Origin of the sequence: Actinomadura sp. NPDC000600 (genome assembly GCF_040492135.1) — a bacterium.
GTDB lineage: Bacteria > Actinomycetota > Actinomycetes > Streptosporangiales > Streptosporangiaceae > Spirillospora.
Genome location: NZ_JBEUPD010000015.1, coordinates 56761 through 113467 on the forward strand (window position 1 = coordinate 56761; position 56707 = coordinate 113467).

General features: G+C 72.9%; 53 protein-coding genes (2 of these 53 running past the window's edge). 20 read left to right on the top strand and 33 right to left on the bottom strand.

The genetic code is table 11. The annotated features are described in order from the left end of the window. Window positions 1–154 carry the 5' portion of a helix-turn-helix transcriptional regulator gene (locus ABWI07_RS22170; protein ID WP_149258269.1) on the bottom strand. 875 nt of this gene lie to the left of the window's left edge, so 154 of the gene's 1029 nt are visible here — the first part of the coding sequence; it begins with the start codon at window positions 152–154; its stop codon lies off the left edge, out of view. A gap of 95 nt (window positions 155–249) precedes the next feature. Here ABWI07_RS22170 and ABWI07_RS22175 point away from each other — a divergent pair, with 95 nt between their 5' ends. Further along, window positions 250–1332, top strand: a complete 1083-nt coding sequence (locus tag ABWI07_RS22175; protein WP_353819692.1) for a DUF3866 family protein — start codon at window positions 250–252, stop codon at window positions 1330–1332. A 3-nt stretch (window positions 1333–1335) separates the two neighbouring features. Here ABWI07_RS22175 and ABWI07_RS22180 read toward each other — a convergent pair whose 3' ends face one another. The 11 genes from ABWI07_RS22180 to ABWI07_RS22230 all read right to left on the bottom strand — a co-directional run bounded on the left by ABWI07_RS22180 (window position 1336) and on the right by ABWI07_RS22230 (window position 13590). After that, a complete protein-coding gene (locus tag ABWI07_RS22180) occupies window positions 1336–1893 on the bottom strand; it encodes a DUF3291 domain-containing protein (RefSeq protein WP_353819693.1) in 558 nt (185 codons plus the stop codon). A 32-nt stretch (window positions 1894–1925) separates the two neighbouring features. Next, window positions 1926–2576: a helix-turn-helix transcriptional regulator gene (locus tag ABWI07_RS22185; RefSeq protein ID WP_149258266.1), complete on the bottom strand. Its 651-nt coding sequence runs from the start codon at window positions 2574–2576 to the stop codon at window positions 1926–1928. Between the two features lie 57 nt (window positions 2577–2633). After that, window positions 2634–3566, bottom strand: a complete 933-nt coding sequence (locus ABWI07_RS22190; RefSeq protein WP_149258265.1) for an FKBP-type peptidyl-prolyl cis-trans isomerase — start codon at window positions 3564–3566, stop codon at window positions 2634–2636. 156 nt (window positions 3567–3722) lie between these two features. Then, on the bottom strand, window positions 3723–5081 hold the full coding sequence (pafA, locus tag ABWI07_RS22195) for a Pup--protein ligase (RefSeq protein ID WP_089313247.1): 1359 nt from the start codon (window positions 5079–5081) through the stop codon (window positions 3723–3725). A gap of 193 nt (window positions 5082–5274) precedes the next feature. Next, window positions 5275–6030 carry a proteasome subunit alpha gene (prcA, locus tag ABWI07_RS22200; RefSeq protein WP_149258815.1) on the bottom strand — a complete coding sequence of 252 codons (756 nt, stop codon included), beginning with the start codon at window positions 6028–6030 and terminating at the stop codon, window positions 5275–5277. A 21-nt stretch (window positions 6031–6051) separates the two neighbouring features. Beyond that, window positions 6052–6897 (bottom strand): proteasome subunit beta, encoded by an 846-nt coding sequence (gene prcB / locus ABWI07_RS22205; protein WP_149258264.1) that lies wholly within the window; start codon window positions 6895–6897, stop codon window positions 6052–6054. 286 nt (window positions 6898–7183) lie between these two features. After that, window positions 7184–7393, bottom strand: a complete 210-nt coding sequence (locus tag ABWI07_RS22210; protein ID WP_021593619.1) for a ubiquitin-like protein Pup — start codon at window positions 7391–7393, stop codon at window positions 7184–7186. Between the two features lie 276 nt (window positions 7394–7669). Continuing rightward, complete coding sequence (gene dop, locus ABWI07_RS22215) at window positions 7670–9187, bottom strand: depupylase/deamidase Dop (protein ID WP_149258263.1); 1518 nt, start codon at window positions 9185–9187, stop codon at window positions 7670–7672. Between the two features lie 127 nt (window positions 9188–9314). Next, a complete protein-coding gene (arc, locus tag ABWI07_RS22220; RefSeq protein WP_149258262.1) occupies window positions 9315–11078 on the bottom strand; it encodes a proteasome ATPase in 1764 nt (587 codons plus the stop codon). Between the two features lie 245 nt (window positions 11079–11323). Next, entirely contained in the window at window positions 11324–12325 is a 1002-nt protein-coding gene (locus ABWI07_RS22225; protein WP_149258261.1) for a tRNA (adenine-N1)-methyltransferase, read from the bottom strand. Between the two features lie 83 nt (window positions 12326–12408). Beyond that, the gene (locus ABWI07_RS22230; RefSeq protein ID WP_149258260.1) at window positions 12409–13590 is read right to left on the bottom strand and encodes a site-2 protease family protein; all 1182 of its coding nucleotides are present in this window, start codon (window positions 13588–13590) and stop codon (window positions 12409–12411) included. Between the two features lie 127 nt (window positions 13591–13717). On the opposite strand from ABWI07_RS22230, the gene ABWI07_RS22235 reads away from it, so the two are divergent. From ABWI07_RS22235 to ABWI07_RS22255, 5 genes are all read left to right on the top strand, one after another. Then, on the top strand, window positions 13718–14713 hold the full coding sequence (locus ABWI07_RS22235) for a RecB family exonuclease (protein ID WP_149258259.1): 996 nt from the start codon (window positions 13718–13720) through the stop codon (window positions 14711–14713). A gap of 96 nt (window positions 14714–14809) precedes the next feature. Then, window positions 14810–16033: a sensor histidine kinase gene (locus tag ABWI07_RS22240; RefSeq protein WP_149258258.1), complete on the top strand. Its 1224-nt coding sequence runs from the start codon at window positions 14810–14812 to the stop codon at window positions 16031–16033. 115 nt (window positions 16034–16148) lie between these two features. Further along, entirely contained in the window at window positions 16149–16829 is a 681-nt protein-coding gene (locus tag ABWI07_RS22245) for a response regulator (protein ID WP_149258257.1), read from the top strand. A gap of 240 nt (window positions 16830–17069) precedes the next feature. Then, a complete protein-coding gene (locus ABWI07_RS22250; protein WP_149258256.1) occupies window positions 17070–17900 on the top strand; it encodes an ABC transporter ATP-binding protein in 831 nt (276 codons plus the stop codon). Beyond that, the gene (locus ABWI07_RS22255) at window positions 17897–20398 is read left to right on the top strand and encodes an ABC transporter permease (RefSeq protein ID WP_235036652.1); all 2502 of its coding nucleotides are present in this window, start codon (window positions 17897–17899) and stop codon (window positions 20396–20398) included. The genes ABWI07_RS22250 and ABWI07_RS22255 overlap by 4 nt, the downstream gene beginning before the upstream one ends. A gap of 92 nt (window positions 20399–20490) precedes the next feature. Here the strand turns inward: ABWI07_RS22255 and ABWI07_RS22260 are convergent, their stop codons facing one another. The 7 genes from ABWI07_RS22260 to ABWI07_RS22290 form a co-directional block, all read right to left on the bottom strand. Beyond that, window positions 20491–21612, bottom strand: coding sequence for an ABC transporter ATP-binding protein (locus tag ABWI07_RS22260; protein ID WP_375708325.1), 1122 nt, complete (start codon window positions 21610–21612; stop codon window positions 20491–20493). A 23-nt stretch (window positions 21613–21635) separates the two neighbouring features. Next, a complete protein-coding gene (locus tag ABWI07_RS22265) occupies window positions 21636–22703 on the bottom strand; it encodes an ABC transporter ATP-binding protein (RefSeq protein WP_149258255.1) in 1068 nt (355 codons plus the stop codon). Next, window positions 22703–23716, bottom strand: coding sequence for an ABC transporter permease (locus ABWI07_RS22270; RefSeq protein ID WP_149258254.1), 1014 nt, complete (start codon window positions 23714–23716; stop codon window positions 22703–22705). The genes ABWI07_RS22265 and ABWI07_RS22270 overlap by 1 nt, the downstream gene beginning before the upstream one ends. A 105-nt stretch (window positions 23717–23821) precedes the next feature. Then, window positions 23822–25585, bottom strand: a complete 1764-nt coding sequence (locus ABWI07_RS22275) for an ABC transporter substrate-binding protein (RefSeq protein WP_353819694.1) — start codon at window positions 25583–25585, stop codon at window positions 23822–23824. A 44-nt stretch (window positions 25586–25629) separates the two neighbouring features. After that, window positions 25630–26622 carry an ABC transporter permease gene (locus ABWI07_RS22280; protein WP_149258252.1) on the bottom strand — a complete coding sequence of 331 codons (993 nt, stop codon included), beginning with the start codon at window positions 26620–26622 and terminating at the stop codon, window positions 25630–25632. A 429-nt stretch (window positions 26623–27051) separates the two neighbouring features. Continuing rightward, on the bottom strand, window positions 27052–27477 hold the full coding sequence (locus ABWI07_RS22285; protein ID WP_149258251.1) for a hypothetical protein: 426 nt from the start codon (window positions 27475–27477) through the stop codon (window positions 27052–27054). A 239-nt stretch (window positions 27478–27716) separates the two neighbouring features. Continuing rightward, on the bottom strand, window positions 27717–28373 hold the full coding sequence (locus ABWI07_RS22290) for an HAD family hydrolase (RefSeq protein WP_235036651.1): 657 nt from the start codon (window positions 28371–28373) through the stop codon (window positions 27717–27719). Window positions 28374–28556: 183 nt separating this feature from the next. On the opposite strand from ABWI07_RS22290, the gene ABWI07_RS22295 reads away from it, so the two are divergent. The 3 genes from ABWI07_RS22295 to ABWI07_RS22305 all read left to right on the top strand — a co-directional run bounded on the left by ABWI07_RS22295 (window position 28557) and on the right by ABWI07_RS22305 (window position 30687). Continuing rightward, complete coding sequence (locus tag ABWI07_RS22295) at window positions 28557–29018, top strand: universal stress protein (RefSeq protein WP_149258250.1); 462 nt, start codon at window positions 28557–28559, stop codon at window positions 29016–29018. Window positions 29019–29199: 181 nt separating this feature from the next. Beyond that, the gene (locus tag ABWI07_RS22300) at window positions 29200–30042 is read left to right on the top strand and encodes a PAC2 family protein (RefSeq protein WP_149258249.1); all 843 of its coding nucleotides are present in this window, start codon (window positions 29200–29202) and stop codon (window positions 30040–30042) included. Window positions 30043–30159: 117 nt separating this feature from the next. After that, window positions 30160–30687 carry a TrmH family RNA methyltransferase gene (locus ABWI07_RS22305; RefSeq protein ID WP_149258248.1) on the top strand — a complete coding sequence of 176 codons (528 nt, stop codon included), beginning with the start codon at window positions 30160–30162 and terminating at the stop codon, window positions 30685–30687. Window positions 30688–30764: 77 nt separating this feature from the next. Here ABWI07_RS22305 and mshC read toward each other — a convergent pair whose 3' ends face one another. The 8 genes from mshC to ABWI07_RS22345 all read right to left on the bottom strand — a co-directional run bounded on the left by mshC (window position 30765) and on the right by ABWI07_RS22345 (window position 37150). Beyond that, on the bottom strand, window positions 30765–31994 hold the full coding sequence (gene mshC / locus ABWI07_RS22310; RefSeq protein ID WP_353819695.1) for a cysteine--1-D-myo-inosityl 2-amino-2-deoxy-alpha-D-glucopyranoside ligase: 1230 nt from the start codon (window positions 31992–31994) through the stop codon (window positions 30765–30767). A 79-nt stretch (window positions 31995–32073) separates the two neighbouring features. Next, entirely contained in the window at window positions 32074–33018 is a 945-nt protein-coding gene (locus ABWI07_RS22315; protein WP_353819696.1) for an ABC transporter permease, read from the bottom strand. Between the two features lie 5 nt (window positions 33019–33023). Beyond that, window positions 33024–33992, bottom strand: a complete 969-nt coding sequence (locus ABWI07_RS22320; RefSeq protein WP_353819697.1) for an ABC transporter permease — start codon at window positions 33990–33992, stop codon at window positions 33024–33026. Further along, the gene (locus ABWI07_RS22325; RefSeq protein ID WP_160160868.1) at window positions 33989–34138 is read right to left on the bottom strand and encodes a hypothetical protein; all 150 of its coding nucleotides are present in this window, start codon (window positions 34136–34138) and stop codon (window positions 33989–33991) included. The genes ABWI07_RS22320 and ABWI07_RS22325 overlap by 4 nt, the downstream gene beginning before the upstream one ends. Window positions 34139–34222: 84 nt before the next feature. Continuing rightward, entirely contained in the window at window positions 34223–34987 is a 765-nt protein-coding gene (locus tag ABWI07_RS22330) for an NRDE family protein (RefSeq protein ID WP_353819698.1), read from the bottom strand. 48 nt (window positions 34988–35035) lie between these two features. Beyond that, window positions 35036–35824 carry an SCO1664 family protein gene (locus tag ABWI07_RS22335; protein WP_149258243.1) on the bottom strand — a complete coding sequence of 263 codons (789 nt, stop codon included), beginning with the start codon at window positions 35822–35824 and terminating at the stop codon, window positions 35036–35038. A gap of 53 nt (window positions 35825–35877) precedes the next feature. Beyond that, entirely contained in the window at window positions 35878–36426 is a 549-nt protein-coding gene (locus ABWI07_RS22340; protein ID WP_149258242.1) for a DUF3090 domain-containing protein, read from the bottom strand. 10 nt (window positions 36427–36436) lie between these two features. Beyond that, a complete protein-coding gene (locus ABWI07_RS22345; protein WP_149258241.1) occupies window positions 36437–37150 on the bottom strand; it encodes an MSMEG_4193 family putative phosphomutase in 714 nt (237 codons plus the stop codon). Between the two features lie 62 nt (window positions 37151–37212). On the opposite strand from ABWI07_RS22345, the gene corA reads away from it, so the two are divergent. Further along, entirely contained in the window at window positions 37213–38184 is a 972-nt protein-coding gene (gene corA / locus ABWI07_RS22350; RefSeq protein WP_149258240.1) for a magnesium/cobalt transporter CorA, read from the top strand. Here the strand turns inward: corA and ABWI07_RS22355 are convergent. Next, window positions 38181–38801 (bottom strand): hypothetical protein, encoded by a 621-nt coding sequence (locus ABWI07_RS22355; RefSeq protein WP_353819699.1) that lies wholly within the window; start codon window positions 38799–38801, stop codon window positions 38181–38183. The two genes, corA and ABWI07_RS22355, sit on opposite strands and share 4 nt — an antisense overlap. Before the next feature lie 131 nt (window positions 38802–38932). Here ABWI07_RS22355 and ABWI07_RS22360 point away from each other — a divergent pair, with 131 nt between their 5' ends. From ABWI07_RS22360 to ABWI07_RS22370, 3 genes are all read left to right on the top strand, one after another. Beyond that, window positions 38933–39892, top strand: coding sequence for an aldo/keto reductase (locus tag ABWI07_RS22360; RefSeq protein WP_149258239.1), 960 nt, complete (start codon window positions 38933–38935; stop codon window positions 39890–39892). 96 nt (window positions 39893–39988) lie between these two features. Beyond that, entirely contained in the window at window positions 39989–41893 is a 1905-nt protein-coding gene (locus ABWI07_RS22365) for a helix-hairpin-helix domain-containing protein (protein ID WP_353819700.1), read from the top strand. A gap of 100 nt (window positions 41894–41993) precedes the next feature. Continuing rightward, window positions 41994–42638, top strand: a complete 645-nt coding sequence (locus ABWI07_RS22370; RefSeq protein ID WP_353819701.1) for a hypothetical protein — start codon at window positions 41994–41996, stop codon at window positions 42636–42638. Window positions 42639–42677: 39 nt separating this feature from the next. Here the strand turns inward: ABWI07_RS22370 and fabI are convergent, their stop codons facing one another. Then, on the bottom strand, window positions 42678–43466 hold the full coding sequence (gene fabI / locus ABWI07_RS22375) for an enoyl-ACP reductase FabI (RefSeq protein WP_149258237.1): 789 nt from the start codon (window positions 43464–43466) through the stop codon (window positions 42678–42680). Between the two features lie 5 nt (window positions 43467–43471). Further along, window positions 43472–44176, bottom strand: coding sequence for a beta-ketoacyl-ACP reductase (locus ABWI07_RS22380; protein ID WP_353819702.1), 705 nt, complete (start codon window positions 44174–44176; stop codon window positions 43472–43474). Between the two features lie 158 nt (window positions 44177–44334). On the opposite strand from ABWI07_RS22380, the gene ABWI07_RS22385 reads away from it, so the two are divergent. Continuing rightward, entirely contained in the window at window positions 44335–45834 is a 1500-nt protein-coding gene (locus tag ABWI07_RS22385; RefSeq protein WP_353819703.1) for a TldD/PmbA family protein, read from the top strand. Window positions 45835–45839: 5 nt separating this feature from the next. After that, window positions 45840–47222: a metallopeptidase TldD-related protein gene (locus tag ABWI07_RS22390; protein ID WP_149258809.1), complete on the top strand. Its 1383-nt coding sequence runs from the start codon at window positions 45840–45842 to the stop codon at window positions 47220–47222. Window positions 47223–47351: 129 nt separating this feature from the next. Here ABWI07_RS22390 and ABWI07_RS22395 read toward each other — a convergent pair whose 3' ends face one another. Continuing rightward, window positions 47352–47564 (bottom strand): dodecin, encoded by a 213-nt coding sequence (locus ABWI07_RS22395; protein ID WP_149258808.1) that lies wholly within the window; start codon window positions 47562–47564, stop codon window positions 47352–47354. 65 nt (window positions 47565–47629) lie between these two features. Between ABWI07_RS22395 and ABWI07_RS22400 the strand changes: the two genes are divergently transcribed. The 5 genes from ABWI07_RS22400 (at window position 47630) to ABWI07_RS22420 (ending at window position 53216) form a co-directional block, all read left to right on the top strand. Next, entirely contained in the window at window positions 47630–47968 is a 339-nt protein-coding gene (locus ABWI07_RS22400; protein WP_149258234.1) for a DUF3099 domain-containing protein, read from the top strand. A gap of 619 nt (window positions 47969–48587) precedes the next feature. Then, on the top strand, window positions 48588–50600 hold the full coding sequence (locus ABWI07_RS22405; RefSeq protein ID WP_353819704.1) for a substrate-binding domain-containing protein: 2013 nt from the start codon (window positions 48588–48590) through the stop codon (window positions 50598–50600). A gap of 118 nt (window positions 50601–50718) precedes the next feature. Then, complete coding sequence (locus tag ABWI07_RS22410) at window positions 50719–51870, top strand: acyl-CoA dehydrogenase family protein (RefSeq protein WP_149258231.1); 1152 nt, start codon at window positions 50719–50721, stop codon at window positions 51868–51870. Window positions 51871–51886: 16 nt separating this feature from the next. Further along, the gene (fabG, locus tag ABWI07_RS22415) at window positions 51887–52642 is read left to right on the top strand and encodes a 3-oxoacyl-ACP reductase FabG (RefSeq protein WP_149258230.1); all 756 of its coding nucleotides are present in this window, start codon (window positions 51887–51889) and stop codon (window positions 52640–52642) included. After that, the gene (locus ABWI07_RS22420; RefSeq protein ID WP_149258229.1) at window positions 52626–53216 is read left to right on the top strand and encodes a TetR/AcrR family transcriptional regulator; all 591 of its coding nucleotides are present in this window, start codon (window positions 52626–52628) and stop codon (window positions 53214–53216) included. The genes fabG and ABWI07_RS22420 overlap by 17 nt, the downstream gene beginning before the upstream one ends. Window positions 53217–53235: 19 nt before the next feature. On the opposite strand, the gene ABWI07_RS22425 is transcribed toward ABWI07_RS22420, so the two are convergent. Beyond that, window positions 53236–54006, bottom strand: coding sequence for a helical backbone metal receptor (locus tag ABWI07_RS22425; protein WP_353819705.1), 771 nt, complete (start codon window positions 54004–54006; stop codon window positions 53236–53238). Between the two features lie 13 nt (window positions 54007–54019). Further along, window positions 54020–56707: the 3' portion of a fused isobutyryl-CoA mutase/GTPase IcmF gene (gene icmF, locus ABWI07_RS22430; RefSeq protein WP_502912845.1), read on the bottom strand. Its footprint extends 540 nt past the window's final position; the window shows 2688 of its 3228 coding nt (coding positions 541–3228); the start codon falls outside the window, past its right edge; it ends in the stop codon at window positions 54020–54022.

The window sequence follows — 56707 nt, forward strand, 5'->3', positions numbered from 1 at the left end:
CCTCCTTGTCCCGCTCGAACATGCGCTTGAACGCCTCGTCGGAGTCGGGATAGCCGGGCACCGCCCGGCGGATCTGCTCGGCCGTCAGATAGCGCCGGGTGGCGAGCAGGCAGACCACCAGGTTCAGCAGCCGCTCGGTCTTGCGCCGCGACACTTCGCCACCACCTCGTTCCTCCGTGAGCCCCGTACCCCGGCCGGCGTGCCGATCGGCCCCACGTGCCGTCGCCCAGGACGCTACCGTTTCCCGGTGTGATCCGATGGCGCAAAGGCACAGTTGAGGACATCCGCCGCGAATGGCCCGGGGCGGTCGAGCTGGACGTCTCGATCGGGGGCGACGGGACGCACCGGGCCCTGGCCTACCCCGCCCTCGTGGGGAGGCCCGAACCGGGCGACACCGTCCTGCTCAACACTACGGCCTTGGCGATGGGTCTCGGCACCGGCGGCTACGCCATGGTCGTCGCCGTACCCGACAGGCTCCCGCCCGACCCGGAGGGGCCCGGCCACCTGGTCAAGGCCCGCTACACCCCGCTCCAGGCCACCGTCCTCGGCGCCGACGAGCAGGACTCGCCCCACCACGCGGCCCTGCGCGAGGCCGACTCGCTGGACGGCATGCCCGTCGTCGTCGCCGACCTGCACTCGGCGCTGCCGCCGATCCTGGCCGCCCTGCTGGCCGAGCGCCCGGCCGCGCGGGTCGTCTACGTCATGCCGGACGGCGGGGCGCTGCCCGCGTGGTTCTCGATGTCGATCGCCAAGCTGAAGGACGCCGGGGCCCTCGCCGCGACCGTCACCGTGGGGCAGGCGTTCGGCGGCGACCTGGAGGCCGTCACCGTCCACACCGGCCTGCTGGCCGCGCGGCTCGTCCTGGAGGCCGACGTCGCCGTCCTCGCCCAGGGCCCGGGAAACCTTGGGACGGGCACCCGGTGGGGCTTCTCCGGCGTCTCGGCGGGCGAGGCCGTCAACGCCGCGTCCGTGCTGGGCGGGCGGCCGGTGGGGGCGCTGCGGGTGAGCGAGGGCGACAAGCGGGAGCGCCACATCGGCGTGTCGCACCACTCCCTGACCGCCTACGGGCGCGTGGCGCTGGCCCCCGCCGACATCCCCGTCCCCGAGCTCGGGGGCCCCTTCGGCGCCCGCGTCGCCGCCGGGGCCGCGCCGCTGGGCGACCGGCACCGGCTCGTCCCCGTCCCCGTCGACGGCCTCCACGAGGCCCTCAGGGCCGCCGAGAAGGACTGGGGCGTCCGGCTGTCCACCATGGGCCGACGCCTGGACGAGGACCTCCCCTACTTCCTCACGGCCGCCGCCGCGGGCCGCCACACGGCCGCCCTGCTCGGCTGACGCTCACAGCGCCGCGGGCTCGGCGTCCGCCGTGCGGGCGCCGGCCCCGTCGGCGCCCGCGGCCTCGCCGCCGCCCGCGGCCTCGTTGCCGCCGGCGCTCGCGGCCTCGTCGGCGGTGTAGGACGAGGTGAACGTGAACGCCCGCGGCGACGGGCCGTTCTCGCGCAGCAGCGCGAGGCGCTCCAGGGCCTCCCCGACGGTCGGGATGTGGCCCGCCGGCACCCACCACAGCACGAGGTGCGCCTCGACGTGCCGCTGGAACCACTCGCGGCGGCGCCGCATCGTCTCCAGATGGCCGCTGCGGTAGACGAAGTCCCACAGCGCCTCCGCCGACTCCCACACCGAGAAGTTGACGATCACGTCCTCGCCGGCGGGGCGCATCCCGGTGGCGTCCTCCTCCCCCTCCTCCACCAGCCGCCAGACGAACCCCGGCGTGCCGTCGGCGAGCGCGTTGACGGGCTCCACGAGCGCCATGAAGTCGGCCATGCGCGGGTCGTCGAGGGGGTGGCGGAGCGTGCCGACGTTGAACTGGGCGAGGTGGTACCGGGTCCGTGTGCTCATGGGCTCACCTCACCACGGGCGCCGCTTCTATGTCAATCCTCATTGTTTTTAGAAGGGGCGGCCGCGACGCAGCACCAGCCGGGCCGCGGATCCATGCGGACCCGGACCGGCGAACCCTCCACCAGTCCCTCCAGCAGCGCCAGGTTCATCCCGCACACGAGCGGGGGGAACTGCTCGGCCACCGCGTGGAACGGGCAGTTGCGCATGCGCAGGACCTCGCCGTCCACGACGGGCTCGTAGCCGCGGTCGACCAGCGTCTTCGCCAGATCGTCCAGGCCGCCGCACGGGCCGCTCCCGCCGCGCAGGGCCCTGCCCTTGCGGCGGGCCGCGTCCTGGAGCTCCATGTCGAGCCCGGCCGTCTCGGCCGCCTCGGCCAGCAGGCCCGCCGCCGTCCGGTAGTCGCGGGCGGGCACCGACACGTCCCGCTCCGCCGCCGAGCGCCGGTACACCTTCGCCGGCCGCCCCGCCCCGGGCCCCGACCGGCCCGTCAACCGCCTGCTGGCGGCCTCCAGGAGGCCCGCGTCGACCAGCTTGTCGAGGTGGAAGGCCGCCAGGGTCCGCGCGACGCCGACGGCCTCGGCGGCCTCGCCCCGCCCCACGTCGCGGCCCTGCGCCGCCACGAACTCGTACAGCCGCCGCCGCAGCGGGTCCTGCAGCAGCGCGATCGCGTCGATGTCCTCCATCCCGCCATTCTAAGAACAACGGGAGTTCGACTTAGAGGGGAGGCGGGGAGGCCGGGGTCAGTGCGCGCCCAGCAGGTCCACGACGAACACCAGCGTGTCGTTCCCCTTGATCCCGAACTGCGCCAGGCCCTTCGGCCCGTACCCGAGGGCCGGCGGCACCACCAGCAGCACCCGGCTGCCCACCCGCTGCCCGACGAGGCCCTGGTCCCAGCCCGTCATGACCTGGCCCGTCCCGATCATCGCCGCGAACGGGTGGCCCTCCGACCAGGACGAGTTGAACACCTTGCCGTCGCGCCAGAAGTACCCGCCGTACTGCAGCGCCACCAGCTGGCCCTTCCGCACGGCCGGGCCGTCCCCCTTGACCAGGGTGCGCACCTGGAGCCTCTTGGGCGGGGCCGTGCGCGGCATCGTCACCGCCGGCGCCTGCCCCGGCGCCGCGTCCGCCACCTTCGGCAGCCCGGGCTCGGACGGCGGGGCCTGCCGCGCGCCGTGCGGGCCCGCCGTCCGCGGGTACACCGCGCGGACGTCCAGGACGTACAGCAGCGTGTCGCCGCCGCCCACCTGGTGCTTCGGGTCGCCCTTGTCGCCGAAGCCGTCCTTCGGCGGGATCCGGGCCACCACCCGCGATCCCGGCTGGACCCCGTCGAACGCCTTGGTCAGGCCCGGCACCAGCCGGCCCGTGGGGAACGCGCCCGGCTCGCCCTTGGAGTAGCTGCTTGCCAGCAGCTTGCGCCCGCCCTTGTTCCAGCGGTAGCCCACGTAGTCGGCCACGACGAGGTCGCCCTTGCGCGCCGCCGTGCCCTTGCCCGCCTTGACGGTCTTCACCGCGAAGGACCCGCCGGGCTCCCCCTTGGGGAACTTCACCTGCGGCAGCTTGCCGAAGTCACCGGTCACCTCGACGTCCACGCCGCCGCCCCAGCAGGCGGCGGACAGGGCGAGCGGCGCGGCGAGCACGACGGCCGCGGGCAGGAACCGAAGACGACGGCGCATACGGGGTCCTTCGGGGGGTGGTGAGCGCTACTGGGCGCTCACCCTACCGCCCAGGTGACCTACCGGTAACCTGCCGTGCGCGTGTCGCCCCGGCCGGTCCGCGGGGCGCGCCGGCCGGCGCCGCGCCCCGCGTCCGAACGCCGCCGGGCCGTCCGCCTACATGCCCGCGATGAGCTTGTCCACGCGCTCGTCGACGGAGCGGAACGGGTCCTTGCACAGCACGGTCCGCTGCGCCTGGTCGTTCAGCTTCAGATGGACCCAGTCGACCGTGAAGTCGCGGCGCTTCTCCTGCGCCTTGCGGATGAACTCGCCCCGCAGCCGCGCCCGCGTCGTCTGCGGCGGCACCGACTTGGCCTCGAAGATGTCGAGGTCGCGCGACACCCGGTCGACCGAGCCCCGCTTCTCCAGCAGGTAGTACAGGCCGCGGTCGCGGTGCACGTCGTGGTAGGTGAGGTCGAGCTGCGCCACGCGCGGCGACGACAGCGGCAGGTCGTACTTGCGCCGGTACCGCTCGATCAGCTTGTACTTGATCACCCAGTCGATCTCGCGGGACACCAGGTCCAGGTCGCCGGTCTCCACCGCGCGCAGCGTCCGCTCCCACAGCTCCAGCACCCGCTTGGCCGTGGCGTCGCCGCCCCGCGCGTCCACGAAGTCGCGGGCCTTGCCGTAGTACTCCTTCTGGATCTCCAGCGAGCTGGCCTCGCGGCCGTTGGCCAGCCGCACCTTCCGGCGCCCCGTCATGTCGTGGCTGACCTCGCGGATCGCCCGGATGGGGTTCTCCAGGGTGAGGTCGCGCATCACCACGCCGGCCTCGATCATCCGCAGCACCAGGTCGGTCGCCCCGACCTTCAGCAGCATCGTCGTCTCGCTCATGTTCGAGTCGCCGACGATCACGTGCAGGCGGCGGAACCGCTCGGCGTCCGCGTGCGGCTCGTCGCGGGTGTTGATGATGGGACGGGACCGCGTCGTCGCCGACGACACGCCCTCCCAGATGTGCTCGGCCCGCTGCGACACGCAGTACACCGCGCCGCGCGGGGTCTGCAGGACCTTGCCGGCGCCGCAGATGATCTGCCGCGTCACCAGGTACGGGATGAGGACGTCCGCGAGCCGCCCGAACTCGCCGTGCCGCCCCACCAGGTAGTTCTCGTGGCAGCCGTAGGAGTTGCCGGCGGAGTCGGTGTTGTTCTTGAACAGGTAGATGTCGCCGGCGATGCCCTCCTCGCGGAGCCGCCGCTCGGCGTCGACCAGGAGCCCCTCCAGGATCCGTTCGCCCGCCTTGTCGTGCGTCACCAGGTCGACGACGCTGTCGCACTCCGGCGTCGCGTACTCAGGATGGCTCCCCACGTCCAGGTAGAGCCGGGCACCGTTGCGAAGGAACACGTTGCTGCTGCGGCCCCACGACACGACCCTGCGGAACAGATAGCGCGCCACCTCGTCCGGTGACAACCGCCGCTGCCCGCGGAAGGTGCAGGTGACGCCGTACTCGTTCTCAAGCCCGAAGATGCGCCTGTCCACACCAAGACCCTATGCGGCGCGGCCGTCACTTGGCAGTCTCTCGACCCACCGTTTCCGGCGAACCCGTCCGCCGCCCCGCAAGCCGCCCCGCAAGCCGCCCGGCACGCCGCGGGCCCGCGGGGCGGGGCGGTGTGGCCGCCCCGCCCCGCGGGCCCGTCTCCGTCCTGCACGGCGCCGCCGGGCGGCGGGCGCGTCAGTCCTCGTCAGCCCCGGTTCCGGTGGAGCCGCCGGCGTCCTCGCCGCCGGAGGCGGTGCCCGGTCCGGACTCCTCCGCCGACAGCAGCTCGCCGATCCGCGCCGCCGACAGCCGCTTGAACAGCCGGTGCTCGCGGTTGCGGTCCAGCACCGCGACCTCCAGCGAGGTCGCCTCCAGGTGCCGGTCGGAGTCCTGCGCCTCCAGCGCCCGCACCGCCGTCCGCAGCGCCGCCTCCAGCGAGGAGCCCTCCCGGTAGCCGTCCTTCAGCGACTGCGCCACCGCCTCGGCCTGCCCGCCCATGGCGACGTAGCCGTGCTCGTCGGCGACCGAGCCGTCGAACGTCAGCCGGTAGATCTGGTCGGTCTCGGCGTCTTCGCCCACCTCCGCGACGACCAGCTCCACCTCGTACGGCTTGTTGGTCTCGGTGAAGATCGTCCCGAGCGACTGCGCGTACACGTTCGCCAGGCCCCGCGCCGTCACGTCACGGCGGTCGTACTGGTAGCCGTTGATGTCGGCGTAGCGGACGCCCCCGAGCCGCAGGTTCTCGAACTCGTTGTACTTCCCCACCGCCGCGAACGCGATCCGGTCGTAGATCTCACTGATCTTGTGCAGCGCCCGCGACGGGTTGTCCGCCACGAACAGGATGCCGTCGTCGTACTGCAGCACCACGACACTGCGGCCGCGCGCGATGCCCTTGCGCGCGTAGTCCGCCTTGTCCTTCATCTGCTGTTCGGGCGACACGTAGAACGGCATGGACACCGGTCTGGATCCCTTCTATCGCAGCGGGGCGGTCGGGCCGCCCGGCGAGTCGTAACGTCCGTCGACGACGGCCTGCGCCAGCGCGCCCACCTCGTCCTCGCCGAGCCGGCGGTACCCGTCCGCCGTCACCGACGCCACCACGGGGAAGATCCGGCGGGTCAGGTCGGGGCCGCCCGTCGCCGAGTCGTCGTCGGCCGCGTCGTACAGCGACTGGACGCACGCCAGCGCCGCGTCCTGCGCCGACAGGTCCGGCCGGTACAGCTTCTTCAGGGCGCCCCGCGCGAAGACCGACCCCGAGCCGATCGAGTGGAAGTCGCGCTCCTCGTAGCGGCCGCCGGCGGGGTCGTAGGAGAAGATCCGCCCCTCGTTCCGCTCCTCGTCGTAGCCCGCGAACAGCGGCACCACCGCCAGGCCCTGCATCGCCATCCCGAGGTTCTGCCGCACCATCGTCGCCAGGCGGTTCGCCTTGCCCTCGACCGACAGGGTGCGGCCCTCGCGCTTCTCGTAGTGCTCCAGCTCCACCTGGAACAGCCGCACCATCTCGATCCCGATCCCGGCGGTGCCGGCGATCGCGATCGCGGAGAACTCGTCGGCGCGGAAGACCTTCTCGATGTCGCGCTGCGCGATGACGTTGCCCGCCGTCGCCCGCCGGTCACCCGCCATCACCACCCCGCCGGGGAAGGCGACCGCGACGATCGTCGTCCCGTGCGGGATGTCGTCGCCCGCCCGCGACGCCGGCGGCGTCCGCCTTCCGGGCAGCAGGTCCGGGGAGTACGCCCCGAGGAACTCCGTGAACGACGACGTATCCGGGCTCGCGAACAACCCCGGCAGACGTCCGGTGTGCGAATCGTGGGACGCCACGCGACTCCCTTCCCCTCCACCATTGCGCCGGCTCCGGTGATCTCACCGGCGCGGACTCTACGACCCTACTGTTCAAGGTCGCCCGCGCGCATGCCGCCCGATCACCGGTCCGGTCAGCCCACGGCGAACCCGGCCCCCGCCCGGCCGGCCCTCGTCCGCCCCTGGACGCACGAACATGGGCGGGCCCCTGCCGGGCCCACCCATGTCCTCACTGCCGTGTCAGGTCGGAGTTCCGCCCCCGGAGAAACGGCGATTCGCTATGTGGCCGATCCGCCAGGACCGGGGATCACTGCCCGCCCTTTTGGATATAGGCGCGGACGAAGTCTTCGGCGTTCTCTTCCAGCACCTCGTCAATTTCGTCCAGGATCGAGTCCACGTCGTCGGTGAGCTTCTCCTGGCGCTCCTGCACGTCCTCGGTGGTCGTGGCCTCGGTCTCCTCGACCTCTTCCGTGCGCCGGGTGGTCTGCTTCTGACCGCCGGTGTCCTTCGTGGCCATTCCGTACCTCCGCTCTGCCGGTGCCTCCGACCCTATCTCCGATCTTCGACGGTGCGCGGAACTCTCGGCTCCGTTTCGCCGTCTCCGGCCGGGGACCGGGGGCATGCTCGGGTTATCGCCGGTCCACCGCCCAGCGAAACGGGCAAACCGGCCAGGAAACCGAGCCCTTCACCGTCGCGCCAGGTCAGCGGTACCGATCGCGCTCGATAGTCCCGCTATCCAATGCACGCGCGAGCGGACCCGTCCCGGGGCCGTTCAGGACGCCCGTGCCGGGGCTCAGCTCTGGCCGGTCAGGGTGGCCACGAGGTCGGCGGCGGTGCGGCAGCGGTCCAGGAGGGCGCCCACGTGCTGCTTGGTGCCGCGCAGGGGCTCCAGGGTGGGGACGCGCTGCAGCGACTCGCGGCCGGGGACGTCGAAGATGACCGAGTCCCAGGAGGCCGCGGCGACCGACTCGGCGTACTGGCGCAGGCAGCGGCCCCGGAAGTAGGCCCGCGTGTCCTCGGGCGGGTCCTCGACCGCGGCCTGGACCTGGGCCTCGGTGACGACCCGGTCGATGCGGCCGCGCTCCACCAGGCGGTTGTACAGGCCCTTCTCGGGCCGGATGTCGGTGTACTGCAGGTCGACGAGCTGCAGGCGCGGGTGGGACCAGTCGAGCCCGTCGCGGCTGCGGTAGCCCTCCAGCAGGGACAGCTTGGCGACCCAGTCGAGCTCCCGGGACAGCTGCATGGGATCGTCCCCGAGGCGGTGCAGGACCGACTCCCAGCGGTCGAGGACGTCCCGGGTCATCTCGTCGACGTCCGAGCCGAACCGGTCCTCGACGTACTTGCGCGACTGCTCCAGGTACTCCATCTGGAGCTGGACCGCGGTCATCTTCCGGCCGTCGCGCAGCGTGAGCAGGTGCTTGCAGGACGGGTCGTGGGACACGGCGCGCAGCGCGGCGACGGGCATGTCGACCGACAGGTCGACGGTGAGGAAGCCGTCCTCGATCATGGCGAGCACGAGCGAGGTGGTGCCGAGCTTGAGGTAGGTGGACAGCTCGGCCATGTTGGCGTCGCCGATGATGACGTGCAGCCGCCGGTACTTCTCGGGGTCGGCGTGCGGCTCGTCGCGAGTGTTGATGATCGGCCGCTTGAGGGTGGTCTCCAGCCCCACCTCGACCTCGAAGAAGTCGGCGCGCTGGCTGATCTGGAAGCCGTCGCCGCGGCCGTCCACGCCGATGCCGACGCGGCCGGCGCCGCAGACCACCTGGCGGGAGACGAAGAACGGGGTGAGGTGCCGGACGATGTCGGCGAAGGGCGTCTCGCGGCGCATGAGGTAGTTCTCATGGCAGCCGTAGGAGGCGCCCTTGTTGTCGGTGTTGTTCTTGTAGAGCTGGATGGGGTGGGTGCCCGGCACGAGCGCGGCGCGCCGCGCGGCGTCGGCCATCACGCGCTCGCCGGCCTTGTCCCAGATGACGGCGTCGAGCGGGTTGGTGCACTCGGGCGCCGAGTACTCGGGGTGGGCGTGGTCCACGTACAGCCGGGCGCCGTTGGTGAGGATGACGTTGGCGAGGCCGAGGTCCTCGTCGGTGAGCTGCGTGGGGTCGGCGACCTCGCGCGCCAGGTCGAAGCCGCGGGCGTCCCGGAGGGGGTTCTCCTCCTCGAAGTCCCAGCGGGCCCTGCGGGCCCGTGCCGCCGACGCCGCCAGGTAGGCGTTGACGACCTGGGAGGAGGTCACCATCGCGTTGGCCCCTGGCTGTCCGGGTACGGAGATGCCGTACTCGGTCTCGATGCCCATCACCCGCCGAACACTCATATCGTCGAGCCTATCGGGGCCGGGAGGGTGGAGCCATGGGGCCCGCTGTTAGCGGCGGGCGTGGCGGGGCATGCCGCGCGGCGGCCCCCGTCTGGAGGGGCCGCCGCGCGCATGCGCCGGGTCGGGGCTACAGGTACTGGCCGGTGTTGGCGACGGTGTCGATGGAGCGTCCGGCCTCGGAGCCCTTGGTTCCGGAGACGAGCGTGCGGATGTAGACGATCCGCTCGCCCTTCTTGCCGGAGATGCGGGCCCAGTCGTCCGGGTTGGTGGTGTTGGGCAGGTCCTCGTTCTCGCTGAACTCGTCGACGCAGGCGGCCAGCAGGTGGCTGACCCGCATGCCCTTCTGGCCGGTGTCGAGGAACTGCTTGATGGCCATCTTCTTGGCCCGGTCGACGATGTTCTGGATCATCGCGCCGGAGTTGAAGTCCTTGAAGTACAGGACCTCCTTGTCACCGTTGGCGTAGGTGACCTCCAGGAAGCGGTTCTCCTCGCTCTCGGTGTACATGCGCTCGACGGTGCGCTGGATCATCGCCTCGACGGTGGCCTCGGCGGAGCCGCCGTGCTCCTTGACGTCGTCGGGGTGCAGCGGGAGTCCGTCGAGGATGTACTTGGAGAAGATGTCCTTGGCGGCCTCGGCGTCCGGCCGCTCGATCTTGATCTTGACGTCCAGCCGGCCGGGGCGCAGGATCGCGGGGTCGATCATGTCCTCGCGGTTGGACGCGCCGATCACGATGACGTTCTCCAGCCCCTCGACGCCGTCGATCTCGCTGAGCAGCTGGGGGACGATGGTGTTCTCGACGTCGGAGGAGACCCCGGACCCGCGGGTGCGGAAGATGGAGTCCATCTCGTCGAAGAACACGATGACCGGCGTCCCGGCGGACGCCTTCTCGCGCGCCCGCTGGAAGACCAGGCGGATGTGCCGCTCGGTCTCGCCGACGTACTTGTTCAGCAGCTCGGGGCCCTTGATGTTCAGGAAGAAGCTCTTGCCCTCCTGGCCCGTCTTCTCCGCGACCTGCTTGGCGAGCGAGTTCGCGACGGCCTTGGCGATGAGCGTCTTGCCGCAGCCGGGCGGACCGTAGAGCAGCACGCCCTTGGGCGGCCGGAGCTGGTGCTCGCGGAACAGGTCGGCGTGCAGGTAGGGCAGCTCCACGGCGTCGCGGATCATCTCGATCTGCGATCCGAGGCCGCCGATCTCGTCGTAGGAGATGTCGGGGACCTCTTCGAGGACGAGCTCCTCGACCTCCGCCTTGTGGATCTTCTCGTAGACGTAGCCGGACCTCGGCTCGAGCATGAGGGAGTCGCCCGCCCGCAGCGCCACGCCGCGCAGCGGCTCGGCCAGCTTGACGATGCGCTCCTCGTCGGCGTGCGCGATGACCAGGGCCCGCTCGCCGTCGTCGAAGAGCTCCTTGAGCATGACGACCTCGCCCTGCTCCTCGAACTTCAGCGCCTCGACGACGTTGAGGGCCTCGTTGAGCATGACCTCCTGGCCGCGCTGCAGATCGTCGATCTCGACGGCCGGGCTGACGTTCACGCGGAGCTTGCGCCCCCCGGTGAAGATGTCGACCGTCCCGTCGTCGCGGGCGTCCAGGAAGACGCCGAACCCGGAGGGTGGTTGTGCGAGCCTGTCGACCTCCTCCTTGAGCGCCACGATCTGTTCGCGAGCCTCTTTGAGGGTCGCTACGAGACGCTCGTTCTGACCGGTTACGGCGGCCAGGTTGGCCTGTGCCTCATGGAGGCGTTCTTCCAGCACACGTACTTGGCGCGGGGATTCCGCGAGCTTGCGGCGCAGCACGGAGATCTCCTCCTCCAGGAAGGAGATCTGCGTCTGGAGGTCCTTGACCTCCTTTTCGTGCTGCGCCCTGCGCGCCCCAGCATCGTCACGAGCGGCCACGCCCCGCCACCTCCTCACGAAGAGAGCCGACGACCTACTGAGACCCTACCTATCTGGAGGGCTTCCGTAACCTGCCCATTCGGTGTTCGTGTCGTGCGGGGGTCTTCCGGGAGGGTTGGCAGAGGTGCCGTGGAGGTACCGCGGGGCGGGGGCTTACGACGCCTGGACCTGCGGGTTCGTGATCCCGGGCGTGTCGTGGCACGGCGTTTGCCGAGTCCGGTGGATGGGCGCGGAGCTAATGTGATCTAGGCCTCGGCGGGACCGCCGGGCGCGGCGTCCGGGGCGGACGCGGCGTCCTCGGAGGCGGTGCGGGCCTCGCCGGAGGCCTTGCGGGCCTCGCCGGAGGCGGTACGGGCATCGTCCGGGGCGGGGTGGGCGCCCTTCGCGGGGCGCCGGCGGCGGGCCGGCGGCGTGACGCCGTCGGCGAGGCGGCGGGCGGTCACGAGGAAGCCGGTGTGGCCGACCATGCGGTGGTCGGGGCGGACGGCGAGCCCGTCGACGTGCCAGGAGCGCAGCATCGTCTCGAAGGCGTAGGGCTCGGCGAAGCTGCCGTGGGAGCGCAGGTCCTCGACGACGCGCGACATCTGGGTGGTGGTGGCGATGTAGGCGCAGACCATGCCGCCCGGGACGAGGGCCTTGGCGACGGCGTCGAGGGTCTCCCAGGGCGCGAGCATGTCCAGGACGACGCGGTCGACGTCGGTCTCGGCGAGGGCGTCCTCCAGGGAGCCGACCGTGAGGCGCCAGGAGGGGTGGGGGCCGCCGAAGAACTTCTCGACGTTCGCACGCGCGATGTCGGCGAAGTCGGGCCGGCGCTCGTAGGAGGAGACGAGGCCGTGCTCGCCGACGGCCCGCAACAGGAAGCACGTCAGGGCCCCGGACCCGGCGCCGGCCTCCACGACGCGCGCGCCGGGGAAGATGTCGGCCATCGCGACGATCTGGGCGGCGTCCTTGGGGTAGACGACGGCGGCGCCGCGCGGCATGCGGAGGGTGAAGTCGGCGAGCAGCGGCCGGAAGGCCAGGTACTCGGTGCCGCCGCTGGAGCGGAAGACGCTCCCCTCGGGGCTGCCGATCATCTCGTCGTGCGGGACCGAGCCCTTGTGCGAGTGGTAGACCTTGCCCGGCTGGAGGGTGATGGTGTTGATCCGGCCCTTGGGGTCGGTGAGCTGAACCTGGTCGCCGGGGCGGAAGGGGCCGTGCGGGATGCGGCCGGGCGACGGTGCGGAGCCGTTCGGCTGGGGTTCGCTCATGGAGGTCAAGGCTAGCGGCGGCCGCGGGCAGGTCTGTCCGTCGCGCGGGCGGTCTGAGCACCGCCCGGGCGGGGCGGGGCGGGTCAGATGCCGGCGAAGGCGCGGTCGACGTCGGCGACCGCGAGGACGCCGTAGACGCGGCCGTCGGGCTCCACGAGGAGGTACTCCGAGGCGGGCGCCTTGCGCAGCGCCTCCACGAGCTCCTCGCCGGAGAGGTCGGCGGGCAGGGTGAGGCCGTCGTCGATGCCGCGCGACAGGTCGCCCGCGCTGACCCAGGGGCGGCGGTGCTCGGGGGTGGCGGTGACGGCCTTCTCGCTGACGAGGCCGAGAGGCCTGCCGTCGTGGTCGGCGATGACGATCGCGCCGGCGTGGTCCTCGCGGGCGCGGCGGACGGCCTCGGCGAGCGGCACGTCGGCGGTGACGAGGGTGGCGCGGCGGGCGAGGCGGCGCGCGGACAGCAGCGGGATGCGGTCGCGGACGCGCTCCGCGCGGATGGACTGCGTGGCGCCCACCCAGATGAAGGAGGCGACGAGGGCCGACCAGAGCAGGGCGAGCCAGCCGATGCCGCCGCCCTCTCCGGTGTTGTAGGTGGCGAGGTAGGCGCCGGCGAAGAGGCAGGCGATCGCGACGCCGCGGCCCACCCAGCCGGCGAAGACGGCGCCGTTGCGGCTGCGGCCGGTGACCTTCCAGACGACCGCGCGCACCAGCCGGCCGCCGTCGAGCGGGAGGCCGGGCAGCAGGTTGAACAGCCCCACGAGGAGGTTGGCGAAGGTGAGGGCCTCGACGAGCAGCAGCGCGACGTCCGGCATCGGGAGGACGGCGTGGGCGAGCAGGCCGAGCCCGGCGAGGACGAGGTTGACCAGCGGCCCGGCGAAGGCGATGAGGAACTCGCGGCCGGGCGTGGGGGCCTCGCGCTCGATGGAGGTCTCGCCGCCGAGGATGTGGAGGGTGACGGAGCGGACGGGCAGCCCGAACGCGCGCGCCGTGACGGCGTGGCTCAGTTCGTGCACGAACACCGACCCGTACAGGAGGACGGCGTAGGTGAAGGCGACGAGGTAGCTGAGCGGGCGGCTGACGACGCCGTCGACCTGGCCCTCGAACATCACGGTGACCAGGACCGCGACCAGGAACCAGCTGGGCGAGACGTAGACGGGCACGCCGAACGGCCGGCCCATGAGGAGGCCGGGGCGTCCGGCGCGGTCGTCGTCGGGACCGCGGCCGCCGGCCGGGGTCCGGTCCTCGGTCGGGGGCGCGCTGTGTGTCACGCCCTCGATGCTACGGCCCCGCCGGTGCAGGTCGCCCGCGGGCGGCGCGGGTCCGCCGGCGCCGCGAGGCCGGGCACGGCGGCGGGTGCGGGATTTCCGTCGGGGGTGTCGCCTAGTCTGCTGTGCCATGACGACGACCGAGACGACCGAGACGGGCGGCACCGAGGCCGGCGGCAGGACGTCCGTTCCGCCCGCGCGCAGGGCGGACGAGGGCGGAGGCGCGGGGGGCGCGGTGGTGGTCGGGTCGTTGTCGCCGTCGCGCGCGGGCGACTTCATGACGTGCCCGCTGCTGTACCGGTTCCGGGTGATCGACCGGATCCCGGAGCGGCCGAGCGCGGCGGCCGTGCGGGGGACGCTGGTGCACGCGGTGCTGGAGCGGCTGTTCGACCTGCCGACCGGGGCGCGCACGCCGGAGGCGGCGCTGGAGATGCTGGCGCCGGAGTGGGACCGGCTGCTCGAGGCCGAGCCGGAGCTGGCCGAGCTGTTCGAGGACGGCGCCGACGGCGAGGCCGAGCACGCGGAGTGGCTGGCGCAGGCGCGGCGGATGGTGGAGCGGTACTTCACCCTCGAGGACCCGCGGCGCCTGGAGCCGGCCGAGCGCGAGCTGTTCGTCGAGACGGTGCTGGACTCGGGGCTGAAGCTGCGGGGCTACATCGACCGGGTGGACGTGGCGCCCAGCGGCGACGTGCGGATCGTCGACTACAAGACCGGGACGGCGCCCCGGGCCGACTTCGAGGCGCGCGCGCTGTTCCAGATGAAGTTCTACGCGCTGGTGCTGTGGCGGCTGCGCGGCCGGGTGCCGCGGCTGCTGCAGCTGATGTACCTGGGCAACGGCGAGATCCTGCGCTACGAGCCGGACGAGGCCGACCTGCGCGCCACGCAGCGCAAGGTGGAGGCGCTGTGGCAGGCGATCCGGCGGGCGATGGAGACCGGCGAGTGGCGGGCGCGCGCGGGCCGGCTGTGCGACTGGTGCGACCACAAGGAGCGCTGCCCGGAGTTCGGCGGCACGCCCCCGCCGCTGCCCTCGGCCCCGGTGGACCGCCCCTCCCCCGCCGACCTGGAGGGGGCCGGCCGGGCCGACCCCCGCGCGGGGGTCGGCGCGCGCGAGCACGACGATCTCTAGTAGCGCCCCCGGAGCGGCCGGGTCATCCTTGGGGAGGACCGCGGATCCGCGTTCAGGAGGGCTCGGGACCTGCCGCGGCCTCCTAGGGTGAGTGTCGTGTCACCCCGCATCCGTGGTCTCCACGCCTTCCGCGCCTGGCTGCAGGCGCGTCCGATGGCGGCCGACGCGCTGCTCGCGGTGGGCCTGCTGGCGGTGGGGTTGCCGCAGCTGTTCCTGGAGGAGCTGCCCGCCGGCGACAGCTACGAGGGCTTCCGGTCGCCGGACGTCTGGGACGGGCTGCTCGTCACCGCGGTGACGATGGCGCTGACGTGGCGCCGCCGCCACCCGATGCCCGTGCTGCTGTTCATCATCAGCGGCGAGCTGGTGATGGCGGTGTTGCACTACCCGCCGTCGGTGCCGGACGTCGTGGCGTTCCTGATGGCCGTCTACAGCGTGGCGGCGCACCGGGGGCTGGCGCAGAGCGCGCTCGGCGGCGTGACGGCGTTCGTCTACTTCCTGACGTACCTGCTGGTGCTGCCGGTGTCGGCGGCGCCGGAGGTACTGATCACCGACTGCGCACTGGTGATCGGCGTGTGGGTGCTGGGCCGCAACCTGCGGCTGCGCCGGGCCTACTTCGCCGAGCTCGAGGACCGGGCCGCCCGGCTGGAGCGGGCGCGCGGCACCGACGCGCGGGCCGCACGGGTCGAGGAGCGGTCCCGGATCGCCCGGGAGCTGCACGACGTCGTGGCGCACCACGTGAGCGTGATGACCGTGCAGGCGGGCGCCGCGCGCCGGATCATCGACCGGGACCCGGGCAGCGCGCGCGAGGCGATGTCGACGATCGAGGAGGTCGGGCGGACCGCGCTGAGCGAGATGCGGCGGATCGTGGGCGTGCTGCGCACCGACCGCGACACCGAGCGGCCGGGCCGGGAGCTGGCGCCGCAGCCGGGCCTGGGCGACCTCGGCGAGCTGCTGGAGCACGTGCGGGAGACGGGCCTGTCGGTGCAGCTGTGGATGGAGGGCGAGGCGCGGCCGCCGTCCCCGGGCGTGGACGTGGCGGCGTTCCGGCTGATCCAGGAGGCGCTGACGAACACGCTGAAGCACGCGGGGCCGCAGGCGCGGGCCTGGGTGCGGCTGTACTACGGCGACCGCGACCTGACGGTGGAGATCGAGGACGACGGGCGCGGAACCGCGACGTTCATGGCCGGCAACGGCGACAATCCGGGCCACGGCCTGGTCGGCATGTACGAGCGGGTCGCGCTGTACGGTGGCGAATTGAAGATCGGGCCGCGGGTCGGCGGCGGATTCGGCGTGCGGGCCCGGTTCCCGCTGGAGCCGTGAGCCGTGGCCGCGCGAGGCCGTAGGTTGGGCAGGAGCGCCGCGGACGCGGCGGTCCGGTGAGGGCGAGGAGCAGGGCGATGAACGGTCCGGGACGGCGGCCGGCGGTGGCGGCCCGATGACCACGGTACGAGTGCTGCTCGTCGACGACCAGCCGCTGCTGCGGACGGGGTTCCGGCTCATCCTGGAGGCGGAGGCCGACATCGCCGTCGTCGGCGAGGCGGGGGACGGCGCGGCGGCGGTGGAGATGACCCGGTCGCTGCTGCCGGACGTGGTGCTGATGGACATCCGGATGCCGGGGGTGGACGGCATCGAGGCGACCCGCCGGATCATCCGGGAGGGCGCGGCCTCGCACGACCCCAAGGTGCTGATCCTCACCACGTTCGACCTGGACGAGTACGTGATCGAGGCGGTCCGGGCGGGCGCGAGCGGGTTCCTGCTCAAGGACTCGCCGCCGGAGGACCTCGTGCAGGCGATCCGGATCGTGGCGGAGGGCGACGCGATCGTGGCGCCGTCGGTGACGCGGCGCCTGCTGGACAAGTTCGCCAACCGGCTCCCGTCCGTCCGCGACTCGGCGCCCCCGCCGGGGCTGGACACCCTGACCCAGCGGGAGCGCGAGGTGCTGTCGCACGTGGCCCGCGGCCAGTCCAACGCCGAGATCGCGGCCGAGCTCGTGGTGAGCGAGACGACGGTGAAGACGCACGTCGGGAACGTCCTGGCGAAGCTGGGCCTGCGGGACCGCGTGCAGGCCGTGGTGTACGCCTACGAGACGGGGCTGAGCAGGCCCGGCCAGAGCTGACGCACCGGGCGGGCGGCCGGTTTCAGGGGCGGCCCCTGAGGCGCCCCTGACCTTCGGCGGCGGAGGCCTACTCCGGTAGGACGACGGCGGGGTCCTTTCTCCTGCCGTGGGTGGACGGGCAAATCAGTTCCTGAGGTCCAGGAAACGGGTTTGTCCGCCTTCTAGTGTTTTGGACGTCGGATCGCCGGGGGCACGGCGCGGTCCGGACGTTTCCTGCTCACTCACCCACAGGAGTTTCCCGTGACGAACACCGCCCCATCGACCGCCGGCGCGGCACACGCGTCCGGGGCGGGCGACTTCGCCGCTCGGACCCAGCAGATCGCGAAGGTGTACGGGCGCGGCGACGCTCAGGTCGTCGCGCTCGACGGGGTCACCGTCGGCATTCCCCGCGGCCGCTTCACCGCGATCATGGGCCCCTCCGGGTCCGGCAAGTCCACGCTGATGCACTGCATGGCGGGGCTGGACTCGGTGGACTCCGGACAGGTCTTCATCGGCGACACCGAGCTGACCCGCCTCAAGGACAAGCAGCTCACCCGGCTGCGCCGCGACAAGATCGGCTTCATCTTCCAGGCGTTCAACCTGGTGCCGACGCTGACGGCGCTGGAGAACATCACGCTGCCGATGGACATAGCCGGGCGCAAGCCCGACGCCAAGTGGCTGGACGAGGTGATCGAGACGGTGGGGCTGCGGCCGCGGCTCAAGCACCGTCCCACCGAGCTGTCGGGCGGGCAGCAGCAGCGGGTGGCGTGCGCCCGCGCCCTGGCCTCCCGCCCTGAGATCATCTTCGCGGACGAGCCGACCGGGAACCTGGACTCGCGCTCGGGCGCCGAGGTCCTCGGATTCCTGCGCGACTCGGTGCGGCGGATGGGGCAGACCATCGTGATGGTCACCCACGACCCGTCCGCGGCCGCCTACGCCGACCAGGTGCTGTTCCTGTCCGACGGCCAGATCGTCGACACGATGGCCGAGCCGACCGCCGAGCGGGTGCTGGAGCGCATGAAGGGCTTCGACGCCGGCGGCCACGACACCCGTCCCGCGGGCGCGTCCGGATCCGGGGTGTCGGCGCGATGATGGGCAAGGTCACGCTCCGCAACCTCGCGGCGCACAAGATCAGGCTGGTGCTGACGGCCGTCGCGGTGATCCTCGGCGTCGCGTTCGTGGCCGGCACGCTGATCTTCACCGACAGCATGAACAAGCAGTTCGACGAGCTGTTCAGCCGGATCGGCACGAACGTGGCCGTTGACGTGCGGGCCAAGAAGGTCGTCGAGGGCGACGACGACGGCATGGCGGCGCAGCCGGTGCCGGCGGCCGTGCTGAAGACCCTGCAGGGGATCGACGGCGTCAAGGACCCCAAGGGCAACGTCAACGGGTACGCGGCCGTCGTCGGCAAGGACGGGAAGATCGTCGGGACGGCGCAGGACGGGCCGCCACAGATCGGAACGAACTGGACGACGGGCGGCACCTACGACCTGGCGGCGGGCCGCGCCCCACAGGGGCCGGACGAGGTCGTCATCGACACCAGGACCGCGGAGAAGGGCAAGCTGAAGGTCGGCGACACCACCCGCGTCGTCACGGCGGGGCCGCCGGCCCGCATGCGGATCGTCGGGCTGGTCGACGCCGGGAACCTGATGGGCGCGACCCTCACCGGCTTCGACACCGCCACCGCGCAGCGGCTGATGCTGAAGCCCGGCTACTTCAGCGACATCGAGATGGGCTCCACCGGCCCGTCCCAGGCCGAGCTGCGCGACCGGGTCGCCAAGGCGCTGCCGCAGAACCTGGAGGCCGTCACCGGCGAGAAGCTCCGCGAGGAGTCCAAGAGCGACATCGCGGCGATGATGAGCTTCTTCCGCACGTTCCTGCTCGTGTTCGCGCTGATCTCGATCTTCGTCGGGTCCTTCATCATCTTCAACACGTTCTCGATGCTGGTCGCGCAGCGGACCCGCGAGCTGGCGCTGCTGCGCGCGATCGGCGCGGCCCGCGCCCAGGTCACGCGCGCGGTGATCGGCGAGGCCGTCGCGGTCGGCGTGGTCGGCTCCACCCTCGGCCTCGCGGCCGGCGCCGGCCTGGCGTCCCTGCTGCAGTCCCAGATGGGCGACGCGGGGCAAGGCGGGCTGACGTTCACCGCGACCCCGGTGATCTGGTCGTACGCGGTGGGCATCGTGGTGACGGTCGTGTCGGCCTACTTCCCGGCCCGCCGCGCCGCGAAGATCCCGCCGGTGGCGGCGATGCGCGACGACGTGGCGCTGCCGCAGCGGTCGCTGCGGATCCGCGTCGCGCTCGGCTCGCTGCTCACCCTCGTCGGCGCCGGCCTCATCGCCGCCGGGCTCGCCGGCAACGGCGGCAACCCGGCGATCCCGGTGGGCGCGGGCGCGTTCGCGGTGTTCATCGGCGTCACGATGCTCGCCCCGGTGATCAGCGTCCCGGTGATGAAGGTGCTCGGCGCGCCGTTCGCGCGGCTGCTGGGCTCGCCGGGCCGGCTCGCGCGGCAGAACGCGCTGCGCAACCCGCGCCGGACCGCCGCGACGGCGTCGGCCCTGATGATCGGCCTGGCGCTGATCACCACGGTCAACGTGCTGGGCGCGACGATGCGGGCCTCGATCGACGAGCAGGTCGACGCGCAGTTCGGCGCCGACTACCTCGTCGAGGTCGAGGGCGCGGGCGGCATCAGCACCGAGGCCGTGCAGAAGATCGGGGCGACGCCCGGAGTGGCCTCCGCGTCCTCGACCTACGAGGGCGACGCCAAGATCGACAACAAGAAGGCCTGGTACATGTCCGGCGACGTGGCGGTGATCGCCAAGGCCGCCAGGCTGAAGATCACCTCCGGTGGCACCGCCATCGGCGACGCCGGGATCATGGTGGACGAGGCCACCGCCAAGGCACGCGGCTGGAAGGTCGGGACCGCGGTCCCGGTGCAGTTCACCGATGGACGGACCGAGCGGCTGACGGTGGCGGGGGTGTACGCCAGGAGCGATCTGGTCGGTCCCCGGCTCATCTCCCAGCAGGCCCACCTGCGGCACACGGTGAAGCCGACCGTGGCCGCGGTCGTGGTGGACGCCTCGGCGCCGTCGGCGGCGACGAAGAGCGCGCTGGAGTCGACGCTGAAGGACTACCCGAACCTGAAGGTGTCCGACCAGGCGTCGCTGAAGGCCGATGCCCGCAAGCAGGTCGACGGGTTCGTGACGTTCCTGACGATCCTGCTGGTGATGTCCGTCATCATCGCGGCCGTCGGGGTCATCAACACGCTGGCGCTGTCGGTGATCGAGCGCACCCGGGAGATCGGGCTGCTGCGCGCGATCGGGATCTCCCGGCGGCAGCTGCGCCGCATGGTCCGGCTGGAGTCCATCATGATCGCGGTCTTCGGCGCGGTGCTCGGCATGGGCATCGGGGTGGCGTTCGGCGCGGCGCTGCAGAACGCCCTCGCCGACAAGGGCCTCGGGGTCCTCGCCGTGCCGTACGGGACCCTGGTGGTCTACCTGCTGGTCGCCGCGGTCATCGGCGTCCTGGCGGCGCTCTGGCCGGCGTGGCGCGCGGGCCGCATGGACGTCCTCAAGGCGATCTCCACCGAGTAGTCCGGAGCGGGCGCCCGTGAAGAAGGCCCGGTCCCCCTCGCGGGGGCCGGGCCTTTCCTCGTGCGCGGGGCGCGCTCACGCGCCCGGCGGCGCTACTCCGCGGGCTCCGGGTCTTCGGCCGGGGCGGCGGGCGCCACCGCGGCCTTGGCGACCGCGTCGGTCGCGCTGACCGTGGTGTTCTCCGGGAAGTGGCAGGCGGCCTGGTGTCCCGGGCTGAGCTCGACCAGCGGCGGCTCGACCTGCTTGCAGATGTCCTGCGCCTTCCAGCACCGGGTGTGGAACCGGCAGGCGGGCGGCGGGTCGAGCGGGCTCGGCACGTCGCCCTGCAGCCGGATCCGCTTGCGCTCGGCGCGCTGGCTCGGGTCCGGGATCGGAACCGCGGACAGCAGCGCGTTCGTGTAGGGGTGCATGGGCCGCTCGTACAGGTCCGAGCGGTCCGCCAACTCGACGATCTTGCCGAGGTACATGACGGCGACGCGGTCGGAGATGTGCCGGACCACCGAGAGGTCGTGCGCGATCACCACGTAGGTGAGGTCGAGCTCGTTCTGCAGGTCCTCCAGCAGGTTGACGACCTGCGCCTGCACCGACACGTCCAGGGCCGAGACCGGCTCGTCCGCGATGATCAGCTTCGGCTTCAGGGCCAGGGTGCGGGCGATGCCGATGCGCTGCCGCTGCCCGCCGGAGAACTCGTGCGGGTAGCGGTTGTAGTGCTCGGGGCTCAGCCCGACCAGCTCCAGGATCTCCTGGACCGCCTTCTTGACGCCCTGCTTGGCCTCGATGTTCTGCAGCCGGAAGGGCGCCCCGACGATCGCGCCGACCGTCTTGCGCGGGTTCAGCGACGAGTAGGGGTCCTGGAAGATCATCTGGAGGTCGCGCCGGAGCGGCCGGAGCCGCCCCTGCGACATCGTGGTGATGTCCTCGCCCTCAAAGGTGATCTTGCCGAAGCTGGGGTCCAGCAGCCGCATGATCATCCGGCCGGTGGTGGACTTGCCGCAGCCCGACTCGCCCACCAGTCCGAGCGTCTCGCCCTTGCGGACCGAGAACGACACGCCGTCGACGGCCTTCACCGCCGCGACCTGCCGGCGCAGCAGCCCCGCGGTGACGGGGAAGTGCTTGCCGAGGTTGTCCACCTCCAGCAGCGGCTCGCCCTCCCGTACGGGGCGGGCCTCCGCGGCCGGACGGGTCTCGTCGGCCGGGGTCTTGGTCGTATTCACAGTCTCGTTCCCACCCGTGCTCGTCACAGCTTCGGCCGGATCTCGTCGTTCCAGATCTGCCGCTTCTTCTCCAGCGGGAGATGGCACGCCGCCTTGTGGCCGGGCTCGACCTCGACCAGCTCGGGCCGCTCGGTCGTGCTCTTGTCACCGTTGAGGTCACTGTAAGGGCAGCGCGGATGGAACGCGCACCCCGACGGCACGTTGATCAGGCTGGGCGGCGACCCCTCGATCGGCATCAGCCGCTCCGAGCGCTCCCGGTCCAGGCGCGGCATCGAGCCGAGCAGCCCCCAGGTGTAGGGGTGCAGCGGCCGGTGGAAGGCGTCGTCGACGGAGGCGTACTCCACGGCGCGGCCCGCGTACATCACCAGGATGTCGTCCGACAGCTCCGCGACCACCCCGAGGTCATGGGTGATCATGATGACCGCGGAGTTGAACTCCTGCTGCAGGTCGCGGATGAGGTCGAGGATCTGCGCCTGGACGGTCACGTCCAGCGCCGTGGTCGGCTCGTCGGCGATCAGCAGCTCGGGGTCGCAGGACAGCGCCATCGCGATCATCGCGCGCTGGCGCATGCCGCCGGAGAACTGGTGCGGGTAGTCGTCCACCCGCCGGTCCGGCTTGGGGATGCCGACCTTGCCGAGCATGTCGATGGCGTGCTTGCGGGCCACCGCCTTGGACACGTCGTTGTGCACCCGGTAGGCCTCGATGATCTGGTGGCCGATCGTGTAGAAGGGGTGCATCGAGGACAGCGGGTCCTGGAAGATCATGGCCATCTCGCGGCCGCGGAGCCGGCGCACCTCGTTCTGCGAGGCGCCGACGATCTCCTTGCCGTTCAGCCAGATCTCCCCGGACACGTCGGCGTTGCGCCGGTTGTGCAGGCCGAGGATGCCGAGGCTGGTCACGCTCTTGCCGGAGCCCGACTCGCCCACGATCCCGAGCGTGCGGCCCCGCTCCAGCTGGAACGACAGGCCGTCGACGGACTTGACCAGGCCGTCGTCGGTCGGGAAGTGGATCTTGAGGTCGCGGACCTCGAGGAACGCGCTCGGGGCCTCGCCGGTGCCCGCGGTGTCCGCGGCGGGCGCGGTGCCGGTCATCAGCCAAGCCTCACTCTCGGGTCGACGATCGCGTACAGCATGTCGACGATCAGGTTGATCACGATGATGGACGTCGCCGTGAGCAGCGTCACGCCGAGCACCATGGGCAGGTCGCCGCCCCTGATCGAACTGATCGCCAGCTGGCCCAGCCCCGGGATGCCGAAGGTGTTCTCGGTCAGCACGGCGCCGCCGAGCAGCAGCCCGATGTCGAGACCGAAGATCGTGAGGATCGGCGTCAGCGAGGCGCGCAGCGCGTGCTTGGTGACGACGGTCTTCTCCGGCAGGCCCTTGGCGCGGGCGGTGCGGATGTAGTCCTCGTTCATCGTCTCAAGCATGCCCGCTCTGGTGAGCCGCGCGTACATCGCGGCGTAGAGGAAGGCCAGCGTGATCCAGGGCAGCACCAGCGACTGGAACCAGGTCACCGGATTGGAGGTGAGCGGAACGTAGCTGCCGCCGCCTGGGAAGATCTTGAGGCTGTAGGAGAACAGCGCGAGGGAGACCAGGCCGGTGAAGTAGATCGGCAGGGACACGCCGGCCAGAGCGATGATCATCGCCCCCCGGTCCCAGACCGAGCCTCTGCGCAGCGCCGACACCACCCCGGTGGCGATGCCGCTGATGAGCCAGACCACGGCGGCGCCGAGTGACAGCGACAGGGTCGCCGGGGCCCGGTCGATCAGCGTCTCCAGCACCGGCTGGCTGCTGCGGAACGAGTAGCCGAGGCACGGCGCCGGGCAGTGGTCGGTCACGGGGCCGGCCTTGTAGTCCTTGCCGACCACGATGGCCTTGACGTAGTTGCCGTACTGCACCACGACCGGCTTGTCGAGGCCGAGCCGCTCCTTGGTGTCCTGGATGGCCTCGGCGGTCGGCGCCTTGCCCACGTAGGACGCCGCGATCTGGTCGGTCGTCTGACCGGCGATCTTGGGCAGCCAGAAGAAGATGCCGAAGGTCACCATGCTGACCAGCAGCAACATGACGACGGCACCGATGAGGCGCCGGATGAGATATGCGAACACAATGCTCGGCCCGACCCGCCGGCCGGCGGGACCTGTGGGTCCCGGACCGGCCGGCGGGCGTCGCCTTCACCTGCCTTCAGCTGTACGCACGGACGAAGCGGAGTGTCACTCCACGCCCATGTTCAGGTAGTCGTACATTCCGCCGTAGTAGTACGTGATGCCCGCGTTCGTCACGCGCTTCGGCCGGTACATCAGGGCCTTGGCGTAGATCAGCGGGACCTCGGCGGCGGTCCCCATGACCGCCTTGTCGACCTCGCCGTACATCTTCGTGCGAGCGGCCTTGTCCTGCGTGGAGATCGCGTCGTCGAGACCCTTGTTGACCTTCGGGTCGTTGAGCTCGGCGAGGTTGTTGCCGCCGGACGGCTTGATCGCCGAACCGTGCACGATCTGCGACAGGAAGCCGTAGCCGGTCGGCCAGTCGGCCGCCCACGCCATGATCATCATGCCGATCTCGTGGTCGTGCACGTACTTCGGCACGCCGACGTACTTGTTGAAGTAGTCGCCGGCCGGGAACTGGACGATGCTGACCTTGATGCCGACCTTGGCGAGGCTCTGCTGGATCGCCTCGGCCATCGCGACTTCCTTCGGCCGGTCCGACCGCGCCGAGATCTTGCTCGTGAAGCCGTTCGGCTTGCCGCACGCCTGCAGCTCCGACTTGGCCTTGGCGAGCGTGGCCTGGTCGAGCCCGCCGCCCTCGGCCTGCTTCTGCGGGTACAGGTCGAACTTGGTGTAGCCGTCCACCGACGGGGGGAGCACGGTGGTGGCGACGTCGCCGCCGGCCAGCGGGCCTCCGTAGGCGGTCTGCGCGGCGACCTTGTCGGTCGCGTACTGCACGGCCATGCGGCAGTGGATGTTGTCGAGCGGCTTGACGTTCACGTTCAGCGACATGAACCGCAGGAAGCCCTGGATCGGGTTGTCCACGTACGGCTTCTGCTCGGGGGTCAGCACCTTCGGCTGGGTCCCCGCCTGGACGCCGACGCCGGTGATGTCCATGTCCAGCGAGCCGGCGAGCAGCCGCTGGTCGATGTCATCGGCGTTCTGCTTGATCTGGACTTCGATCTTGTCCGGCAGCGCCTTGCGGAGCGGGTCGGTGCTCTGGTTCCAGTTCGGGTTGCGCGACAGCGACATCGACTTGCCGCGCGTGTAGTTGTCGATCTTGTACGGACCGCTGGAGACGATCGAGGTCTCGTACTTCGTGCCGGTGTCCTTGGCCTTCGGCACAGGGATGGACTGCGACATCGAGACCAGGTAGTCGAACTCCTGGAACGGCTCGTTCAGGTGGAAGATGATCGTCTGGTCGTCGGGGGTCTCGATCGACTTCAGACCCTCGTCGCTCTTGTCCTCGTACGGGCCCTTGTAGGCGGGCTTGTTGTCGACGAGGTACTGCTTGAAGTACTTCGGCCCGAGCTGCAGCTCCTTGGTGTAGTTGCTGCGCTCGATCGCGTACTTGACGTCCTTGGACGTGACCGTGGTGCCGTCGTCGTACTTGACGCCGGTCCGCAGCTTGTACGTCCAGGTCTTGCCGCCGTCGCTGGGCTGGCCCATGTCGGTGGCCAGGTCAGGGACGATCTCGAGGCTCTCCTTGCCCGCCGCAGCCTTGGCCGTGGTCAGACCGCGGCCGTAGAGGCGGGCGAAGTTCTGGGAGAACGCGTAGTAGGTGTTGCCGGGGTCCGGCGAGTCCCAGTCGTCGGAGTCGGCCAGCTTGAGCGTGCCGCCCTTCTTGTCCGACTTGTTGACGACCTCGTTCACGCCGGCGTTGTACCCGGGGCCGCTCCCCGAGCCTCCGGATTCACCGCCGCCGCAGGCGGCGAGCCCTGCGGCCGCGACCACACCGGCCGCGAAGACCGCAAATGGTCTCATCTTGTTCATGTGCAGGCGCACCCCTTCAATTAGACGGGTCGGTTGAACCCGAGTCACTTGGCCCGAGGGTCGAGAGCGTCCCGCAGCCCGTCACCGAAGAGGTTGAAGGCGAGGACGGTGATGAAGATGGCCATACCGGGGATGATCATGTAGGCCGGGTCCGAGGAGTAGATCGGCACCGCGAGCGTCAGCATGGCGCCCCAGGACGGCGTCGGCGGGATCACTCCGACGCCGAGGAACGACAGCGCCGCCTCGAACAGGATGTTGGTCGGGATCAGCAGGGTCGAGTAGACCAGGATCGGGGCGACCAGGTTCGGCAGGACCTCTTTGAAGAGCACGTAGGAGTTGCGGGCTCCCAGGCTGCGGGCGGCGTCGACGAACTCGCGCTCGCGCAGCGACAGCGTCTGGCCGCGGATGATGCGGCCGATGTAGGGCCAGTTGAAGAAGCCGATCACCACGACCAGCACGGAGATCCGCAGCCCGTTGCCGTTCATGCCGAACGCGCCGTCGGAGACGACGCCCACCAGCGCGATCGCGAACAGCAGCAGGGGGAAGGCCAGGAAGGCGTCCATGGCCCGGCTGATCAGGTAGTCGACCCAGCCGCCGAAGTAGCCGGCGGTGATGCCCATGACGGTCCCGATGACCACCGACAGCAGGGTGGCCAGGAAGGACACCAGGAGCGAGATCCGGGCTCCGTGCACGATGCGGGCCAGCAGGTCGCGGCCGGTGCCGGGCTCCACGCCGAGCAGGTGGTCGCCGCTGATGCCCGTGTGCCAGATGCCGCCCTTCGGCCGGTTGTAGGTCGGGTCGATCAGGTTCTGGTGGTACGTCAGCGGGTTCTGCACGAAGAACGGACCGAAGATCGCGATCAGGATGAGCACGAAGACGATGACCGCGCCGGTGAGAGCGACCTTGTCCCGCTTGAGCCGCATCCAGGCGATCTGCCCGAGGGAGCGTCCCTGGATCTTCTTCTTGTCGACGCCGACAAGTACCGCTTCCGGCTGCGCCTCGCTGTCGGACCCGGTCACCTCTATGGGTGCGGCCACGCTCGTTACCTCCTACCGTCCGGCCACTGGTTCTGCCTGCCGCCGGCGAGTGACCGGCGGTCGCGGAGATCATCCGCTGCCCCCGTGCCCGTTACGCCGCGTTTGCTGAAGGGAAACGTAGTCCTTCGGGCACGACTGTCCATCCGTGAGACGTACTTCGGAAGTACCCGTATCTGACTTGTGATCTCGTCGTCATCTGGCAAACACGCGCCCGTACGCCACTTCGGACAAATCGCCCGAATAGTACGTTCAGCCACGAGTGGCCCCGCAACGCCAGGGGGGTCCGGAACGACAAGCTTTACCGTACTGAGTCCGTTCTGAGACTGATCGTCCGCAGGTCAGGCCCCGGACGCACAGAAACGGCGGGCCGGAACGCCCGCGATCGGGACGTCCCGGCCCGCCGTCACGTCGCGTGCGGGGGCCGCGGTCTCAGGAGATGCCGCGGTCGCGGAGGATCTTCTCGATCTCCGCCAGCTCCGGGTCTCCCCCGCCCGGCGCGGGCCCCTCGACGCCGCGCCTCGGCTTGCCGCCGCGCCCGGCGGAGCGGTGCCCCTCCCCGCCTCCCGCGGCCTTGCCGCCGCCGGCGTCCCCGCGCCTGCTCAGCATCGCGCCGGAGGCCAGGTAGAGCAGCACGGCCAGGCCGCCCACGGCGACGCCCGCCCACTTCACCGGGCTGAACGCCAGGTCGACGAAGAACTCGGTCACGCCCGTCATCGCCGCCGCGAGCGGCACCAGGGACAGGGCCGCGCCGCGCAGCCCGCTGGCCGCGCCCCGGCGGCGGTAGGCGCCCCAGCTGATCACCAGCCCGACCAGGGTCACCCCGAGACTGATCGCGAAAATGGCTGCGTCGCTCATGCCGGCCCCTCACTCCGTGTGTCGGTGCTCTCTCCATCGTCACACGTGGAATGCCGGTTCTGCTCCTCCCGGCGGACGGTTTGCGGCCGGACCGGTCTCCTCCCCCGGCGGGACCCTCCCCTAGGGGCCGCCCCCCGGGGTACCGCCCCGCGGGTATCAGGCCCGCGCGGCGCCGCGCCGTGAGGTGCCGCGGTCGGACGGCGGACGCGCCGCCGCACTCGTCACGCGACCGGCGAGTGTCACACGACCAGGGAGCGCAGCCGCTCCAGGTCCACCTCGAGCAGCGAGGCGACCACCGTCCGTCCCGGCGCGGGCGGGATCGGCAGGACGCCGGGGACGGCGACGGTGACGCAGCCCGCCGCCTCGGCCGCCGCGACGCCGTTCGGGGAGTCCTCCAGCACCACGCAGCGGGCCGGGTCGGCGCCGAGCCGGGCGGCGGCGGTCAGGTAGGGCTCGGGGTGCGGCTTGGTCCGGGCGACCTCGTCACCGGCGACGCTGAGCGCGAAGTGCTCGCGGCCGACGGCGTCCAGCACCGGCTCGATCAGCCGCCGGTGGCTGGAGGACACCAGGGCCGCCGTCACCCCGGCGGCGCGGACCTCGGCGAGCAGGTCCTTGGCGCCGGGCATCATCGGGACGCACGCGCCGAGCCGCTCGACCATGCCGTCCAGCATCCGCCGGCCGACCTCCTCGCGGGGGGCGTCGGCCCCGGTCAGCTCCAGCATGTAGTCGACGGCGAGGTAGAGGGAGCCGCCGACCAGGCGCTCCTGGTGGGCGGGGCTCCACTCGCCGCCGAGCCAGGCCATGACCTCCGACTCGACCTCGAGCCAGACGCGCTCGGAGTCGATGAGCAGGCCGTCCATGTCGAACAGCACGGCCTGCGGGCCCCCAGCAGTCACAGCTCTCCTCACATGTCGCACGAACCGGAGAACCACCCTATCCGGGTGATCACCGGACACTCCGGGCCGTCCGCGCTCCAGGCGGGCCCGCGCCTCTTGGACGGGGTGTGCAAAGAGACGGTGACGGATGGGTCACCGGACCGATAGCGTGCCACCAGTGACTACTAACGGGTAAGGAACGGCATGAGCGCGTACCGCATCATCCTCGTCGGCACCGACGGCTCTGACTCCTCGTTCCGCGCGGTCGACAGGGCCGCGCAGCTGGCCGCCGCCACGGGCGCCACCCTCCTGCTCGCCTCCGCCTACAGCCCCATGCCGGAGCGCGAGCGCGCCACCGCCGCCGACCGGCTGGGCGACCTGGCCTACAAGGTGCAGGGGTCCACCCCCGCCGACGACGCGCTGCGCGCCGCGCGGGAGCGGGCCGTCGCCGCCGGCGCCACCGACATCGAGCAGGAGGCCGTCGAGGGCGACGCCGTGGACGTGCTGTCGAAGCTGGCGAAGGAGCGCCCCGTGGACCTCATGGTGATCGGCAACCGGGGCCTCAACAGCCTCGCGGGCCGCATCCTCGGGTCCGTCCCGGCGAACCTGTCCCACCGCGCCCCCTGCGACGTGCTGATCGTGCACACCACCCCCCGCGGCAAGTGACCCGATCGTGACCCGGGTTCCGCCGCGGGCGTACACGGCGGGGTCTGGCCTCCGGAGGGGTGGGGTAGGTCACCGTCAGGACGTAGGCTGACAGCCACCGATCATGAGCGGGGCCCCCGACCCCCGGGAATGACGGCCCCCGTCGGTGACGCTGTACCTGGGCGTCGGAAGGAGGCAGCGCGTGGTCGAACTCGAAAGCGTGCCGGAACTCGTCGATCCGGTGGTCGTGGCCGCCTTTGAGGGGTGGAACGACGCCGGGGAGGCCGCCAGCGGGGTGATCGCGCATCTGGAGTCGACGTGGGAGGCGGTGCCCATCGCCGAGCTCGACCCGGACGACTACTACGACTTCCAGGTCACCCGCCCCATCGTCGAGATGACCGACGGCGAGACCCGCGGCATCACCTGGCCGACGACCCGCGTGTCGTGGGCGCGGCTCCCGAACGGCAAGGACGTCGTGCTGCTGCACGGGATCGAGCCCAACATGCGGTGGCGGTCGTTCTGCCGCGAGCTGGTCGGGCTGATGCTGGAGCTCGAGGTCCGCAACGTCGTGCTCCTCGGCGCGCTGCTCGCCGACGCCCCCCACACCCGCCCGGTGCCGGTCACCGGCGCCGCCTCCGAGGCCGGCCTGGTCAACACCCTGAACCTGGAGCCGGCCCGCTACGAGGGGCCGACCGGCATCCTCGGCGTGCTCCAGGACGCCTGCGCCAAGGCCGACCTCGACACCGTCTCCCTGTGGGCGGCCGTCCCGCACTACGTCGCCCAGCCGCCGTCCCCCAAGGCCACCCTCGCCCTGCTGCGCCGCGTCGAGGACCTCCTCGACGTCACCGTCCCGCTCGGCGAGCTGCCCGAGGAGGCCCGCGCCTGGGAGCACGGCGTCAACGAGCTCGCCGAGGAGGACTCGGAGGTCGCCGAGTACGTCCGCACCCTGGAGGAGCAGAAGGACGCCACCGAGCTGCCGGAGGCCAGCGGCGACGCCATCGCCCGCGAGTTCGAGCGCTACCTGCGCCGCCGCGATCCGGGCTGAGGGCCGCGGCGGGGGCTAGACTCGATCACGTCGATTCCCCGTCGATGGCCCGCGCACGCCGCGAAGTGCGCCCGACATGACGTCATCTCCCTCGGAGGGCGGTAGCGCCCGGGGCCGGTGAGCCCCCGCCAGGCGGCGATCCGCGTCCGCCCGCCCCGCGAGCTCCGGCGCCAGCGGCGCCGCCGCTCCCACACCTGCTGGGACCATCTCCTCGTCGCGCCGCTGTGGCCGCTGCACGGCGCCAATCTCGGGACGCTCCTGCGGACCTGCGACGCGGTGGGCGCGTGCATGGCCGTCCCCCGCTTCCCCTGGGTGCCCGAGGCCCTCGCCCGGGGCAACACGCTGCGCCGCCCCGCCTGCGTCCACTGGGTGGGCGACCCGCTCGGCTGGCTGGAGCGGCAGCGGGCGTCCGGGAGCCGGGTCGTCGGCGTCGAGCTGGCCGACGAGGCCGTGCGGCTCGCGGACCTGCCCGCCGCGCGCACCCGGACGGTGGCGGTGCTGGGCCACGAGCAGTCCGGCATCCCCGCCGAGGCGCTCGACCTGCTCGACCTGGCCGTGGAGATCCCCATGGTGGGCGCCGGCAGCAGCCTGAACGTCGCGGTGGCCGGCTCGCTGGTGCTGTACAGGCTCGCGGGCCTGCTGTGACGCGCGGGGCTCACCGGCCGCGCCGTGCCGGGATCGGCAGGGACCGCCGCGGCCGAGGGCCGGGCGGGCCCGGCCGGTCAGAGATCGACGCCGAGGAGGGCGTCGACGACGGCGGCGGCCTGGGCCGGCGCGGCCTCGTCGGCGCCGTCGGCGGCCGCCCAGGCGTCGACGGCCGCCAGCGCGGCCGGCGCGTCGAGGTCGTCGGCCAGGCTCTCGCGGACCGCGGCGGCCAGCGGGGCGGCGGGCGGACCGGACGGGCGCGCCGCCGCGGCCCGCCAGCGGCCAAGGCGCGCCGCCGCCTTGTCGAGCTCGGCCGGCGTCCACTCCCAGTCCGAGCGGTAGTGGTGGGCCAGCAGCGCCAGCCGGATCGCCATCGGGTCGGCGCCGGACCGCCGGAGCTTCGAGACGAACACGAGGTTGCCGCGCGACTTGGACATCTTCTCGCCGTCCAGGCCGACCATGCCGGCGTGCACGTAGGCGCGGGCGTGGGGACGCTCCCCCGTGGCGACCTGCGCGTGCGAGGCGCCCATCTCGTGGTGCGGGAACGCCAGGTCCGAGCCGCCGCCCTCCACGTCGAACCCCATGCCGAGGTACTCGATGGAGATCGCCGAGCACTCCACGTGCCAGCCGGGGCGGCCCTCCCCGAACGGCGAGTCCCAGCCGGGCTCGCCGGGCCGCCGCGCCATCCACAGCAGCGCGTCGAGCGGGTCGCGCTTGCCGGGCCGGCCGGGGTCGCCGCCGCGCTCGGCGAACAGCGGGCCCATCTCCTCCCGCGTGAGCCGGCTGACCTGCCCGAAGGCCGGGTCGGAGGCGATCGGGAAGTAGACGTCGCCGGCCACCTCGTAGGCGGCGTCCCGGCCGCGCAGCTTCTCGATCATCTCGATGATCATCGGGATCGCCTCGACCGCGCCGATGTACCGGTCGGGCGGCAGCACGCGCAGCGCGGTCATGTCGTCGCGGAAGAGCTGGATCTCCCGGTCGGCCAGCTCGCGCCAGTCCTCGCCCGTCTGCCGGGCACGTTCCAGAAGGGGGTCGTCGACGTCGGTGGCGTTCTGGACGTAGCAGACCTGATGGCCGAGATCCCGCCACACCCGGTTGACCAGGTCGAAGGCCAGGTACGTGTTGGCATGGCCCAGATGCGTCGCGTCGTACGGGGTGATCCCGCACACGTACATCCGGGCGGTGTCGCCGGGCGAGGTGGGGCGCGTCGTCCCCGTCCCGGTGTCGTGCAGGCTCAGAGGCCGGGTCGCGGCGGGCAGTCCCGCATCGGACAGGCGGGGGACTTCGGAGGCGGGCCACGATCGCATACGGAAAGCTTATCCATGCGCACTTCGCGGCATGAATCCGAGATCGCGGCATCCGACCGGACGGCCCGCCTGGCGCCCCTCAGCCCAGCCGGACGCGCGGGTCCAGCACCGAGTAGCCGATGTCGACCAGCAGGTTCGCGGCGACCACGAACGACGTCACCAGCAGCGTCACCCCGATGATGACCGGGGTGTCGCCGAGCGCGATGGACTGGTAGACGAGCTGGCCCACCCCCTGCAGCCCGAACACCTTCTCGGTGACGACCGTGGAGCCGATCAGGGCGCCGAGGTCGATGCCGAGCTGGGTGACGACCGGGGTCAGCGCCGTGCGCAGCCCGTGCCGGCCGACGACGCGGCGCTCCGGCAGGCCCTTGGCCCGCGCCGTACGGACGTAGTCCTCGCCGAGCACGTCCAGCATCGCCCCGCGGGTGAGGCGCGTGTAGGTGGCGATCATGAGGAACGCCAGCGCGATCCACGGCAGGACCATCCGCCGCAGGAAGTGCTCCTGCAGGGGCGGCCCGGCCTCGAAGAGGTGGACGGCGCCCCGGCCGAACCCGGCGGAGGCCACCTGCAGCAGCACGAGCGCCATCACGAACGGCGGGGTGGACAGGCCGACCAGCACGAGTACGGTCGCGGCCCGGTCCCACAGGCCGCGCGCCCGCACCGCGCTGAGGACGCCGAGCAGGACGCCGCCGGCGAACCACAGGATCGCGGCGCCCGCCACCAGGAGCAGCGTCGTGGGGAGGCGCTCGCCGATCAGGGTGGTGACCGGCATGCCGTTGATGTAGGAGTCGCCGAGGTCCCCGCGCAGCAGCCGTGCGGCGAACCGCCAGTACTGGACGAGGACGGGGCGGTCCAGCCCGAGGTTGCGGCGGATCTGGCCGAGGGTGTCCGCGGTGGCGCGCGGCCCGCCGATGACGCGCTCCACCGGGACGGGCGAGACGTGCAGGAAGACGAACACCAGGGTGGCCACCAGCCACAGCACCACGACCGCGTACAGCAGCCGGCGGAGGACGAACCGCGCCACGCGCCTCACCGCCCCCCGGGGGCGCGGTCGCCGCGCGGGTCGAACGCGTCGCGGACGCCTTCGCCGAGCACGTTGAACGCCAGCGTGGTCAGCAGCAGCAGGACGCCCGGGACGGCGAGCAGCCACCAGGCGGTCTGGAACACGTCGCCTCCCTCGCCGAGCATCGACCCCCAGCTCGGCATCGGCGGGCGCACCCCGACGCCGAGGAACGACAGCGTCGCCTCGAAGACGATCGAGGCCGGGATCAGCAGCGAGGTCAGCACGGTGATCTGCGCGGACAGGTTCGGCAGGATCTCGCCGAACATGATCCGGACGTCGGAGGCGCCGAGGGCGCGGGCCGCCTCGATGAACTCCCGCCTCCGGATCATGATCACCTGGCCGCGGATCACCCGGGCGACCGCCGCGAACGAGAAGAACGCGATCATCAGGATCGTCATGGTCAGGCCGGCGGCGACCGAGCCGATCTGGAACGTGGTGGCCAGCATGATGGCCACCAGCAGGTACGGCAGGGCGAGCAGCATGTCCATGAGCCGGGCGAGCACCCCGTCGACGAGGCCGCCCGCGAACCCGGCGAGGGTCCCCACCGCGGTCCCGGCGGCGGACGCGAGCAGGGCCGACAGGATGCCGACGGCCAGCGAGATCCGCGCGCCGTAGGCGGCGCGGACGAGGACGTCGCGGCCGAGCTGGTCGGCGCCGAGGGGGAAGCGGCCGCCCGGTCCGCGCGGCTGCCCTCCGGCGTCCAGCCCGGTCTCCGGGAAGGTCGCGTCGTAGGGGTGGCCGGTCAGGTGCGCCCACAGCGGCGCCAGCGCGGCGAACGCCAGGATCAGCGCCAGGACGGCGAGCGCCGCGACCGCGAACCGGTCGCGGCGGAACCGGGCCCACGCGAGCTGGCACGGGGTGCGGCCCGCCACGGGCCGGGCCCCGTCCGGCGCCGTCCTGCGCCGGCGGGTCTCCACCTCGGCGCAACTGCTCATCGCGCCGCCGCCGCGGCCGCCGCCCGCCCGGGCACGCGGGCCCGGTACCCGGTCGTGGGCGCCGCGCGCCGCGCCACCGCCGCCATCCGCACTCCCCGTCCGCCGATGACCCTGCGCGGGCGGCCCCGCTCCGACGAAGATCGCATCAGGTAGTCAAACTAGCACCGAGCGTCACGTCCCGCAGGCGGAGCCGGCAAGAGGTCCGGGGCCGCGGTCCCGGCCGCCGCCCCTCAGCGGACGCGGGTCCAGGCCCGCCCGTCCCCCGGGGTGGCGGAGAAGTCGTACCGGACGCCGGTCCGGCCCAGCGCGACGAGGCTGACGGAGGTGGTGCCCCACACCCGGCCGTCGCCCAGGTCGAGCAGGGGGAGCAGGGCGCGGTGGTCGGCGCGGGGCAGCCCGGCGCCGTTCACCAGCGGCAGCCACGCGCCCCAGGCCCGCTCCACGGGGTCCCCGGGGCTCGGCTCGGGGCGCGGCGCGGCGGCCAGGAGCGGCCGGAAGTGCGCGAGCCGCGCGGCCATGTAGGCGTCCTCGGTCTCGCCCTCGAGCTGGCCCTCACCCTCCAGCCCGCTGTTGACGATCATGTGCAGGCCGGGGCCGAGGTCCCGCTCGGTGAGGGCCGCGCCGTCCCAGCTCCACAGCCGGACCCGGTCGGGTTCGGCGCCGACGAGATGGAACGGGTCGAAGGCGGCGAGGTCGGGCAGGCCGAACTTGCCGTCGGCGGCGACCCGCAGCGGCAGTTCGCCGCGCGAGACGCGGCCCGCCTCGGGCGCCGCCCGGCCGCGGCCGTTCAGCACGACGGCGACCCGCGGGGCGCCGGGGTCCACCGCCAGCCAGGTGCCGCCCGCGCGCAGGTCGCGGCCGCCGAGGAGGCCTGGGCGGTCCGGCCAGTGCCGGCCGGGCGGCTCCCAGGCGCGGGCGACGAACTCGTCGCGCACGCCCGCGAGGAGCACCGGGACGGGGGAGGCGGGGTCGACACTGATGATCGCCGTGCACATGCCCTAATTGGAGCATTTCCCGGAAATGCCGCACCCGGCGGGGCCGACCTACAGCGGCGGCCAGGGGATGGCGGGCCAGTCCTCGGGCGGGTAGGGGTGGATGCGGTGCTTGAGCATCAGCTCGACGCGGCGCCGGGTGGCGTCGACCTCCTCGGCCGTGAGCAGCTCGGCCAGCCGCGCGCCGAGGGCGCCGCGCAGCTCGGCGTGGACCCGGCCGAGCGCGTCGACGGCCTCGGCGGTGAGGGGCTTGCCGCGCCACTGCCACAGGACGGTGCGGAGCTTGTACTCGGTGGAGAAGCAGACGCCGTGGTCGCAGCCGTACACGTGGCCGTCGCCGGGCGGCAGCAGATGGCCGATCTTGCGGTCGGCGTTGTTGACGACGGCGTCGAAGACCGCCATCCGGCGGACGGCCTCGTCGTCGGAGCGGGACAGCGCGACGAGGTCGATGTCGGGGTCGGGCTCCACCCACAGCTGCACCATGCCGGGCCCGTACGGGCCGTCGCGGTGGACGGTGGGCGGGACGGTGTTCCAGCCCATGGCCTTGGAGACCTCGTAGGCGGCGACCTCCCGCTCGGCGAGCGTGCCGTCGGGGAAGTCCCACAGGGGCCGCTCCCCCGCGACCGGCTTGTAGACGCAGTTGGCCGTCGCCCCGTCGTGCTCGATCGAGCAGTAGAGGGTGGCGTTCGAAGCCTGGACGAGCCGGCCCTCCACGGCGATGCGCCCGGCCGACAGCAGCCGCTCGGCGGCGTCCGCGTCGCGCGGCGGGACCGGGCGCCCGGCCCCGGCCCGCCCGCCTGCGTCGCCGGCGGGCGCCCGCCCGCGCGAGGACTGCGTCATGCGCTCATTCTCCCGGCCACGTCGTCCATGATCCAGCACAGCGGGGTGTCATCTCAGCCGAGGTACCCGTTCTGGCGGGGGCACACGTGCCCCTCGCTGTCGAGCGGCAGGCCGCACAGCGGGCACGGCGGCCGCCCGGCCGCCACCACCTGCAGGGCGCGCTCGGCGAACGCGCGGGCCTGCGCCGCGCTGATCCGCACCCGGAGCACCGCCACGGCCGGGTCGTCCTCGCCGACCTCCGGCTCCTCGTCGGACTCGGTGACCTCCTGGGCCTCGATCACCACCTGCTCGTCCTCGGGGTCCCAGGCCAGCGCCATCGTGCCGACCTTGAACTCCTCCTCGACGGGCTGGTCGAGGGGGCCGTCGTCCTTGAGCTCGGACGGGGCGACCGCGGGCACGGCCGCCTCCCCGCCGCTGCGCCGCAGGACCTCGTCCAGGAGCTCCTCGAGCCGCTCGGCCAGCAGCGTCACCTGGAACTTCTCCAGTCCGACGCTGGTGACGCGGCGGCCCGAGCGCGCCTGCAGGTAGAAGGCGCGGTCGCCGGGGCGCCCGACGGCGCCGGCGACGAAGCGCTCCGGCGGGTCGTAGGAGATGACGGGCATGCCAATGACCCTACGCGCCGCCGCCGACGACCGCGTCACTCGACCCGAGTCCGGCTTTCCCGGAACGTTCCTCCGGCGGTTCCGGGACCAGGCCGGCGACGTCGCCTCCGGTGTCGTTGAGCCGGACGACGAACGGGCGCGTCTCGGTGTACCGGATCACGGTGAGCGAGGCCGGGTCGGCCTGGATGCGCTGGAACTGGTCCAGGTGGAGGCCGAGGGCGTCGGCGACCACGGACTTGATGATGTCGCCGTGGCTGCACACCGCGTAGAGCGCGTCCGGCCCGTGCGCGGCGGCGATCCGCTCGTTCCAGTCGCGGACGGCGGCGACGGCGCGGTGCTGCGCGTCCGCCAGCGCCTCCCCCGCCTCGCCGGGGAACCGGGCGGCGCTCGGGTGCGCCTGCACGACGCGCCAGAGCGGCTCCTCCGCCAGCTCCTTGAGGGGGCGCCCCGTCCAGTCTCCGTAGCGGACCTCGCCGAACCGCTCGTCGGTCTCGATCTTCCCGGCGGGCTCGGCCCGCGCCGCGACGATGGCCTCCGCGGTCTCGGCGCAGCGTTCGAGGGGGCTGGACACGACGGCGGCGAGCGGCAGCGGCGCCAGGCGGGCGGCGAGCGCGGCCGCCTGCGCGCGGCCGCGCTCGTCCAGGCGCACGCCGGGCGTCCATCCGGCCAGCACGGGGCCGGTCATCGCGGTCAGGCCATGCCGAACCAGGAGAAGCGTCGTCACACCGGCCACTCTAGGAGATCACCGGAACGCCCCGACGCCCCGGATGCGCGACAATGCGTGGCGTGATCGTCGACAAGGCCATCTACGCCGGCGGCAAGCGCCGCGACATCGAGGGCGACATCAGCGACGCGTTCGACCTCGCCCGGGAGGACGGCGACTGCTTCTTGTGGATCGGCCTCTTCGAACCCGACGAGGACGAGTTCGAGCTGGTCAAGGACGAGCTGAACCTGCACCCCCTGGCGGCCGAGGACGCGGTGTCCGCGCACCAGCGGCCCAAGATGGAGCGCTACGACGACACGCTGTTCGTGGTGCTGAAGACCCTCGCCTACATCGACAAGACCTCCGACATCGAGGTCGGCGAGATCATGGTCTTCCTCGGCCGGGACTTCGTGGTGACCGTCCGGCACGGCGCCGGCAACCCGCTCGGGCCGGTCCGCAAGCGGCTGGAGGAGAGCCCGGAGCTGCTCGGGCACGGTGCCACCGCGGTCCTGTACGCGGTGTGCGACGAGGTCGTCGACCGGTACGGCGTCGTCGCCCACGAGGTCGAGGTCGACATCATCGGGCTGGAGCGGGCCGTGTTCGACCCGAACGCCCGGGACGTCACCGCCGACATCTACTCGCTCAAGCGGGAGGTGCTGGAGTTCCGCAGCGCCGAGGACCCGCTCGTGCCCGTCCTCCAGGAGATCGTGAAGGGCCGCGTCGCCGAGTGCGGCTCCACCCGCGAGTACTTCCGCGACGTCCTGGACCACCTGCTGCGCGTCGACGGGCAGGTCGACTCCCACAACGAACTGCTCAACAGCGTGCTGACCGCGCACCTGGCGCTGCTCGGCAAGCGGCAGAACGAGGACATGCGGAAGATCTCCGCGTGGGCCGCGATCATCGCCGTGCCCACCGCGATCGCCGGGATCTACGGCATGAACTTCGACCACATGCCCGAGCTGCACTGGACGATCGGCTACCCGCTCGTCATCGCGGTCATGGCCGTCGTGTGCGTGCTGCTGTTCCGCCGACTGCGCAAGAGCGGCTGGCTCTAGCCGTCCATGACGTGGGGCGACGGCGGCGCGGAAAGCAGCACCGCCCACAGGTGCGACTCGGCGCCCCGCGCCTCCAGGCGCCGGCGCATCCGCTCCACGCCGGAGCGCGTGGGCAGCGCCAGCCACACCAGCAGCGGGTAGCCGAGGACGAACCCGACGACGAAGACGAGCTCGCTGTGGGCCACCATCGCCAGCGGCAGACCGAGCAGGATCACGCCCTCGGCCAGCGCGAACCGCAGCAGGACCGCCTGCCGGAACATCATCAGCGCGGTCAGCGCCGCCGCGCCCGGCTCGGCCCCCGGCTCCATCGGGCGCGGCGCGCGGGGTCCGGCGAGCAGGGCCAGCAGCGCGGCCGCCGCGAGCGGGAGGTGGATCCACAGCGGTGCGTCGCGGCGGCCGTCCTCGACGATCAGCGGCATGATCGCCAGGATCAGCACGGGGGCGGCCAGCAGCGCCAGCATCATCAGGCGCATCCGGCCGAGCTCGGTGCCGGCGCGCAGCGAGGCGAGGTAGCCGGGGTCGTCGCCGGGGCCGGCGCCGAACACCGGCGCCACGCTCGGCCCGCCATCGCCCTCCGGCGTCTTCGGCGAGTACATCGAGAACGGGGGTGGCGCCATGGCTGCGAACTCTAGCCCGGCGGGAGCCGGCCGCAATAGATCTCACCAGGATCTTCACGCCGCGGGCGCGTCCCGCCGGAGCCGCCGCTCGCTTTCCGCGCGGCCTGCGCGGACCGCTAGATTGACCGCCTATGAAGGAGCGTCACCTCGGGCGGAGCGGGCTGCTGGTGTCCCGGCTGGGCCTCGGCACCATGACCTGGGGCCAGGACACCGACCCGAACGAGGCGGCGGCCCAGCTCACCGCGTTCGTGGAGGCGGGGGGGACCCTGGTCGACACCGCCGACGTCTACAGCGACGGCGACAGCGAGCGCATCCTCGGCCACCTGCTGCGCGAGCTGGTCGACCGCGACGACCTCGTCGTCGCGACCAAGGCCGCCATCCGGCCGAACGGGCGCTACGACGGATCCCGCAGGCACCTGCTGCGCGCGCTCGACGCCTCCCTCGACCGTATGGACCTGGACCACGTCGACCTGTGGCAGCTGAACGTCTACGACCCGGCCACGCCCCTGGAGGAGACGCTGTCGGCGCTGGACGAGGCGGTCGCGTCCGGCAGGGCCCGCTACGTCGGGGTCTCCAACTACGCCGGCTGGCAGGTCGCGAAGGCCGCCGCCTGGCAGCGCGCATGGCCGGGCCGCGCGCCCATCGTGTCCGCGCAGCTGGAGTACTCGCTGCTGAGCCGCGACATCGAGCGGGAGGTCGTGCCCGCCGCCCTGGACGCCGGGGCGGGCCTGCTGCCGTGGTCCCCGCTCGGCCGGGGCGTCCTCACCGGCAAGTACCGCACGGGCATCCCCGCCGGGTCGCGCGCCGCCGCCCCGCACTTCGCCGAGTTCGTCCAGCCGTACCTGGACGAGGAGTGCGCCCGCATCGTGGAGTCGGTGGTGACCGCCGCCGAGGGCCTCGGGTGCTCCCCGCTCGCCGTGGCGCTCGCGTGGGTCCGCGACCGGGAGGGCGTCGCGGCGCCGATCGTCGGCGCCCGGACCGCCGCGCAGCTCCGCGCGATCCTGGAGAGCGAGGAGGTCACGCTGCCGAACGAGATCCGCGGCGCGCTCGACGACGTCTCCGACGTCTCGGACACGACCTCCCACCCGTGACGCGTCCGTGCGCGATTCATCCGTGAAGCCCGGGGCCGTCCGTGGCACGCTCTGGACGGTCCACCGCCAACCGCGATCAGCCGTGACGGGAAGCCCGTGACCGACACCCCTGACCAGACGCCCTCCCCCGCCGAGCGCAAGGCCCGCGCCGAGGCCGCCATGCGCGCCGCCGAGGCCGCCGCCGGAGCGCTCGTCGAGAGAGACGCCCCCGCCCCCGACTCCGCGCCCGCACCCGCGCCGGCGCCCGAGCCCGGACGCACCCCGGAGGAGGGCCTGCGCGCCCTCGCCGAGCTGTTCGCCGAGACGGGCGTGCCCGCGGCCCTCGCCGCCCGGGCCGCGGCGCGGCTCGGACCGGGCGCCGCCGGGCGGCTGCGCGACGACCCGTGGCGGCTGCTGAGCGTCCCCGGCGTCCGCCCCGGTCAGGCCGACCACTTCGCCCGCGCCGTCCTCGGCGACGGCGCCCGCCCCGACGACCCCCGCCGCGGCGGTGCCCTCGTCCTCCACCTGCTGACGGAGGCGGCGCGCCAGGGCCACACGGTCACGCCCGCCGCCGACGTGCTGTCCGCGCTGGAGCGCCTGCGCTTCCCCGACCCCCGGCGCGCCGTCGAGGCGGCGCTGGACGAGGCGGAGGTGCTGTCGCTCACCGAGGAGCCCGGGTTCGACGAGGAGGCGTTCGAGGAGGACGCCGAGCCGCCGGAGCCGGAGGAGACGCTCGGCCCGGCGCGGTGGGCGCTCGCCGAGGAGGCGGCGGCCGAGGGCTTCCAGCGCCTGACGCTCACCGCGGCGCCACTGCTGGACGACGCGGCCCTGAAGGGGTTGCGCGACGGGCTCCCCGAAGACCGCTCCCTCGCCCTCACCGCCGCGCTGCGCACCGGCGTGAGCATCCTGCGCGGCACGCCGGACGGCCTCGCCCGCACGGTCGCCGCGATCGCCTCCGCCGCCGCGTCGCAGGGCCTCCGGACCGCGGTGGCGGCGCCCACCGACCGCGCCGCCGCCGATCTCGCCGCCGCCCTTCCCGGCGGGGCCGCTGAAGGCGTCGAGGTCACCAGCCTGCACCGGCTGCTGGAACCGCGAGAGGACCCGTCTGCCGCGCCCGGGGCCGTCGTCTACGGGCGCGGCGAGCAGCGGCCCTTCGATCTCGACCTGGTCATCGTGGCGGACGGCGCGGCGCTCGACGTCGAACTGTGCGCGGTGCTGACCGAGGCGTGCCCGGACGGCGCCCACCTCGTGCTGTGCTGCGAGCCGGGCGCCGCGCCGCCCGCCGGGCCCGGCCGGCCGCTGGACGACCTGGAGGCGTCGGAGACCGTGCCCGTGGTGGAGCTGGACGCCGAGCCGCCGTCCGGCCCCGTCGGCGAGCTGACCGAGGCGGTGCGCGGCGGCGAGCTGGCCGCCGTGGACGCCCCCGGCCGCGAGGTCGTGATCGTGCCCGCCGAGGGCGCCGGGGAGGCGGTGCACCGGGCCGTCCAGCTCGTCACCGACTCGATCCCGCGCGCGCTCGGCATCCCCGTCGAGGACGTCCAGGTCGTCGCCCCGGCGGCGGGCGGGGACGCGGGCGCCGGCGCCCTCAACACCGCGCTCAAGGCCCGCCTGAACCCCGGCCCCGGCGCGTTCGGCGGCATGGACCCCGGCGACCGCGTGGTCGTCGCCGCGCCCCTCCCGCAGGCCCCGCTCGGCGAGACGGGCGTGGTGACCGGCGGCGGCCCGCACGGACTGGAGGTCGACTTCCCGGGCGGCGCCGCGGTCGTCGCCCCGGCGGACGCGTCCCGGCTGCGGCACGGCTGGGCGGTGCCGGTGGCGCTCGCGCGCGGGACCCGGCGTCCCGGCGTGGTCGCGGTGCTGGCGGCGGACGGCCTGTCGCGGCCGCTGGTGGCCACCGCGTTCGGCCTCGCGCGCCGCCACCTGTCCGTCGTGCAGGCGGCCGGACCCGCGCTGGCCAGGGCCGTCCGCGAGGACGGGGCCCCGGCGCGGCGCACCAGGCTCGCTCGGCTGGTGGCCCAGTGAGGTACTGACGGGTAAAGAAACCCCCGTGTCGCGGTTTACGGACGACCCCGTATGGGACACGATGTCAACAAGGGTCAGGGACAGCAGGTGGAGGAACGACATGCCCCAGCGGCTCAGGCGGCTCGGTACGGCGTCGGCGGCGGTCTCGGCGGGGGCGCTCGTCGTCGTCCTCTCCGCGCCGGCGGCCGAGGCGGAGACGTGCAAGAAGGGCGTCGATCCCCAGAGCACGATCGAGAACTGGAAGTGCAACCTCGGCAACCTGCGCGAGGGGCTCACCCCGAAGCCCACGCCGACGCCGACGCCGACGCCGACGCCGTCGAAGACCGCGAAGCCGGTTCCGGAGAAGTCCACCAAGAAGACGAGGACGCCTGCCAAGGCGCCCGTCAAGGCGCGCAAGCCGGCCTCGGCGCCGAGCGGCGGGCAGGGGGCCGCGTCCGGGCCCGCCCCGATGACGGGGCCCGGAGGCCTCAAGCCGTACAAGGGGCAGGCCCCGGTCACCGCGCCGGGGCTTCCCGGCGTGCTTCCCACGCCTGAGATCGCGGCCGACCCGAACGCCTACGCGAACGCGTCCGGCGGGACGGCCGCCGTGCCGCAGACCCGGCTCATCTCCCCCGTCGCCGCGTCAGGCCAGGACAACGGCCAGATGCTGCTGGTCGCCGCCGCGGCCGGGGCCGCCGGGGCCGTGGGCGCGCTCCACATCAGCGTCGCGGGCCGCGCCCTCCGCCGCCGCCGCGAGGCGCGCTGAGGGTTCCGCGGGCCGCGGGTCGCCGCGGCCCGCCGGGCGTCACGCGGACGCGGCGCCGATGGAGTGCAGGCCGCCGTCGACGTGGACGATCTCGCCCGTCGTCGCGGGGAACCAGTCCGACAGCAGCGCCGCGCAGGCGCGGGCCGTGGGCTCGCTGTCCTTGATGTCCCAGCCGAGCGGGGCCGCCTTCGGCCACATGTCCGTCATGCCCTCGAAGCCGGGGATGCTCTTGGCCGCCATCGTCGCGAGCGGCCCCGCGGCGACGAGGTTCACCCGGATGCCCTGCGGGCCCAGGTACTTGGCCAGGTAGCGGGCGCACGACTCCAGGCCGGCCTTCGCCACGCCCATCCAGTCGTACACCGGCCACGCCTTGGTGGCGTCGAAGTCGAGGCCGACGACGGAGCCGCCGTCCTTCATCAGCGGCAGGCACGCCATCGTCAGCGACTTCAGCGAGTACGTGGAGGCGTGCACGGCCGTCGCGACGTCCTCCCAGGGCGTCTCGAGGAAGTTGCCGCCGAGCGCGGTCTGCGGCGCGAAGCCGATCGCGTGGACCACGCCGTCGAGGCGGTCGAAGCCGCAGTCGCGCAGGTTCCCGGCGAGGGCGCCGAGCTGGTCGGCGTCGGTGACGTCGAGCTCCAGCACCGGCGGCGGGTCGTCGGGGCCGGACGGCAGCCGCTTGGCGGTCCGCTGCGTCAGGGTCGGCCGCGGGTAGGCGGTCAGCACCACCTCGGCGCCCTGCTCCTGCGCGATCCGCGCGACGTGGAAGCCGATGGAGGCGTCGGTGAGGACGCCGGTGACCAGGATGCGCTTGCCTTCGAGGATTCCCATGACTGTCAGTGCCCCATTCCCAGGCCGCCGTCGACCGGGATCACGGCCCCGGTGATGTAGGCGGCGTCCTCACTGGCCACGAACCGCACGGCCTTGGCGATCTCCTCCGGCTTCGCGATGCGGCCGAGCGGCACCGCGGCGGTGATGGCCTTCTGCTGGTCCTCGCTGAGCACCGCCGTCATGTCGGTGTCGACGAAGCCGGGCGCCACCACGTTGACCGTGATGCCCCGCGACCCGAGCTCGCGGGCGAGCGAGCGCGCGAAGCCGACCATGCCGGCCTTGGACGCGGCGTAGTTGGACTGCCCCGGCGAGCCCGTCAGCCCCACGACCGAGGAGACCAGCACGATCCGCCCCGCGCGCTTGCGCATCATGCTCTTCACCGCGCGCTTGGCCACCCGGAACGAGCCGGTCAGGTTGGTGTCCAGGACGGAGGTGAACGACTCCTCGCTCATGATCGCGAGAAGCGTGTCCTTGGTGATCCCCGCGTTGGCGACGACCACCTCGACCGGGCCCTGCTCCGCCTCCACCTTGCCGAAGGCGGCGTCGACGTCCTCGGCGCTCGTCACGTCGCACCGGACGCCGAACAGCCCCTCGGGCGGCTCTCCCGACCGGTAGGTGACCGCGACCGCGTCGCCCGCCGCGGCGAGCTCGCGGGCGATGGCGAGGCCGATGCCCCGGTTACCGCCGGTCACGAGGACAGAGCGACTCATCAGGACCCTCTCGTTGTGCTGCTCGTTGGCTGGTGCCCGACACTAGCGGCCCCGGCGCCCGCTGCGGATGTCCCCAACCGACAAGATCCGCTCACCTCCCTTTGTTCGGTCGGCGCGCGGGCCCCGGCGGGACGGGCGCGGGCGGTAGGTTGCGGAGGGTGCATGACATCGATCCCGCCTTCACCGCGCTGCCGCTCCGCGCGCTGGCCGACGCGGCGCTGTCCCGTGCCAGGGAGCTGGGCGCCGAGCACGCCGACTTCCGCCTGGAGCGCATCCGCAGCCAGACACTCCGCCTGCACGACGCCGCCCTGGAGACCGCGCTGGACGCCGACGACGTCGGGCTGTCGGTCCGGGTCGTCAAGGACGGCACCTGGGGCTTCGCCGCGGGCATCGACCTGACGCCCGCGGGCGCGGCCCGCGTCGCCGCGCAGGCCGTGGAGGTCGCCGCCGTCGCCCGGGCCGTCAACCGCGAGCCGATCGAGCTGGCGCCCGAGCCCGTCCACGGCGAGCGCACCTGGGTCTCCGCGTACGAGACCGACCCGTTCGAGGTGCCGACCGCCGACAAGGTCGCGCTGCTGGCGGGGTGGAGCCGGCGGCTGCTCGGCGACGACCGCGTCGACCACGTCGACGCCACCCTGCTGCAGGTCAAGGAGAACAAGTTCTTCGCCGACCTCGCCGGGACGGTCACCACCCAGCAGCGCGTCCGGCTGCACCCGGTCGTGACCGCCGTGGGCATCGCCGACGGCCTGTTCGACACGATGCGCACGCTCGCGCCGCCCGCCGGGTACGGCTGGGAGTGGCTGTCGGGCCGGCACTGGGACTGGGACGGCGAGCTCGCCCGCATCCCCGAGCTGCTCGCCGAGAAGCTCGCGGCGCCGTCGGTGGAGCCGGGCGTGTACGACGTCGTCGTCGACCCGTCCAACCTGTGGCTGACGATCCACGAGTCGATCGGGCACGCCACCGAGCTGGACCGGGCGCTCGGCTACGAGGCCGCCTACGCGGGCACCTCGTTCGCCACGCCGGACAAGCTCGGGGCCCTGCGGTACGGCTCCAAGGTCATGAACATCACCGGGGACCGGACCACCGAGCACGGCCTGGCCACGATCGGCTACGACGACGAGGGCGTGGAGGCCCAGTCGTTCGACATCGTCTCCGAGGGCCTGTTCACCGGCTACCAGACCGACCGGCGCATCGCCCGCCTCACCGGCGCCGAGCGCTCCAACGGCTGCGCCTTCGCCGACTCCGCGTCCAGCATGCCGATCCAGCGGATGGCGAACGTCTCGCTCAGGCCCGCCGAGGGCGGCCCGTCCACCGAGGAGCTGATCTCGGGGGTCGAGCGCGGCATCTACATCCTCGGCGACAAGAGCTGGTCGATCGACATGCAGCGCCAGAACTTCCAGTTCACCGGGCAGCGGTTCTTCCGGATCGAGAACGGGCGCCTGGCCGGGCAGCTGCGCGACGTCGCCTACCAGGCGACGACCACCGACTTCTGGAACTCGATGGAGGCCGTCGGCGGTCCGCAGACCTACGTGCTCGGCGGCGCGTTCAACTGCGGCAAGGGCCAGCCGGGGCAGGTCGCGCCGGTCAGCCACGGCTGCCCGTCGGCGCTGTTCCGGGGCGTCAACATCCTCAACGCGGTGAAGGAGGCCGGCCAGTGAGCACGATCAGGCCGCAGGAGGCCGTCGAGCGGGCCCTGTCGCTGTCCCGCGCGGACGACTGCGTCGTCATCGCCGACGAGGCGAGCACCGCGAACCTGCGGTGGGCGGGCAACACCCTCACCACCAACGGCGTGACCCGCTCCAACCGCCTCACCGTCATCGCGCTGCGGAGCACGGCGGACGGGGTGGCGGCGGGCGTGGTGTCGCGGTCGGCCGTCGGCGCCGACGGCATCGAGGACCTGGTGCGCGCCGCCGAGGCCGACGCCGCGGGCAACGAGCCCGCCGAGGACGCCCGGCCGCTGGTCGCCGAGGCGCCGCTCGCGGGCGGTTCCGGATGGGACGACGACCCCGCCGAGACCGGCATCGGGGTCTTCGAGGGCTTCGCGCCCGCGCTCGGCGAGGCGTTCGCCGCCGCGCAGGCCGGCGGCCGGCGCCTGTACGGGTTCGCCAACCACATGGTCACCTCGACGTTCCTCGGCAGCTCGGCGGGGCTGCGGCTGCGGCACGACCAGCCGACCGGGCTGGTGGAGCTGAACGCCAAGGGCGCGGGCGGCTCGGCGTGGGCGGGCGTCGGCACCCGCGACTTCACCGACGTGGACGTCGCCGCCCTCACCGCCGGCCTCGCGCGGCGGCTGGAGTGGGGCGAGCGGCGCGTGGAGCTGCCGGCCGGGCGGTACGAGACGATCCTGCCGCCCTCCGCCGTCGCCGACCTGATGATCTACCTGTACTGGTCGGCGGGCGCCCAGGACGCGCAGGACGGCCGGACGGTGTTCAGCGCCCCGGGCGGCGGTACCCGCGTCGGGGAGCGGCTCGCGAACCTGCCCGTCACCCTGTCCAGCGACCCGGCCGCCCCGGGCATGGAGTGCGCCCCGTTCGTCATCGCGCACGCCTCCGGCCGCGAGTCTTCGGTGTTCGACAACGGGCTCGCGCTCGGCGCCACGGACTGGATCGGCGACGGGACCCTCGCGTCCCTCACCCAGACCCGGCACTCCGCCGAGCGGACCGGGCTGCCGGTCACCCCCGCCGTCGACAACCTGGCGATGCGCGGGCCGGACGGCGGCGCCTCCCTGGAGGAGATGATCGCCCGCACCGAGCGCGGGCTGCTGCTGACGTGCCTGTGGTACATCCGGGAGGTGGACCCGCAGAGCCTGCTGCTGACCGGGCTCACCCGCGACGGCGTCTACCTCGTCGAGGACGGCGAGGTCGTCGGGGCCGTGAACAACTTCCGGTTCAACGAGAGCCCGGTCGACCTGCTGTCGCGGCTCGCCGAGGTCGGCGAGACCGGGCCGACGCTGCCGCGCGAGTGGTCCGACTACTTCACCCGCACCGCCATGCCGGCGATCCGGGTGCCCGACTTCCACATGTCGACGGTGAGCCAGGCCACCTGAGCCGCCGCGGACGGGACGGCGGGAACGCCGCGCCCGGGCCCTGAGCCGGACCCGGCGCGGCGTTCCCGCCGTCCCCCGGCCGTGACGGTCCGGGCGCCGGGCGCCCCCGGCGCTAAGCCCACCGCGGGCTCACGCGTCCTCCAGGCGGAAGCCCACCTTCATGGTCACCTGGAAGTGGGCCACATCACCGTCCTCGATGTGGCCGCGGACCTCGGTCACCTCGAACCAGTCGAGATGGCGCAGGGTCTGCGAGGCGCGCCGGACACCGTTGCGGATCGCGGCCTCGACGGTGTCCGGCGAGGTCCCCACGATCTCGGTCACGCGGTACGTGCGATCGGTCATCGACTCCTCCAGATGTTTTGCCCAGTACTGCCGGTGCAGGTCGGACTCCATGGGCTTACCGTGGAATGGTGAAGGTCAATCCCCGCCACCACCGCGAGCCGGCGGTCTACACGGTCACCGACGCTCCCCGCCCCATGTCGGAGGACATCGGCCGCCGCCAGCGGCGGTACCTCGTGTCCATGGGCGTCCGCACGATCTGCTTCGTGGGGGCGGTGGTGGCCGCGGTCGCGGGCGCGCCGTGGTGGCTCGCGCTCCTCATGGTGGTCGGAGCCGTGGTGCTCCCCTACGTCGCCGTCATCTTCGCGAACGGAGGGCGCGAACCGACCGCCCCGGCGGCCTTCGACGACCGCGCGCGCAGGGAACAGAAGCCGGTTTCCGGACAGCGTCCGGAAATCCGGTCGTGACATTCTCTTGACTAACCGCAGGGGGTTTCGGTGTACGATTTGTACCGGCGCTCTGGTCCCCCGTCGGAGCGCCCGTGCCGGTGTTCCGGGCCCCCGTCGGAACACCGATGATGCGGCGCCGGGTGGATTGCCCCCGTATCCACCCGGCGCCGCTTTTCAATGTCCTGGGTGACTCTTGAAGCCGCGCGGCGCGGCGGACGACCCTCCGCGGACCTCTCCTTGACCGCCCTTCCCGGATGAGGCACATCCCCGCCGGAACGCAAGCCCTCCGGGCTGGCCTGGTCCGGCCACGACCCGAAACCCGGGCCCCTCACGCCCTCCCCGCCCAGATCCGCGGGGGTCGCGGCGCTTCCACCCGGACACCCTCCCCCAAGACGTCCTGGCCGCGAACCGATCCTCTTCCCGGGCCCGCCGCGTACTGCTGAGCGACGCCGACGCCCCGCGCCGGAGGGGAGGCTTAGCGGGAGCCCGGGGCCCGCCACCCCTTGACGGAGGCGGCCGTTGAGACGAACATCACAGCTGCCCCCTTTGAGACACATCCCCCATGTGTCTCACCGGCGGGCCGTCGACCCACGGCGCGACACGGCCCGCACCCCCGCCCGGGAAACGGAGATCGGCCATGAGCGCACACGACGACGTTCCTGAGTGGGCACCCCGGACCCCGCCGGAGTCGGGCGGCCCGGAGTCCCCCTACCTCTTCCTCGGCGCCTCCCGCCCGGGCGGGCTCCCGCCCTCCGGCGCGGGCGAGTCCTCCGGCGAGCCGTTCGACGCCTTCACGCGGCCGCACCGCACGCCCCGGCCTCCGGGTCCGGCGCACGCCGCCGCCCGGCCGGCTCGCGGGCCGTGGGGCCTCGGCGGGGGGCGGCCGCCGCGGCGCGTCGGCGGCGTGCTGCTCGGGCCGCTGGCGGGCGCGGTCGGCCTGGTGCTGCTCTCCGGGTTAGGCGCCTACGCCCTCGCCTCGACCGGCGGCGGGTGCTCCGGCGACGGCGCGGTGACGCTCGACGTGGCGGCGGCGCCGGACGTCGCGCCCGCGGTGGCGCGGGCGGCGGGCCGCTTCAACGACGCCGGGCACAAGGTGGACGGGCGGTGCGCCCGCGCGCGGGTGCGCGCCGCCGACCCCGCCGCGGTCACGACGCTGCTGTCCGGCAAGGGCGTGGCCGGGGTCGCCCAGAAGCCGGACGTCTGGATCCCCGACTCCTCGCTGTGGACCAAGCTCGTCGAGGGCCCCGGTCGGGCCCCGGCCCCCGGGGACCCGGACCGGCTGGGCGGGATCGCCTCGACCCCGATCGTGCTGGCGATGCCGCGCGGCCTCGCGACCCAGTTGCGCGATCTCGGCGCGCCGGAGCGGCCGTCCTGGAAGGACCTGCTCGCGGCGGCCGGGACGGCCTCGAACGCCGAGCCGGGCCCGGCGGCGGGGGCGGGGGTGATCCCGCCGCGGCTGCTCCGGCTCCAGGTCCCCGACCCGGACCGCAGCGCGACCGGCATGGGCTCGCTGATCCTGGCCGGCGCGCTGCTGGCGGACGCCCCGGGCGGCGAGGCGTCGTTCACCGGCGTGGTCCGGACGATCCGGGAGGGCGTCGCCCCCTCGGTCCAGGCCGAGTTCGCCGAGTTCGCCGCGTTCGGCGCGGCCGGCCAGGGCAAGCCCGACCGCTACCCGGTCGCCCTGGCGCCCGAGCAGGCGGTGTACGCCTACAACGCGCGGCGTCCGGCGGAGCCGGCGGTGGCGGTGCACCCGGCGGAGGGCACGGTCTACCTCGACCACCCCGTCACCGTGTTGGCGGAGGACCGGGCCAAGGCGCGCGCGGCGCGGCTGCTGGGAACGGCGCTCGTGGACAAGGCCACCCGTGACGACCTCCAGCGGCTGGGCTTCCGGGCGCCCGGCGGGGCGGCGCCCGCGTCGTTCTCCCCGCGGACCGGCCTGGACCCGCGCCCGCCGCGGGCGCTCCCGGACACGCCCGCCGCCGACGTGCGGCGCACCATGCAGTCGTGGGCGCAGCTGTCGCTGAGCATCCGGATGCTGAGCGTGATCGACGTGTCGGGGTCCATGGACGAGCCGGTCGCGCCGGGGGTGACGCGGCTGCCGTCCACGGTCCGCACCGCCCAGGGCGGGCTCTCGCTGCTGCCGGACGACAGCGAGCTCGGCCAGTGGGTCTTCTCCACGAAGCTGGAGGGCGACCGGGACTGGCGGGAGCTCGTGAGCGTGGGCCCCCTCAACGAGCGGCTGGGGTCGGCCACCCGGCGGCAGCTCGTGCTGAGCGCGTTCGCGCGGATCCAGGTGAAGGAGCACGGCGACACCGGGCTGTACGACACGGTCATGGCCGCGTTCGACTACATGAAGCGGACCTACAAGCCGGAGTACGTGAACTCGGTCCTGCTGTGGACGGACGGCAGGAACGAGGACCCCCGGGGCCCGTCCCTGGAGGAGACCCTCGACCACATGCGCCGCGAGTACGACCCGGAGCGCCCCGTCCAGGTCAACATGCTGGGCTACGGCTCGGGCGTGGACGTCAACGAGCTGCGGCGGATCGCGGAGGTGACGCACGGCGACGCGTACGTGGCCGAGACGCCCGGGCAGATCCAGGGGATCTTCCTCAAGGCCGTCTCGCGCCGGGTCTGCGAGCCCGACTGCTGACCCGCGGAGCGCCGGGCCGCGCCCGGAGGCGGCGCACGAACCCTCTCGTATTTGATTCTAGAACTCTGTTCGAGTTAAGTTAGCGTTCTGTTAGTAACGCAGGCGAGAGGGGCACGGCGTGCGCCGCACCGTATTCAACGAGGACCACGAGGCCTTCCGGGACACGATCCGGGACTTCATCGAGGCCGAGGTGGCCCCGGTCTACGAGGAGTGGGAGGACGCGGGCCACCCGCCGCGCGACTTCTACCGCAAGCTCGGCGAGCTGGGCGTGTTCGGCATCCAGGTGCCGGAGGAGTACGGCGGCGCGGGCGAGACCAGCTTCAAGTACCAGGCCGTGATCTCCGAGGAGTGCGCCCGCGCCGGCGTGAGCTTCGGCGGCTACGGGGTGCACGTCAACCTCGTGCTGCCGTACCTGCTGAAGTACGGCTCGGAGGAGCAGAAGAAGCGCTGGCTGCCGCCGTTCGTGTCCGGCGAGATGATGACGGCCATCGCGATGACCGAGCCCGGCACCGGCTCCGACCTCGCCGGCATGCAGACCACGGCGAAGCGGGACGGCGACCACTACGTCCTGAACGGCGCCAAGACGTTCATCACCGGCGGCGTCCTCGCCGACCGGGTGCTCGTGGTGGCGCGGACGTCCCCGGCCACGCCGGAGAACCGCCGGGCGGGCCTGTCGATCCTGGCCGTGGACACCAGGAGCGAGGGCTACGCGGTCGGCCGCAAGCTGGAGAAGATCGGGCTGCGCAGCTCCGACACCGCCGAGCTGTCGTTCACCGACGTCCGAGTCCCCGTGGAGGACCTGCTCGGCGAGGAGGGCCGCGGGTTCGAGTACCTGACGCACAACCTCGCCGAGGAGCGCCTCGGCATCGCGACCAGCTCCTACGCCTCGGCGGCCGCCGCCGTGGAGTTCGCCCGCAAGTACGTGCAGGAGCGCACCGTCTTCGGCAAGACCGTGTCGTCGTTCCAGAACACCAAGTTCGTGCTGGCCGAGTGCGCCACCGAGGTGGAGGCCGCCCGCTCGCTCGTCGACCGCTGCATCGAGGCGCTGGACGCCGGCGAGCTCACCCCCGCCGACGCGGCCGTCTGCAAGCTGTTCTGCACCGAGGTGCAGGCCCGCGTCGTCGACAAGTGCCTCCAGCTGCACGGCGGCTACGGCTACATCCTGGAGTACCCGATCGCGCGCCTGTACGCCGACGCCCGGGTCACCCGGATCTACGGCGGCACCAGCGAGGTGCTCAAGACCATCATCGCCAAGGACATCCAGGTCTGACGGAAGGGCTGGGCACATGACCGAAACCCGGGTGGCCATCGTCACCGGCGCCGCGCGCGGCATCGGCGCCGCCACCGCCGTCCGCCTCGCCAGGGAGGGCTTCGCCGTCGCCGTCTGCGACCTCGACGAGGCCGCCTGCGCCGGCACGGTCGAGACGATCAGCAAGGACGGCGGCACCGCGCTCGCCGTCGGCGTGGACGTCGCCGACACCGCGCGGGTGAACGCCGCCGTCGCGCGCGTCGCCGCCGAGCTGGGCCCTCCCGTCGTCCTGGTGAACAACGCCGGCATCACCCGCGACAACCTGCTGTTCAAGATGTCCGACGACGACTGGGACGCGGTCATGTCGGTGCACCTGCGGGGCTCGTTCCTGATGACCCGCGCCGCGCAGGAGCACATGACCAAGGCCGGATGGGGCCGGATCGTGAACCTGTCGTCGGTGTCGGCCCTCGGCAACCGCGGCCAGGTCAACTACTCCGCGGCCAAGGCGGGCCTCCAGGGCTTCACCAAGACGCTGGCGATCGAGCTGGGCAGGTTCGGGGTGACGGCCAACGCCATCGCGCCAGGGTTCATCGCCACCGAGATGACGGCCGCGACCGCCGCCCGCGTCGGCGTGGACTTCGAGGACTTCAAGGCCGCCGCGGCCAAGGAGATCCCGGTCCGGCGCGTCGGCGTCCCCGAGGACATCGCCGGGACCGTCGCGTTCCTGGTGAGCGACGACGCCTCGTTCGTGTCCGGCCAGGTCATCTACGTGGCCGGTGGTCCCCGCGCGTGACGGGGCGGCCCGGGCGCGGGACCGGGAGGGGACGGAGGAGTCGCTGCGCGCCGCGGCGGTCGCGCTGCTGCGGCGCGGCGGCGTCCTCGCCGGCCTGAACCTGCGCCAGGTCGCCGACGAGGCCGGGGTCAACCGCGGGCTGGTCTACCAGTACTTCGGGTCGCGCCGGGCGCTGCTGCGCTCGGCGCTGTTCCACCGGTCGCGCCCGAACGCCGAGGACGCGGTGGACGCGGCCGGGCTGCCGCTGCGCGAGCGGCTGGCCCGGCTGTTCTGGACGAGCCTGCGCCATCCCGAGCCGGTCCGGCTGGCGACGCTGCTGGTGCTGGACGGCGACGACCGGCCCCGCGTCCTGCTCAACCGGGGCGCGGGCCGGGAGGATCTCGCCGCGGAGGCGGCGCGGGGCGACCTGCCGGTCGAGGACGTGGCGGCCGTGCAGGCGGCCATCGCGTCCACGATCTACGGGTACACGCTGCTGCGCGAGCATCTGGCGCGGGAGATCGACGTGCCGGCCGAGGAGCTCGACGAGCGCATGGCCCGCTGCCTGGAGGCGATGTTCGTGCGCCGTCCCGGCTAGCGTCCGTGCGCCGTCCCGGCTAGTGCGGGCGGGCCGCGGCGAGCCGTTCGGCGAGCGCGGCCGGTGCCTCGACGAGGGACGGGCCGTACCAGGTGAGGAGCCGGCCGCTGACGAGCGCGACGTCGAGCCCGGGGAAGCACTCCGGGCCGTCGTCCTCGGTGAAGCGGTACGGCTCGTCCGGCAGGACGACGAGGTCGGCGCCGGCCGCGGTCAGCTCGTCCAGGGGGATCTTCGGGTAGCGGTCGGAGTGCCCGGCGTAGACGTTGGACACGCCCAGGCGGGCCAGGACGTCGCCGGTGAAGGTGTCGCGCCCGACGACCATCCACGGCCGCCGCCAGATCGGGATCACCGCCGCCCGGGGCTCCCCCGGCGCGACGCCCGCCCAGACGCGGGACGCCTCCTCCAGCCAGCCGGGCGCCGGCACCCGGCACGCCTCGGTGAGCATGCGGCGCAGCGAGGCCAGCGCCTCCTCGACCGTGCGGATCCGCGTCATCCACACCGGGACGCCCGCCGCGCGCAGCGCCTCGACGTCGGCGGGGCGGTTCTCCTCGGTGTTGCCGACCACGACGTCCGGCCGCAGCGCGATGATCCGCTCGACGTCGGGGTTCTTGGTGCCCCGCACGCGCGGCACGTCCAGGCCCTCGGGGTGGGTGCACCAGTCGGTCGCGCCGGCGAGCAGCTCGGGCGCGGTCGCCGCGACCGTCTCGGTCAGGGACGGCACGATCGACACGACGCGGCGCACCCGGCCGGGGACGGCGGCCGGGGCGCCGGTGTCGTCGCGGACGGCCATCGGCGCGCGGGCCTCAGACGTTGCGGCGGTACTGGCCGCCGACCTCGAAGAACGCGTCGGTGATCTGCTGGAGGCTGCACACGCGCGCCGCGTCCATCAGCACCGCGAACACGTTCCCCCCGGACCGGGCCGCGTCCTTGAGCGCGGCGAGGGCGGCCCGCGCCTCCTCGCCGTGCGCGTCCTGGTAGCCGCGGACCCGGTCGAGCTGGGACCGCTTCTCCTCCTCGGTGGCCCGGGCGAGCTCGATCGTCTGCGGCGTCCCGTCGTCGCCGTCCGGCGCGCGGAACGTGTTGACGCCGATGATCGGCAGCGAGCCGTCGTGCTTGCGCTGCTCGTACAGCATCGACTCGTCCTGGATGCGGCCGCGCTGGTAGCCGGTCTCCATCGCGCCGAGCACGCCGCCGCGCTCGCTGATGCGGTCGAACTCCGCGAGCACGGCCTCCTCGACCAGGTCGGTGAGCTCGTCGATGACGAACGACCCCTGCAGCGGGTTCTCGTTCATCGCCAGGCCCCACTCCCGGTTGATGATGAGCTGGATCGCCAGGGCCCGCCGCACCGACTCGGCCGTCGGCGTGGTGACCGCCTCGTCGTAGGCGTTGGTGTGCAGGCTGTTGCAGTTGTCGTAGATGGCGATGAGCGCCTGCAGCGTGGTGCGGATGTCGTTGAAGTGCATCTCCTGCGCGTGCAGGGAGCGCCCGGACGTCTGCACGTGGTACTTGAGCTTCTGGCTGCGCTCGTTGGCCCCGTACCGGTCGCGCATGGCCACGGCCCAGATGCGGCGGGCCACGCGTCCCAGCACGTTGTACTCGGGGTCCATGCCGTTGGAGAAGAAGAACGACAGGTTGGGCGCGAAGTCGTCGATGTCCATGCCGCGCGCCAGGTAGGACTCCACGTAGGTGAAGCCGTTGGCGAGGGTGAACGCGAGCTGGCTGATGGGGTTCGCGCCGGCCTCGGCGATGTGGTAGCCGGAGATGGACACCGAGTAGAAGTTGCGGACCTTGTTGGCGATGAACCACTCCTGGATGTCGCCCATCATCCGCAGCGAGAACTCGGTGGAGAAGATGCAGGTGTTCTGCCCCTGGTCCTCCTTGAGGATGTCGGCCTGCACGGTGCCGCGCACGGTGGACAGCACGCGCGCGCGGATCTGCGCGGCCTCCTCCTCGGACGGCTCGCGCCCGTTCTCCTCGTAGAAGGCGTCCAGCCCCTGGTCGACGGCGGTGTTGAGGAAGAACGCCAGGATCGTGGGCGCGGGACCGTTGATCGTCATCGACACCGAGGTGGTCGGCGACGACAGGTCGAACCCGTCGTAGAGCGCCTTCATGTCGTCGAGCGTGGCGATCGAGACCCCGGACGTGCCGACCTTGCCGTACACGTCGGGACGCTCGTCGGGGTCGCGCCCGTACAGCGTGACCGAGTCGAACGCGGTGGACAGGCGCGTCGCGGGCTGGCCCTCCGACAGCAGCTTGAAGCGGCGGTTGGTGCGGAAGGGGTCGCCCTCCCCCGCGAACATGCGGGCGGGGTCCTCGTTGTCGCGCTTGAACGGGAACACCCCGGCGGTGAACGGGAACCGGCCGGGCAGGTTCTCGCTGCGGAGGAACCGCAGCAGCTCGCCGTGGTCGGTGTAGCGCGGCAGGGCGACGCGGGGGATCCGGGTGCCCGACAGCGACTCGCGCGTGAGCCGGGTGTGCAGCTCCCGGTCGCGGATCTTCACGACCTGCTCGTCGCCGGAGTAGGACTCCACGACGGCGGGCCAGCTCTCGACCAGCTCGGCGTTCCCCGGCTCCACGTCGCGGCGCGCCCTCTCCAGCAGGGCCTCCACCTCGGTGGCGTCCGTCAGCTCGGCGCGCACCTCGTCCAGCCGCTGGACGCGCCGCACCGCCTCCATCTGCTTCACCGTGTCGGCGTGGTAGCCCCGGACGGTCTCGGCGATGTCGGACAGGTACCGCACGCGGCCCGGCGGGATGACGGTCGCGGCGCCGGTCGAGACCTTGGTCGCGACCTCGGGGAGGGCCCCGTCCTCCAGGCGCAGGCCGTGCTCGCCCAGCAGCCCGCCGAGGTGCTGGTAGAGCGCCGTGACCCCGTCGTCGTTGAACGTGGCGGCGCTCGTGCCGAACACCGGCATGTCGTCGGGCCGCTGCCCGAACGCCTCCCGGTTGCGCACGAGCTGGCGGCTCACGTCGCGCAGCGCGTCCGCCGCGCCGCGCCGCTCGAACTTGTTGATCGCGACCACGTCGGCGAAGTCGAGCATGTCGATCTTCTCGAGCTGGGACGCGGCGCCGAACTCCGGCGTCATCACGTACAGCGACACGTCCACCAGCGGGACGATCGCGGCGTCGCCCTGCCCGATGCCGGGCGTCTCCAGGATCACCAGGTCGTACCCGGCGGCCTTGCAGGCGGTGACGATGTCCTCGATGTTGTCCGGCAGCTCCCGCGCGCCCCGGGTCGCCAGCGAGCGGAAGAACACGCGGTCGCCGTCCAGGGAGTTCATCCTGATCCGGTCGCCGAGCAGCGCGCCGCCGCCGCGCCGCCGGGTCGGGTCCACGGCCAGCACCGCGACGCGCAGCCGGTCGCCCTGGTCGACGCGCAGCCGCCGCACCAGCTCGTCGGTGAGCGACGACTTGCCGGACCCGCCCGTCCCGGTGATCCCCAGCACGGGGACCCGCCGCCCGGCCGCCGCCTCGGCGAGCCGCGCGCGGGCGTC

Coding starts and splice junctions, on each gene's coding strand:
- fabG (WP_149258230.1), top strand. CDS start 51,887: ATGACCGAAACCCGGGTGGCCATCGTCACCGGCGCCGCGCGCGGCATC.
- ABWI07_RS22265 (WP_149258255.1), bottom strand. CDS start 22,703: ATGACCGGCACCGCGCCCGCCGCGGACACCGCGGGCACCGGCGAGGCC.
- ABWI07_RS22275 (WP_353819694.1), bottom strand. CDS start 25,585: ATGAACAAGATGAGACCATTTGCGGTCTTCGCGGCCGGTGTGGTCGCG.
- ABWI07_RS22320 (WP_353819697.1), bottom strand. CDS start 33,992: ATGAGCAGTTGCGCCGAGGTGGAGACCCGCCGGCGCAGGACGGCGCCG.
- dop (WP_149258263.1), bottom strand. CDS start 9,187: ATGAGTGTTCGGCGGGTGATGGGCATCGAGACCGAGTACGGCATCTCC.
- ABWI07_RS22340 (WP_149258242.1), bottom strand. CDS start 36,426: ATGCCCGTCATCTCCTACGACCCGCCGGAGCGCTTCGTCGCCGGCGCC.
- ABWI07_RS22395 (WP_149258808.1), bottom strand. CDS start 47,564: ATGACCGATCGCACGTACCGCGTGACCGAGATCGTGGGGACCTCGCCG.
- mshC (WP_353819695.1), bottom strand. CDS start 31,994: ATGCGATCGTGGCCCGCCTCCGAAGTCCCCCGCCTGTCCGATGCGGGA.
- ABWI07_RS22235 (WP_149258259.1), top strand. CDS start 13,718: ATGACGACGACCGAGACGACCGAGACGGGCGGCACCGAGGCCGGCGGC.
- ABWI07_RS22185 (WP_149258266.1), bottom strand. CDS start 2,576: ATGGAGGACATCGACGCGATCGCGCTGCTGCAGGACCCGCTGCGGCGG.
- ABWI07_RS22360 (WP_149258239.1), top strand. CDS start 38,933: ATGAAGGAGCGTCACCTCGGGCGGAGCGGGCTGCTGGTGTCCCGGCTG.
- ABWI07_RS22425 (WP_353819705.1), bottom strand. CDS start 54,006: ATGGCCGTCCGCGACGACACCGGCGCCCCGGCCGCCGTCCCCGGCCGG.
- ABWI07_RS22255 (WP_235036652.1), top strand. CDS start 17,897: ATGATGGGCAAGGTCACGCTCCGCAACCTCGCGGCGCACAAGATCAGG.
- ABWI07_RS22335 (WP_149258243.1), bottom strand. CDS start 35,824: ATGACGCAGTCCTCGCGCGGGCGGGCGCCCGCCGGCGACGCAGGCGGG.
- prcA (WP_149258815.1), bottom strand. CDS start 6,030: ATGCCGTTCTACGTGTCGCCCGAACAGCAGATGAAGGACAAGGCGGAC.
- ABWI07_RS22245 (WP_149258257.1), top strand. CDS start 16,149: ATGACCACGGTACGAGTGCTGCTCGTCGACGACCAGCCGCTGCTGCGG.
- ABWI07_RS22190 (WP_149258265.1), bottom strand. CDS start 3,566: ATGCGCCGTCGTCTTCGGTTCCTGCCCGCGGCCGTCGTGCTCGCCGCG.
- ABWI07_RS22380 (WP_353819702.1), bottom strand. CDS start 44,176: ATGAGTCGCTCTGTCCTCGTGACCGGCGGTAACCGGGGCATCGGCCTC.
- ABWI07_RS22295 (WP_149258250.1), top strand. CDS start 28,557: ATGAGCGCGTACCGCATCATCCTCGTCGGCACCGACGGCTCTGACTCC.
- ABWI07_RS22180 (WP_353819693.1), bottom strand. CDS start 1,893: ATGAGCACACGGACCCGGTACCACCTCGCCCAGTTCAACGTCGGCACG.
- ABWI07_RS22400 (WP_149258234.1), top strand. CDS start 47,630: ATGGTGAAGGTCAATCCCCGCCACCACCGCGAGCCGGCGGTCTACACG.
- ABWI07_RS22325 (WP_160160868.1), bottom strand. CDS start 34,138: ATGCGATCTTCGTCGGAGCGGGGCCGCCCGCGCAGGGTCATCGGCGGA.
- ABWI07_RS22330 (WP_353819698.1), bottom strand. CDS start 34,987: ATGTGCACGGCGATCATCAGTGTCGACCCCGCCTCCCCCGTCCCGGTG.
- ABWI07_RS22285 (WP_149258251.1), bottom strand. CDS start 27,477: ATGAGCGACGCAGCCATTTTCGCGATCAGTCTCGGGGTGACCCTGGTC.
- ABWI07_RS22225 (WP_149258261.1), bottom strand. CDS start 12,325: ATGAGCGAACCCCAGCCGAACGGCTCCGCACCGTCGCCCGGCCGCATC.
- ABWI07_RS22405 (WP_353819704.1), top strand. CDS start 48,588: ATGAGCGCACACGACGACGTTCCTGAGTGGGCACCCCGGACCCCGCCG.
- ABWI07_RS22355 (WP_353819699.1), bottom strand. CDS start 38,801: ATGGCGCCACCCCCGTTCTCGATGTACTCGCCGAAGACGCCGGAGGGC.
- ABWI07_RS22370 (WP_353819701.1), top strand. CDS start 41,994: ATGCCCCAGCGGCTCAGGCGGCTCGGTACGGCGTCGGCGGCGGTCTCG.
- fabI (WP_149258237.1), bottom strand. CDS start 43,466: ATGGGAATCCTCGAAGGCAAGCGCATCCTGGTCACCGGCGTCCTCACC.
- ABWI07_RS22210 (WP_021593619.1), bottom strand. CDS start 7,393: ATGGCCACGAAGGACACCGGCGGTCAGAAGCAGACCACCCGGCGCACG.